Annotated in this window: 34 protein-coding genes, 3 tRNA genes and 1 other RNA gene (1 of these 38 only partly in view); 17 read left to right on the top strand and 21 right to left on the bottom strand. The window is 64.1% G+C overall.

The window, feature by feature from the left end; genetic code table 11:
• Positions 1 to 463: 463 nt before the first annotated feature.
• A tRNA-Gly gene (locus tag IPM84_14020) sits at positions 464 to 535 on the top strand.
• A 66-nt stretch (positions 536 to 601) separates the two neighbouring features.
• The gene (locus IPM84_14015) at positions 602 to 3,115 is read left to right on the top strand and encodes a hypothetical protein (GenBank protein MBK9093856.1); all 2,514 of its coding nucleotides are present in this window, start codon (positions 602 to 604) and stop codon (positions 3,113 to 3,115) included.
• A 118-nt stretch (positions 3,116 to 3,233) separates the two neighbouring features.
• Here the strand turns inward: IPM84_14015 and ffs are convergent.
• An RNA gene (ffs, locus tag IPM84_14010) (signal recognition particle sRNA large type) lies at positions 3,234 to 3,498 on the bottom strand.
• Between the two features lie 98 nt (positions 3,499 to 3,596).
• Between ffs and IPM84_14005 the strand changes: the two genes are divergently transcribed.
• Positions 3,597 to 5,399: a fibronectin type III domain-containing protein gene (locus tag IPM84_14005; protein MBK9093855.1), complete on the top strand. Its 1,803-nt coding sequence runs from the start codon at positions 3,597 to 3,599 to the stop codon at positions 5,397 to 5,399.
• A gap of 55 nt (positions 5,400 to 5,454) precedes the next feature.
• On the opposite strand, the gene IPM84_14000 is transcribed toward IPM84_14005, so the two are convergent.
• Positions 5,455 to 5,544 (bottom strand) — tRNA-Ser (locus IPM84_14000).
• 113 nt (positions 5,545 to 5,657) lie between these two features.
• Positions 5,658 to 5,748 (bottom strand) — tRNA-Ser (locus IPM84_13995).
• 70 nt (positions 5,749 to 5,818) lie between these two features.
• Between IPM84_13995 and IPM84_13990 the strand changes: the two genes are divergently transcribed.
• The 3 genes from IPM84_13990 to IPM84_13980 all read left to right on the top strand — a co-directional run bounded on the left by IPM84_13990 (position 5,819) and on the right by IPM84_13980 (position 8,861).
• A complete protein-coding gene (locus IPM84_13990) occupies positions 5,819 to 6,043 on the top strand; it encodes a hypothetical protein (protein MBK9093854.1) in 225 nt (74 codons plus the stop codon).
• A gap of 242 nt (positions 6,044 to 6,285) precedes the next feature.
• Positions 6,286 to 7,968: a von Willebrand factor type A domain-containing protein gene (locus IPM84_13985; GenBank protein MBK9093853.1), complete on the top strand. Its 1,683-nt coding sequence runs from the start codon at positions 6,286 to 6,288 to the stop codon at positions 7,966 to 7,968.
• A gap of 191 nt (positions 7,969 to 8,159) precedes the next feature.
• Positions 8,160 to 8,861 carry a Crp/Fnr family transcriptional regulator gene (locus IPM84_13980; protein MBK9093852.1) on the top strand — a complete coding sequence of 234 codons (702 nt, stop codon included), beginning with the start codon at positions 8,160 to 8,162 and terminating at the stop codon, positions 8,859 to 8,861.
• A gap of 368 nt (positions 8,862 to 9,229) precedes the next feature.
• Here IPM84_13980 and IPM84_13975 read toward each other — a convergent pair whose 3' ends face one another.
• The 5 genes from IPM84_13975 to IPM84_13955 all read right to left on the bottom strand — a co-directional run bounded on the left by IPM84_13975 (position 9,230) and on the right by IPM84_13955 (position 14,120).
• Entirely contained in the window at positions 9,230 to 9,832 is a 603-nt protein-coding gene (locus tag IPM84_13975; protein ID MBK9093851.1) for a zinc ribbon domain-containing protein, read from the bottom strand.
• A gap of 10 nt (positions 9,833 to 9,842) precedes the next feature.
• Positions 9,843 to 11,837 (bottom strand): heme lyase CcmF/NrfE family subunit, encoded by a 1,995-nt coding sequence (locus IPM84_13970; GenBank protein ID MBK9093850.1) that lies wholly within the window; start codon positions 11,835 to 11,837, stop codon positions 9,843 to 9,845.
• Positions 11,838 to 11,897: 60 nt separating this feature from the next.
• A complete protein-coding gene (locus IPM84_13965) occupies positions 11,898 to 12,491 on the bottom strand; it encodes a TlpA family protein disulfide reductase (GenBank protein ID MBK9093849.1) in 594 nt (197 codons plus the stop codon).
• Positions 12,484 to 12,966, bottom strand: a complete 483-nt coding sequence (locus IPM84_13960) for a cytochrome c-type biogenesis protein CcmH (GenBank protein MBK9093848.1) — start codon at positions 12,964 to 12,966, stop codon at positions 12,484 to 12,486. The genes IPM84_13965 and IPM84_13960 overlap by 8 nt, the downstream gene beginning before the upstream one ends.
• 80 nt (positions 12,967 to 13,046) lie before the next feature.
• Entirely contained in the window at positions 13,047 to 14,120 is a 1,074-nt protein-coding gene (locus IPM84_13955; protein ID MBK9093847.1) for a response regulator, read from the bottom strand.
• Positions 14,121 to 14,502: 382 nt separating this feature from the next.
• Here IPM84_13955 and IPM84_13950 point away from each other — a divergent pair, with 382 nt between their 5' ends.
• Positions 14,503 to 15,372, top strand: a complete 870-nt coding sequence (locus tag IPM84_13950) for a LysM peptidoglycan-binding domain-containing protein (GenBank protein MBK9093846.1) — start codon at positions 14,503 to 14,505, stop codon at positions 15,370 to 15,372.
• A 186-nt stretch (positions 15,373 to 15,558) separates the two neighbouring features.
• Positions 15,559 to 16,431, top strand: coding sequence for a DMT family transporter (locus tag IPM84_13945; protein ID MBK9093845.1), 873 nt, complete (start codon positions 15,559 to 15,561; stop codon positions 16,429 to 16,431).
• 19 nt (positions 16,432 to 16,450) lie between these two features.
• Here IPM84_13945 and IPM84_13940 read toward each other — a convergent pair whose 3' ends face one another.
• Entirely contained in the window at positions 16,451 to 17,053 is a 603-nt protein-coding gene (locus tag IPM84_13940) for a hypothetical protein (GenBank protein ID MBK9093844.1), read from the bottom strand.
• A 378-nt stretch (positions 17,054 to 17,431) separates the two neighbouring features.
• Between IPM84_13940 and IPM84_13935 the strand changes: the two genes are divergently transcribed.
• The 4 genes from IPM84_13935 to IPM84_13920 all read left to right on the top strand — a co-directional run bounded on the left by IPM84_13935 (position 17,432) and on the right by IPM84_13920 (position 21,521).
• Entirely contained in the window at positions 17,432 to 18,055 is a 624-nt protein-coding gene (locus IPM84_13935) for a Rieske 2Fe-2S domain-containing protein (GenBank protein ID MBK9093843.1), read from the top strand.
• Between the two features lie 206 nt (positions 18,056 to 18,261).
• A complete protein-coding gene (locus IPM84_13930) occupies positions 18,262 to 19,824 on the top strand; it encodes a cytochrome bc complex cytochrome b subunit (protein MBK9093842.1) in 1,563 nt (520 codons plus the stop codon).
• A 19-nt stretch (positions 19,825 to 19,843) separates the two neighbouring features.
• Entirely contained in the window at positions 19,844 to 20,623 is a 780-nt protein-coding gene (locus IPM84_13925; GenBank protein ID MBK9093841.1) for a c-type cytochrome, read from the top strand.
• Between the two features lie 58 nt (positions 20,624 to 20,681).
• Positions 20,682 to 21,521: a c-type cytochrome gene (locus IPM84_13920; GenBank protein ID MBK9093840.1), complete on the top strand. Its 840-nt coding sequence runs from the start codon at positions 20,682 to 20,684 to the stop codon at positions 21,519 to 21,521.
• Positions 21,522 to 21,772: 251 nt separating this feature from the next.
• On the opposite strand, the gene IPM84_13915 is transcribed toward IPM84_13920, so the two are convergent.
• The 4 genes from IPM84_13915 to IPM84_13900 all read right to left on the bottom strand — a co-directional run bounded on the left by IPM84_13915 (position 21,773) and on the right by IPM84_13900 (position 28,612).
• Positions 21,773 to 24,205 (bottom strand): hypothetical protein, encoded by a 2,433-nt coding sequence (locus tag IPM84_13915; GenBank protein MBK9093839.1) that lies wholly within the window; start codon positions 24,203 to 24,205, stop codon positions 21,773 to 21,775.
• A 10-nt stretch (positions 24,206 to 24,215) separates the two neighbouring features.
• Positions 24,216 to 25,007, bottom strand: a complete 792-nt coding sequence (locus IPM84_13910; GenBank protein ID MBK9093838.1) for a CHAT domain-containing protein — start codon at positions 25,005 to 25,007, stop codon at positions 24,216 to 24,218.
• Between the two features lie 505 nt (positions 25,008 to 25,512).
• Positions 25,513 to 28,263, bottom strand: a complete 2,751-nt coding sequence (locus IPM84_13905) for a tetratricopeptide repeat protein (GenBank protein MBK9093837.1) — start codon at positions 28,261 to 28,263, stop codon at positions 25,513 to 25,515.
• 16 nt (positions 28,264 to 28,279) lie between these two features.
• Entirely contained in the window at positions 28,280 to 28,612 is a 333-nt protein-coding gene (locus tag IPM84_13900) for a nucleotidyltransferase domain-containing protein (protein ID MBK9093836.1), read from the bottom strand.
• A gap of 345 nt (positions 28,613 to 28,957) precedes the next feature.
• Between IPM84_13900 and IPM84_13895 the strand changes: the two genes are divergently transcribed.
• Positions 28,958 to 30,721, top strand: a complete 1,764-nt coding sequence (locus IPM84_13895) for an NAD(P)H-hydrate dehydratase (protein MBK9093835.1) — start codon at positions 28,958 to 28,960, stop codon at positions 30,719 to 30,721.
• Positions 30,722 to 30,734: 13 nt separating this feature from the next.
• On the opposite strand, the gene IPM84_13890 is transcribed toward IPM84_13895, so the two are convergent.
• The 7 genes from IPM84_13890 to IPM84_13860 all read right to left on the bottom strand — a co-directional run bounded on the left by IPM84_13890 (position 30,735) and on the right by IPM84_13860 (position 36,137).
• Entirely contained in the window at positions 30,735 to 31,031 is a 297-nt protein-coding gene (locus IPM84_13890; protein MBK9093834.1) for a YtxH domain-containing protein, read from the bottom strand.
• Positions 31,032 to 31,101: 70 nt separating this feature from the next.
• On the bottom strand, positions 31,102 to 31,479 hold the full coding sequence (locus IPM84_13885) for a hypothetical protein (protein MBK9093833.1): 378 nt from the start codon (positions 31,477 to 31,479) through the stop codon (positions 31,102 to 31,104).
• Positions 31,480 to 31,568: 89 nt separating this feature from the next.
• Positions 31,569 to 31,841: a hypothetical protein gene (locus IPM84_13880; GenBank protein MBK9093832.1), complete on the bottom strand. Its 273-nt coding sequence runs from the start codon at positions 31,839 to 31,841 to the stop codon at positions 31,569 to 31,571.
• Positions 31,825 to 32,955: a tRNA 2-thiouridine(34) synthase MnmA gene (gene mnmA / locus IPM84_13875; protein ID MBK9093831.1), complete on the bottom strand. Its 1,131-nt coding sequence runs from the start codon at positions 32,953 to 32,955 to the stop codon at positions 31,825 to 31,827. The genes IPM84_13880 and mnmA overlap by 17 nt, the downstream gene beginning before the upstream one ends.
• A complete protein-coding gene (locus IPM84_13870; GenBank protein MBK9093830.1) occupies positions 32,952 to 33,899 on the bottom strand; it encodes a Uma2 family endonuclease in 948 nt (315 codons plus the stop codon). Before IPM84_13870 ends, mnmA begins: the two co-directional genes overlap by 4 nt.
• Before the next feature lie 82 nt (positions 33,900 to 33,981).
• Positions 33,982 to 34,893 carry a Uma2 family endonuclease gene (locus tag IPM84_13865; protein MBK9093829.1) on the bottom strand — a complete coding sequence of 304 codons (912 nt, stop codon included), beginning with the start codon at positions 34,891 to 34,893 and terminating at the stop codon, positions 33,982 to 33,984.
• 50 nt (positions 34,894 to 34,943) lie between these two features.
• Positions 34,944 to 36,137: a cysteine desulfurase gene (locus IPM84_13860; protein ID MBK9093828.1), complete on the bottom strand. Its 1,194-nt coding sequence runs from the start codon at positions 36,135 to 36,137 to the stop codon at positions 34,944 to 34,946.
• A 234-nt stretch (positions 36,138 to 36,371) separates the two neighbouring features.
• Between IPM84_13860 and recJ the strand changes: the two genes are divergently transcribed.
• From recJ to IPM84_13840, 4 genes are all read left to right on the top strand, one after another.
• On the top strand, positions 36,372 to 38,144 hold the full coding sequence (recJ, locus tag IPM84_13855) for a single-stranded-DNA-specific exonuclease RecJ (GenBank protein ID MBK9093827.1): 1,773 nt from the start codon (positions 36,372 to 36,374) through the stop codon (positions 38,142 to 38,144).
• A complete protein-coding gene (locus IPM84_13850; GenBank protein MBK9093826.1) occupies positions 38,141 to 39,445 on the top strand; it encodes a DUF58 domain-containing protein in 1,305 nt (434 codons plus the stop codon). Before recJ ends, IPM84_13850 begins: the two co-directional genes overlap by 4 nt.
• Complete coding sequence (locus tag IPM84_13845) at positions 39,432 to 40,925, top strand: DUF4129 domain-containing protein (protein ID MBK9093825.1); 1,494 nt, start codon at positions 39,432 to 39,434, stop codon at positions 40,923 to 40,925. The genes IPM84_13850 and IPM84_13845 overlap by 14 nt, the downstream gene beginning before the upstream one ends.
• A gap of 61 nt (positions 40,926 to 40,986) precedes the next feature.
• Positions 40,987 to 42,276 (top strand): ATP-binding protein, encoded by a 1,290-nt coding sequence (locus IPM84_13840; protein ID MBK9093824.1) that lies wholly within the window; start codon positions 40,987 to 40,989, stop codon positions 42,274 to 42,276.
• A 9-nt stretch (positions 42,277 to 42,285) separates the two neighbouring features.
• Here IPM84_13840 and IPM84_13835 read toward each other — a convergent pair whose 3' ends face one another.
• Positions 42,286 to 43,170: the final stretch of a hypothetical protein gene (locus tag IPM84_13835; GenBank protein ID MBK9093823.1), read on the bottom strand. 1,098 nt of this gene lie beyond the right edge of the window; the window shows 885 of its 1,983 coding nt (coding positions 1,099–1,983); its start codon lies beyond the right edge, outside the window — the gene reads right to left on this strand; it ends in the stop codon at positions 42,286 to 42,288.

Genomic DNA, 43,170 nt, shown 5'->3' with positions numbered 1-43,170 from the left:
TTTCAATCGCCCGAAGGCGATTAGTGGTCTTGCGACTGCAGTTTGTTTCCGTGCCCCTTCCTGTGCTATCATTCCACCGGCGCTTCATTATATATGCCAAATACACGCCAAACATGCAAACCGCCCGTCGCCCCCGCCGAGTCGTATGCAATTTGTTCGGGAAACAAGTCGTTGGAAACAATCTAATCATAGTATAACCCTTTCTGCCCCCGCCGTCAACTCTTTTCCCCCACCAATTTCATGCCAATGCTCACGCACGTCTGGGCCCAAACCCTCCATGCCTTCCTCTCCAACCCCACCAACCTGTGTTTTTGTGGTCAAAAATCCGACCACATTGGGAACTGCTGATTCCTCTGCACTCTCTGCGACCTCCGCGGTGAAACATGCGGTTGCGTTTGGGGTTGCTGCGCGCTCTCGACGCCATTTGCCCGAACCAACCCGGCATGGTATAATTGCACTCGTTGCGGGTGTAGCGCAGGGGTAGCGCAACTGCTTCCCAAGTAGTGAGTCGTGGGTCCGAATCCCACCACCCGCTCACAAAACTCCAGTCGAAAGAATCACTGGAGTTTTTCTTTGCAGTGCGCACAATCACCAGGCTTTCATGAATCAGCGTACGCGACTTGTCCTCCTGCTGGCCCTCTGGCTGGCCTTTGCCTTGCGTCTCCATCAGCTTGGCTCACAGAGCCTTTGGTATGACGAAACGGTCAGCCTGACCCTGGCCCGCGCACCGCTCGGCGAGTTATTGGCCCACACCGGCCGCGACATTCATCCTCCGGGCTACTACCTGCTGCTGGCCGCGTGGCTGCAACTGCTGCCGGCCACGCCCGCGCCGGAGTTCGTCAGCGCCTTCTTCTCCCTCGTCGCGGGTATGCTCCTGCTGCCGCTCACCTTCATCCTGGGCCGACATGCACGCCTGCCCATCGCAGTCGCTGCTGGCGCGGTCATCCTGCAAGCCCTGTCGCCCTTTCACGTCTGGTACAGCCAGGAAGTGCGCATGTATACCCTGGCCGCGGCGCTTGGCCTGCTCGCCGCCTGGAACCTGCGGCGCACCCTGCCTGCCCACGCGGCCGCCGGCGCCTCACCGCGACGGTCACCCGCCCGCGCCTGGCTCTACGGCCTGGCCGCCGCCGCCGGCCTCTACACCCTCTACTACTTCGTCTTCCTGCTCCTCACCATCAACCTGCTGCTCATCGCTACCCGCGCCGGGCGCGGCCAACACCTGCCCTGGCGCCCCTGGCTACTGACCCACCTGGCGCTGCTGCTGGCCTACGCGCCCTGGCTGCCGCTGGCCTGGCGTCAGATCACCAACCCGCCTGTGCCTCCCTGGCGCAGCTTCACCCCGCCGCTGCCCCTGCTGCGCGAGAGCCTGTTGGCCCTGGGATTTGGGCAAGCGCTCCCAGCCACCCTGGCCAGCCTGGGCCTGGGCATCGTGGCGCTGCTGTTGCTGGCGGCGCTGGCCGGGACAGCTCACGGCGGCCTGCGGCCGCTACGACGACAGGATGCAGCGCCCGCGCCCGCGGTCCCCTGGCTGCTGGCGTACACCTTCCTGCCTGTGGCCTTGATCTACCTGGTTTCTGTCCTGCGCACCCCCCTCTACCATGTGCGCTACGTCTTCACCTACGCGCCGCCGTTCACCCTGCTCCTGGCCCTGGGTCTCGTCAACCTGTGGCGTTGGCGTGTGCGGGGCGGCCGAATCTTGGCCGTTCTTGCCTGCGCCGGCCTGCTCGTGCTCAGCACGCTCTCATTGCAGCGCGCCTGGCGCGATCCCGACTTCCGCGCCGACGATCACCGGGCCGCGGTGCGTTTCCTCGCCGATCGCTGGCGCCCCGGTGATCTGATCCTGGTCAACGCCGGCTACGCCTACACCGCGCTCCTCACCTACTGGGATCAGCCCATTGCCTGGCGCGGTCGCCTGACCGACTTCACCCCGGCCGCCGCCGCCAGTCTGATCGGCGCCAACGGCGCCATCATCCTGCAAACCGGCAGCGTTGACGGGCCGGCCAGCCTCGGTTGGGGCGACCCGGCCGCCGATTTCTACGCCATGCCGGCCGCTTCGATGGTCAGCCGCCTGCAAGCCCTCGCCGCCGCCGCCCCGCGCCTGTGGCACTACCGCATCTATGACACCGTCACCGACCCCGCCGGCCGCGTGCGCAACGCGCTGACAGATTGGCGCCTGTTCGAGGACGATGTCTTCAGCGGCGAAGCCAACCTGCGCGTGCAGGGCTTCTGGAGCCGCCAGATCGCCGTGGATCGAACCGCTGCCCGCTGGCAGGTAGGCAACTGGCTGCAAGTGGCCGGCGTCATGCAGGCTGCGCCCGTGCTGACCGCCGGACAGACCATCAGCGCCAGCCTGACCTTGCAGCGCGCCGCGGATCAGCCCGGTCAGGCGCTGGCGCTTTCGCTGCGTTTACTCGATCAGGCTGGCGAGGTGTGGGCGCAGGCCGATGAGCCAGTGGGCGGCAATCAGCGTGACCTGCGCTCCGTGGAGGCAGGCGAGATCCTGCCCCTTCCGCTACGCCTTGCCATCCCCCCGGGAACAGCGCCCGGCGCGTACCGCCTGGCCGTCATCCCCTACGACCCCGCCAGCGGCCAGCCGCTCACGACCGACGCCGGCGCCGCCTCCCTGCCCCTGGGCGATCTGACCATCGTCGCCCGCGCCCAGCCAACCCAAAGGCCGGCGCTGGCGGACTTCGGCCCACTGGCCCTGGTGACGGCCAGTTCGCCGGCCACGATCATCAGCCCTGGCGACGCGATCCCGCTGGAGATCCTCTGGCAAGCCGGCCAGGCGCCGGTGCGGCCTTCATTGGCGGACCTGGCGGACCTGGTGAACCTGGTAGTTGTGGTACAATTGCTGGCGGCTGATGACCGCGTCGCCGCGAGTCTGGAGGCGCAGCCCCTGGCGGGGCGCTACCCCACGTCGCAGTGGCTGGCCGGAGAATTGGTGCGCGACCGTTATGCCCTGCACACCCCGCACGACCTTCCGGGCGGGGTCTACCGCCTGGTGGTGGGCATCCAGCGCGCTGACGATAGCCAGCGCCTGCGCACCCCTTGCGGTATGCTGCCGTGGACGACGTGTGACATCGCCGTGATCAAACAGGTGGAAGTGCGTCTGTGACGAGGAAAAGCCAGGACTTTGACCGCAAGGCAACGACTGTGAGCGCAACAAAGGGGTGCGTTGACAGACAAAAAAAGACTTCGGATGATAACTCACCCGAAGTCTACACAAGTGCTGGTCGTGCACCCCTCCTCGAACGGCCATACGAGCTTACTGGTACTGGCTGGCTCAGGCCAGGCGACCCCGTGGCACCCGGGAGATACCGCTTAGTGCTGCTACCTTTCGGTCCTGACACAATTCACAGGCTCCCGCCGCACAGGACCCAACCATCAACGCTGCCCGGCCCCGCAGTCCCCGCACGACGAAGGCCCTCAAAGGGGAATTCAACCCCGCCTGGAGCGGATTTCGGGTTCAAGGCACCGCTAGCGCCCCGTCTAGCACGACCACACGCATCTTACCCGATTAGGAACGCTTTGTCAAACACTATCGCGGCCTCAGACGGGGCCGGGAATTCCTTAAGTCAACAAAATGGAGCAACATCATGACGAATCAGAGGCGCATACTGGCGCGTTTCGCCCAAGCCTCGCTGCTGACCAGCCTGCTCATCCTGGGGCTGTTTTTCTTGCTCAAGCCCGGCAGTGCGGCCGCAACCGCCGCTCCCGCCGCATTCTGTGACACGGTCACCGGCATCCCCCTGACTGAATGTGAGGCGCTGACCGCCCTTTACAACAGCACCGATGGTCCTAACTGGTTCGACAACTTCGGTTGGCTCACCAGCACCGCCCCCTGCGATGATTGGACCGGCATCCTTTGCAGCGGCGGGCATGTCATCGTCGTTTCACTCGGTTTCAACGGGCTGCACGGCGCCCTGCCGGCCGAACTGGGCAACCTGCCCTACCTGGTGGAGCTTGATCTCAGCTTCAACAACCTGGGCGGCGCCTTGCCCGATCAACTCTGGAACCTGACAGAGCTGCAAAACCTCTACCTGGGGCGTTCGTCCAGCGGCGGGCTTACCGGCACGATTACGCCAACAATCGGCAACCTGGTTGATCTACAAAACCTGGACCTGAGCAGCAACCGCATCAGCGGCACGCTGCCGTCCACCATCGGTCAGTTGACCTCGCTCAGGCTGTTCGACCTTTCGTCCAACCTGATTCAAGGCGCCATCCCGGTCTCCATCGGCAACCTGACCAACCTGCGCACCCTGGACCTCGGCCACAACCAGATGACCGGCGCCCTGCCCACCGCCCTGGGCAACCTGACCCTGCTGGAAGTCCTCAGCCTCGGCATCAACCAATTTGTGGGCGACGTTCCGGCCGAGTTGAGCAATCTCACTCACCTGCATTCACTCCTGCTCAACAGCAATCAGCTCACCGGGACGCTGCCGATCAGCCTGGGCAACATGTCTGAGCTGGACACCATCGAAATCTTCAACAACGATTTGACCGGCGCCATTCCACCGTCCATTGGCAACCTGCCCCTGCTGCGCACCTTGTCCGCCACCAATAATGACCTGGGCGGCTCGCTTCCGCCCGAACTGGGCAACCTGGCCGCGCTTCAGAATCTTTATCTTGGCTCCAATCACATCTCAGGTTCCATTCCCAGTCAGATCGGCAATCTCACGGCCCTGCACAACCTCGCGCTGTCAGCCAACCGCCTTGAGGGGGCGCTGCCGCCCCAAATCGGCCAACTCACTCAACTGCAGAACCTGTACCTGCAGGCCAACCAGCTTGCAGCCAACATCCCGGCCACCATCGTCAGCCTGACCCAATTGTCGCGGCTCGACACCGGCTTCAATGCCCTGGGGGCAGAAGCGGGCGCCCTGCCCTTCCTCGCGTCGAAAGACCCACAGTGGGCGCAGACACAGACCGTCTCTCCCACCAATGTCCAGTTGACGCAACCGCTGAGCACCAGCGCCATCATGACCTGGACGCCGATCCTCTATCAGGGCGACGGCGGATTCTACGAGGTCAGCTATGGCTTGCTCATCAGCGGCGCCTACCCCATGACCGCCACCACGAGCGACAAGACGATCGGCGCCCTCACGGTGACGGACCTCACCCCCGGCGCGGCCTACTGCTTCCGGGTGCGCACCTTCACCCCAGCTCACGCCGCCCAGCAAAATGCCATCTGGAGCGCGTACACAGCGCCGCTGTGCCCTGGCTGTGGCGATTTCAACGGCAACGGGGTGATTGACCTTGCGGACATCATCGCCATCAGCGAGCGCTGGCTACAGACCAGCAGTGATCCCGGTTGGGACGGCCGCTTCGATCTCGATGGCAGCGGCGTCATTGACATGATTGACATCATGCGCGTGAACGCCAACTGGGATTATCATTGCTGAACCTGAATGCAGAACAGCCTGCGCCCCGTGTTTTGGGTGCAGGCTGTTCGATAGGCGGAGAGGGAGGGATTTGAACCCTCGAGGACCAATAAGGCCCTACGCGCTTTCCAGGCGCGCGCACTAAGCCAAGCTATGCGACCTCTCCAAGCGATCTATGGGTCGCACATCCGATTATAGCAGGCGCAGCAGGTTTGGCCAAATAAAATTGTCGGCCAAGAGGGGGCGGCGCACGGTGACAACCATGCGCCGCCCCAGGAATGGCGGAGAGGGAGGGATTCGAACCCTCGAGGGTGATAAGCCCTACGCGTTTTCGAGACGCGCGCACTCAACCGAACTATGCGACCTCTCCCCAAGCGGGCAGATTATATCACAGCCCCAGGCTTGTCGCAAAAGCATCAGGGACAAAAAAGGAACTCATCGTGACCAAAGCACCACAACCAACCCCAATGTCGGCCGGCCGACGCATCTACAACTCCCTCTTTTGGATTATCATCTACCTGGTAGGCATGGTGATTGGCAGCGCGCTGGCCTGGCTGGTGGGCGCTGGTCTCAACGAGCAGATCGGCGCCGGCTTCTTGGGCGGCTTCGTCCTGCTCTTCATCACCAATCGTTGGGTGCGCCGCGTCAAGTCGCGGCCGAACTGATTGGAACCTTCTCCTGAATGACTGCGTCCACAGGACGCAGCACTGCAACGACCCCTGCCTCACTCCGGTCACCGCCACCAGGCAACACTGGCTCGACCAAAGCGCCGTTGGTGGACTGACGCCGAACGCTGCCCCGTTCGGCGTCAGGGGCAGCGGTGACCGCCACTGAGTCAGGCCCAAAATCTGGCGCAGCCGCCCCGATGGGGACTGTCGCCCGACTGCAACCAGGAGAAGAATCTACCATGTTCACGCGTCGCTTGTTCTCTACCCATGCTCTGCGTCGTCGCGGCATCCGCCGCCTGTCCACGGCGATTTCGGTCGCCACCTTGTTTGCCCTACTGGCGGTCCTGGTCAGCGCCTGCGCGCCGGCCGCCACCTCCATCCCCTCTACCTCCGATGCGTCTACCTCCGTTCCCGTCACCAGAATAGCCGAAGCGACCGTTGTGCTGCGGGAAGAGATACTGGCAGCCCCAACTATCATCGCGGCTGCCCAAGCGCCAGTGCCCGGCACACCGTGCTGCTCCACCGGCGGCAACACCACCGTCAACGGCGAGCCGTACGATGCCACCTTCTTCGAGAACTATGGCACCAACCCGTTCATTGACACCGAGGACGACCATCTCTCTACCTTTGCCCTGGATGTGGACACCGCCTCCTACACGGTCATCCGCCGCTTCCTCCGCGATGGCAACTGGCCGGACAAGGATGCCGTGCGCGTCGAAGAGGTGATCAACTACTTCGACTGGCGCTACGCGGACCCCGAAGAAGGGGCGTTTAGCCTTCACCTGGAAGGAGCGCCGTCGCCCTTTGGCGGCGACAAGTATTGGCTGGTCAAGATCGGCGTGCAGGGGCGGCACATCAACACCGAGCAGCGCCAGGACGCGATGCTGACCTTCGTGATTGACGTTTCTGGCTCGATGGCCGCCGAAAACCGCCTGGGGATGGTCAAACGGGCGCTGCATCTGCTGGTCAACGAGCTGCGCAGCAGCGATCGTGTCGCCATTGTCGTCTATGGCAGTGACGCGCGCATGGTGCTGCCGCCCACCCGCGCATCCAACTCCGAAACGATCCTGGAGGCGATTGATCGCCTGGAGCCGGAAGGCGCAACCAATGCGGCAGCGGGCCTGCAGATGGCCTATCAGGTCGCCAGCGAGGCCTATCGCGAGGGCGAAATCAATCGCCTGATCCTCTGCTCGGACGGTGTAGCCAACGTGGGCGTGACCGGCGCCGACGAGATTCTGGCGACCATCGAGCGTTTCGCGCGGCGCAACATCGCCCTGTCCACGGTGGGCTTTGGCATGGGCAACTTCAACGATGTCATGATGGAACAGTTGGCCGACAAAGGCAACGGCAATTACGCCTACGTGGACACGCTGGAAGAGGCGCGGCGCATCTTCGTTGAGAACCTGACCGGCACGCTGCAAACCATCGCCAGGGACGCCAAGATGCAGGTCGAATTCAACCCCCAGGTGGTCAGCCGCTACCGGCTGCTGGGCTACGAAAATCGCGATGTTGCGGACCAGGACTTCCGCAATGACAAGGTGGATGCCGGTGAAGTCGGCGCCGGGCACAGCGTCACCGCGCTGTACGAGATCAAGTTCCATGATGGCGCTCCGCCCGCGGATCAGGCGCTGATGGCTCGCATCCGCTACCAGGACCCGACCAGCGGTGAGGTCGTCGAACAAGATGCCGCGCTGGCCGGCGAGGACTTCCAGGCGCGTTTCGAGGCGGCCTCGCCGATGTTCCAATTGGCCGCCGCGGTGGCCGAATATGCCGAGATTTTGCGCCAATCCTACTGGTCAAAGGAAAGTCGCATGAGCGATGTCCAGGCGTTGGTGCGCCGCCTGACGGATGATTTGCCGCAAGACGAACAAGTGAACGATTTCCTCGATCTGGTCAATCGGGCCGCCGCCCTGCAGCGCTAAAGATCCTCCACCGCGCCCCGCTCACCCTTGCGTCTCTTGCACCGGACTTCGGCGTAAGAGACGCAAGTCGCGTCCCGCCCATGACGCTCTCGCAATCGGTGCTTGCTCACCATCAACGACCGTGGTATAATCGGCGCGCTGTCAACAAGAAGGCACAATGCACAACCGGCGCTGAGGGACGTGAGCAGGCGATGGATAAATTCCAGTTCAATATGGTCCAGGTGACGCGCACTGTGCCCCTGTTTAGCTCACTCCCCTCTTCTGATTGGGAAGCGGTTGCTGAGCTGCTGAGTGGACATTGTTACCCCAAAGATTCGTATGTCTGCTTCGAGGGCGATCCTCCCGAAGCACTTTTTATCGTTTGGATCGGCCAGATCAAACTGCTTCGCCATTCCGAACAAGGCCGCGATGTGGTGCTCGATGTCATTGGGCCGGGTCACATGTTCGGCGAAATGGCCGTTCTGGATGGCGCCCCCTATGACACCACCGCCCAATGCCTGGAAGATACAGCGGTGGTGACCATGGCCCGTCGCGACTTCTTCGAATTGGTCCAGCGCCATCACGCCCTCTCCATGGCCGTCATCAGCGAACTGAGCCGCCGCTTGCGCAATACCACTGACCTGGTGCGCAGCCTGGCGGTGGACCGCGTTGAGCAGCGCATCGCCCGCGTGTTGCTCAAGCTCGCCAATGCCACCGGCCGCGTCACACCCGAAGGCCTGACCATTGACATTCCACTCACACGCCAGGATGTGGCCGACATGACCGGCACCACCGTTGAAAGCGCCATTCGCGTCATGAGTAACCTGCGCCGGCAGGGCCTCATCACCACGCTGCGCGGTCGCGTCGTTCTCACCAATGTGTCCGAACTCCGTGTCGTGGCCGAAAAATGGTAAGGGCCTGATTCTCCTGTGAAAATTCGTACATACAGCTCTTGACAAACGCCGATGTTTGTGATATGATTCACATGCCGGTGAGTTGGGATTTGAAGCTGTCGAATACACATGGATCAGAATCGTATTACGCAGCCGGCGACGAGCAGTGGGGGGCTTGAAGTCAGTTGTGATTCGCGGTTGATGGGTTGTTCTGATTGTGAATGACCCGGCTCAGTCGGTTAGGCACCTGCCTGTTCATCGGTACCTCCTTTCGGTGAATGCCCGGTGTTGGGGAACGCCGGGCATTTGCTTTGTCAGGCAAAAAATAAAAAAGGACGCAGCCTTGTGCTGCGTCCTTCTTGTTGACGAACGTGGAGAGTCTCCTCACATCAGACGGCGGCGCCGCACGAGCCGCAGAAGCGGTCGGTGGGGCGCAGCGCCTGCCCGCACTGCACGCAGAAACGCTGTGCCGCAGCCGCAGGGCGTGGAGCGACGCTGTGCAGGGCGGCGATTTCCGCTTCCAGCCCCTGTTCCAAATCTGCGGCGGTGTTCCGGCCAGGGCTTACCCCCGGCGGGCGGTGCAACGCGGCAATTTCGGCTTCCAGCCCCTGTTCCAAATCTGCGGCGGTGTTCCGGCCAGGGCTTACCCCCGGCGGGCGGTGCAACGCGGCAATTTCGGCTTCCAGCTCCGTGTCCAGAACCGCGGCCCGTTGTTCGGCCAGATAGGTGTCGAGCCTGTGCATGGCCTGCAGCGCCTGTTCGCGCAGCCGCCGGTCATAGACAGGATAATCAGCAGCCGACACCTTGCCTGTCTGATAATCAAACTCCAGGTCCTTGATGGCTTTGAGCGCCATGTCGCGCTGCGCCGTCCATTCAGCCAGAACGTCCGCGCTGACCATCAGCGTCTGCGAACGGGCTGTACTGGCCAACGGCCAGGCCACGGCGGCGATGACAGCCACCACAATGAGTACCATCACGATTGCAGTGATCAAGGCCAATCTCCTACGCGTGCTTGGGCTGCGCCGCGGCCGGCGCCACAGCCGCGCTGCGCACAGCAACCGTATGGGGCCAAAGAGCGACCAGGGTGCCCAGGGCAAGCACAAGGCCCCCAATCCACAGGAAGACCATCAGTGGGTTGACGAACAGCTTGAAGGAGGCCGTGTCGCCATTGCTGTCCCAACCCGCCAGCACTGCGTACAGATCCTCGGTGGGGAAGATGCGCAGGCCCACTTCACTTGTGGGCTGATCCGGCGTCTTGAAGTACAGGTTTTTCCGCGGCTGCACCACGCCGATGGGCTGGCCGTTACGGGTAACCTGCAGAGGCGCGAACACCTGGGTGTGGGTGGGCTGCTGAATTTGGCGCAGGCCGTTGTAGGTCACGACATAGTTCTTGATCGTCAGGCTTTCGCCAGGCTTGAGGGTGCCCTGTGTTTCCAGTTGAAAGAAGCTGTTGCCGATGATGCCGAGCGCCATCATGATGATGCCCAGGTGTACGATGTAGCCACCGTAGCGGCGCTGATTCTTCTGGGTCAGGTTGACCAGCGCGCGCGGCCACGCTTCGCCGGTGATGCGGCGCCGCGCAGACGCGCCGCGGACAAACTCCTGCAGGATGGTTGCCAGCACGAAGGTGCATAGCGCGAAGCCGACGAGCGGCAACGCGTCGCGCAGACCGAGGACAAACAGGAGCAGCGGTACCAGCGCCGTCGCCAGGAGCGGCCACTGGAAGTTTTTGCGCAGGGTCTCCTTGGTGGAACGACGCCAGCCGAGCAGCGGCCCCGCGCCCATCAGGATCAACAGGACGACGAAGATCGGACCGTTGACTTTATTGAACCACGGTGCGGCCACCGATATTTTGTTGCCGGTCAGCAGTTCGGAGAACATGGGAAAGGTAGTACCGAAAAAGGTGGCAAACGCGATGCCCACAAACACCACATTGTTGAACAAAAAGCCCGACTCGCGGCTGAGCATGGAGTCAAGCTCATTGTCGCTGCGCAGCAATGGCAGACGATCGAGCAACAACCACAGGAAGCCGAAGATGGACAGGGCGATGAAGCCCAGGAAGAGCGGGCCGACGTTGCTGAGGGCAAACGCATGCACCGACTCGATGACGCCGCTGCGGGTGATGAACGTGCCGATGAGCACCAGTTCATAGGTCAGAAAGACAAGGACAAGGTTCCAAACCTTGAGCATGCCACGGCGCTCCTGAATGACGATCGAATGGAGAAAGGCTGTCGCGGTCAGCCAGGGCAGGAGGCTGGCATTTTCGACGGCGTCCCAGGCCCAGTAGCCACCCCAGCCCAACTCGATGTAGGCCCACTGGCTCCCCATCAGGATGCCGAGCGACAGGAAGAGCCAGGGGACAAGCGTCCAGCGGCGAATCGAGCGAATCCAGGTGTTGCCAAGCTGTTTGGCGGCCAGCGCGGCCACGGCAAAGGCAAAGGGCACGGCCATGCCCACGTAGCCCAGATAGAGGCCGATGGGATGGATCACCATCCAGTAGTTTTGCAGAAGGGGATTGAGACCGGTGCCATCGGCGGGCATGAAACCCAATTTCTTGAACGGGTTGGCCGCGAAGATCACGATGACCAGGAAGAAGGCCGACGTGGTCAGCAGCGTGGCGATGACGTACGGCATCAACTGGCGGTGCTGGTTGCGAAAGCCAATCATGGCGAAGGCTGAATAGCCAGACAGGATGAGCGTCCAGAAGAGCAGTGACCCGGCCTGTCCGCCCCACAGCGCCGAGAATTTATAGAAGGGCGAAAGGTCGCGTTCAACGTGACTGGCCACATATTCGAATTGGAATTGATCGGTCAGCAGCGCGATCCAAAGTAAGACAGCGGCCAGCAACACCAATGCCGCGACGGCCAACACGGCATTACGTGCGCTGGCAACGAGGGCCAGGTCGTCACGCCGCGCACCGATCATGGCCAGGACAATACCGACGAGGGCCACAACAAGCGCCAGGGCAAGCACGGGAAAGCCCAAATCTAGCAACATGCGCATCTCTCCTTGAAATGGGGCAGGACAAGACAGGTCTTATGCCTGTCAACAGCGGGGTTATTTACAGCTACCGCCGGAGGTCAACTGATCCAGGCAGTTGTTCAGTTCGCTTGCGGACAAGGGGCCGATCTTGAACCAATCCACCGTGCCGTCAGCCCTGATAAAGAAGGTTTCGGGTACGCCCTGAATGCGGTAGCGCCGGGCAATCTGGCTGGCCAGGTCCGGGCCGTTGGCGTAGGTAATCTCGTACTCTTTCAGGTAACGCAGTGCGACAGGTTCCTGATCCAGGTAATCCACGCCAACGAAAACGACGCCGCGGTTGGCGTAATCAACAGAAGCCTTCTGCAGGGTTGCCGCTTCTTCCTTGCACGGGTCGCACCAACTGGCCCAAAAATTGAGGACCACGACTTTGCCTTCGAGGTCGGCCAGGCTGAGCGTGTCGCCAAAACCACCGCGGTAATCTGCGAAGAGCGAAAGGGAGAAGTCGGGCGCGGCGCCGGCCGAGGGACGCGGGGCCTCGCGCTTGGCCACCAGGGCATAGGCAAAGAACGCCACGAACAGGACGGCGATGGCAATCACCGCCCAGCGCACGGCCTGGCTATTGGAAGGCGGCGCGGGCGAGACGGCAGGATCGAGCGATGAGTTAGTCAATCTTGCGCAACTCCTCTTGTAAGCGTTGTAACTGCTCCACGGGCAGATCGTCAAGCGGCGCGGGCGTCACGCGGGCAACAGCCGTGAGCGGGCGCCGCGTCCAACGGCGCAGGGCGTAGAAGACCCAGGCCCCGGCGAGGGCGAGCGCGGCAAAGGGAACGACCCAGGCCAGCCAGTTGAAGCCCTGGCGCGGCGGCTCACCGAGCACCTGCGGCCCGTACTGCTGAATGAAGTACGCCTTGATCTCAGCGGTGCTGGCGCCGGCCGCCAGTTTTTCGGCAATCATTTCGCGCATCTGCTCACACGCCTTCAGTTCGCAGGTGTCGAGGCGCACACTGTTGCAGAGCGGGCACCACAGTTCACGAGCCACGGCCGTCACCTGCTCCGTGGTGACGGTTTGCTGCGCCAGGCTTGCGCCCGGCAGCAGCAGGATGGCGACCAGCCACAGGCCCAACAGGGCGCCAGGCAGCCACAAACGACGGATGCGAGAGGGATGGGAGGGATGGGAGGGATGGGAGGGATGGGAGGAATGGGAGGAATGAAATAGACGAAAGCTCATTTCTCACCCTTGAAGCCTAAAAATTCGTAGACGGTGATCGGTTCGCTGCGGCCCCGCACACGCATTTCGCCCAGGCTGCGCACTTCCACCGCGGAAAACACATGGCGATAGGAGTCTGCGCTCAAGAGGACCTGGCCGCCGTGCGACATGGCCTGCAGGCGCTGCGCCACGTTGACGCAGTCGCCAATGGCGGTGAAGTTCATCAACTGCGCTGTGCCGATATTGCCCACCAGCGCCTTGCCGGTGTGCAGCCCGATGCCAAAACTCAGCCCCTGGTTGCCCGCGGTCTCCCGTAAGACATGCTGTCCCTTCTGAATGTCGGCGGCTGTCTGCAGCGCGCGCCAGACATGGTCTGGTTGGCGCGCCGGTGCGTTGAACATCGCCATGGCGGAGTCGCCCATAAATTTATCTACCGTGCCGCCAGCCTTGAGCATGGCATCGGCCGCAATCGCCAGGTACGTATTCAGGATTTGGACCAGCTCGCGCGGATCGAGCACTTCGGCAAGGGGGGTGAAGCCGCGAATATCCACAAAGAGAACCGTGATTTCCTGGATCTCCCCGCCCAGTTGCGGCATCTCTGCCTGGGACATCAACTGCTCGGCCACCGGCGCAGAGGTGTAGCGCTCGAACAGGGCCTTGATGCGGGCATTCGCTTCATCCAGGCGGCGCTGCAGTTGGGCGTTCTCCTGGCGCAGGCGTACCTTTTCGATCACCTGGCTGATGCGCGTGCGCAATTCCTTGAGGGGAAAGGGCTTGCTCACGTAGTCATCGGCGCCGGCCTGCATTGCCTCCAACGTCAGCTTTTCCGACGTTAGCGCGCTCACCATGATGATGCCGGTAATCGCATTGTGGCTGCGGACTTCACGCAGCACGGCCATGCCGTCCAGGCGCGGCATGATGATGTCCAGCAACATCAGGTCAGGTACACGCTGGCGATAAATGCTCAAGGCCTCCACGCCATCCGCGGCCTCTTGCACGGAATACCCTTCAGCCTGTACCACCTTACGCAGCAGCCGCAATGTTTCTGGTTCATCATCCACCAGCAGTATGTGGCGTAAGCGGTCTTCCATCTGTTCTGCCCGGTTCTGCCCGGTCCTCCCCTGTCCATGGTCTTCAGTGTGATCGCCGATGTTTGCGTAAGAACAGCACGCGCCCCCCTCGGTTGAGCCTGGGCAATTATAGCATAAGCGAAAAGGCAATGCCAACCTGTTTTTGTCCCCGAACAAGACCGGCGGCCGGACTGTTCGCTTGTAGAAATTATTCCACATGCCCACGCGGGCTAATTTAGAAGCAGCACGGTTGCACATGGCCGCATATTCTGGTATACTAACGTTGAGTTGTCTATCCCCTGTACTTTTGCCACCCGGCAACGTCGGCAGAACTCTCTCAATGCAACCCAAAGACGATGCCGTGGGCGTGAATACCATCACCGCGTGAGATTGAGGAGGAACCATGCATCGTCGTTTGTGTTTTTCATTGATCGTCGTGATCGTGGCCGTGAGTACCTTCGTGGGCGGCGGCACGGCGGCAGCCAGTAGTCCTGGTCAAGGAATTGTCAGCCGCCCCGCCCAGGCAAGCGGCACCATCTACGTCGTACGCGCCGGCGACACCCTGGGACGCATTGCGGCGCGTTACGGAACAACCGTGCAGGCGCTGATGAATGCCAACGGCATTCGCAACGCCAATTTCGTTTACGTGGGTCAACGCCTGGTCATACCTGGCGGTAGCAGTGCGGTCAGCCCGCCGGCCGCGGCGCCCACCTCACCCACCCCCGGCACGTACATTGTGCGTCGCGGTGACACCCTGTCCTCCATCGCGGCCCGCTACCACATGACCGTCGCCAGACTGATGCGGGCCAACAACCTCGCCAATCCCAATGTGATCTATGTCGGTCAACGCCTGGCCATTTCAGGCGGCAGCACCGGCGGCGGCGCCATAGGCGGCGGCGCTCCATCCAGCCCTGCTGTCAGCGGCCGCTGGATTGATGTTGATCTCAGCGCCCAACGCCTAACCGCTTACGAAGGCAGCCGCCCCGTCTTCAATGCGTTAGTCAGCACCGGCCTGCCGCGCACGCCGACCGTCCAGGGACGTTTCAAGGTTTATGTCAAATACCGCTCTACCACCATGTCCGGACCAGGCTATAACTTGCCTGGCGTGCCGTACACCATGTACTTCCACAAAGGCTACGGCCTGCACGGCGCCTATTGGCACAACAACTTTGGCCGCCCGATGAGCCACGGTTGTGTCAATCTGCGCACCGCCGATGCTCAATGGCTGTTCAACTGGGCGCCGGTGGGCACAGTCGTCAACATTCACGGGTAAACCAGTCAACAGCCCAGCCTGTACCGGTTCGCGGCCGGTGCAGGCCGGGCTGTTTTCATGCGCTGGCCCAATTGGCCTGAGACAGGCTGACCCGGCCAGGCTCGGGTTCTCAGATTATCTCCCATCACGCGTGAGACACCCATTGCCTTGAGCACCAAACTCTTTCGCGGCTGGTACGCGGACATCATGCTGCTGGCCGTCACTGCCATCTGGGGCGGCACCTTCGTGACCGTTCAGAAAGCTGTGGCGACCTTTCCCGTGGTCACATTTCTCGCCATTCGCTTCACCCTGGCCACCCTGGTCTTTCTTCCCTTACTCCTGCGGCCGCTGTCCACCGCCAGAGATCCCGGGCGCTACCGGCGCGTCCTGCTGCCCAGCCTGCTCATCAGTGTCACCTTGTTTGCCGGCTATGCCTTTCAGACCTACGGACTGCGCTTCACCACGCCAGCCAAGGCCGGATTCATCACCGGTATTTCGGTGGTGCTGGTTCCTCTCGGTTCGGCGCTCTTCCTGCGGCGTCCGCCCCATGCCGGCGCATGGCTCGGTGTGGCGCTGGCCACGGTGGGCCTGGCCGCCTTGACGCTGAATGGCGACCTCAGCATCGCGCCGGGCGATCTGCTCGTCCTGGGCTGCGCCATCTCCTTTGCGGCGCAGATTCTGCTCGTCGGCCACTTTGCGCCCCGCTTCGACGCCGTACCCCTGGCGGTTGGTCAAATTGCCGGCGTCGCCATCCTGAGCTGGCTGGTGGCGCTGGCTGTGGACGGCCCGCCCACCTGGCCGGGCCGTCAAGTCTGGTTTGCGGCCGCTTTTACCGGTGTCATGGCCACCTCGTTTGCCTTCTGGGCGCAGACGAAGGCTCAGCGCCTGACCAGTCCCACCCACACCGCGCTCATTTTTGCCACCGAACCGGTGTTCGCTGCCATCTTCAGTTTTCTCCTCATTGGCGAGCAGTTGACACCGCGCGCGATCGTGGGCTGTGGACTGATTCTGACTGGCATGTTGGTGTCTGAGTCAGGCGTGTGGTTGCGGCGGCGCCGTCAAGCGACCCCAACAGGCTAAACGACCGGCGGCTGGCGCCCTAATCATCGTCGTCGCCTCCCTTGGGCAGGCCATACAGCCACCAGAAGCTGTCCGCCGGATAGAGGCCGCGCAGCCCGGGATCGAGCAGAAAGGCCCCATCGCGCCAGACATTGCGCAGTTGGCTGTCCAGGCGCCGCAGGTGGCCCTGTTCAGCCAGAATTTCGAAGCCGGCGCCCGTCGCCTCCGTCAACAACAGCGCCAGGCGCACGCGCGCACGCACCTCAGCCGGGTACGTGCTGGCACAGCCACCGCGCCGAAAGCACTCGTCCATATACCAACGCCAGGAGTCCAAATTGCTCTTGATCTCCTTGCGCACAAAGGACTCCCACGACGCCCGGTAGGTGCGGCGGGCCTGATCAACGGCCGCCGCTACCTGTTCGACACGTGACCGCTCGGCTGGCTCCAGCGCCGCCGCCCGGAACTGCAGCATCTGCAGGCGGCTGAGCAGCCCGCCCAGGGTCATTTTGGGCTGCTGTGTGCCCAGCGGCCCCTGCACGACGATCTGACGGAAGAGGCGATCATCCAGGAGATAGTCGGACAATTCAGATGCCATCGCCTCGGCCACCACAAGTTCATTCGTCAATTGATTCATTTGCAACATGAGAACGGGCTCCTTTCGTGCAGCAATCGAAACGGATGGGGTCAGGAACATTTTCCTGACTGCTGAAGGAGGTCGCAGGCGGGAGAAAACACTCTCGCCAGGGACTTCCGGCGGCGGGAGGCAACTAGGAAGGCGGGGAACAGGCTTACGACCGGTGACAGCATAGCACGCGCGCGACGCTCTGTCAAGAGGCAGGATTTGGGCCAATCCGGGTCGGGTTCGGGTACACGTTGAACCGCGTGTGCGTTTGTTCCGAATCACGCAAGTTTGTGAGGATCGGTTAATCATGATATAATCTGACATAGCAGCCATCACGATAGATCTCAACTCGTAGAAAGTAGCAGCAAAAGTAAGTAGAAGAAGGAGGCTCAGATCGGTATGGCAGAACCCAAAACAGCCAGGAAGCCGACCGCTGAGGTGAGCGGCGCCGTCTCGCGTCGTGAGTTTCTCATGTATGCCTGGGGCGCTTCCCTGGGCGTGCTGGCGGCCGGATCTGGCGTCGCCTCGTATGCCTTTGGCCTGCCCCGTTTCAAACCAGGTGAATTTGGCGGCGAGTTCAACCTTGGCCCCGCGTCGGCGCTGCCCGCAGTCAATGCGGCGCCTGTGCCCAACACCACCGGTAAGTTCTGGATGGTGCGCACCGAAGATGGGGTGAGGGCACTCTACAAAGTGTGTACGCACCTCGGATGTCTGTATGAGTGGGACACACTCAACTACCGTTTCCAGTGCCCCTGCCACGGCTCCCGTTTTTGGCTCGATGGCAGTTTGATGCGCGGCCCGGCCGCCCGTGGTCTGGATCAATTCACGATTCGAATGCTTGACGGTTCCGGCAATGTTGTGTCCGAAACCACCGGGTCCGACGCGGCCGTCCAGGTGAGTGACCCCAACTTCACGGTGATGGTAGACACCGGCAAACGCCTGATGCGCTCCGGTATGACGCCAATCCCGGGCGGAGAGCAGCAGGCGCCAGCCCCAGGCGCACCGCCCATCCAAAAATCGTAATTTTTTCCTCGTTGTCTCAGCGGTTAGGAATGAGAATTAAATAAGTGTCCGCTTTGGTGCTGTCTGTATGCTCAGAATTTGCTCGGAACTGGACAGTTGAAAAATTCTCATTCCTTAGCACTCGGCGCCTGCCTCCAGGCATGCCCTGAATCTGCCGAATCGTTGAGAGACCGTTCTTCAGAACATTCTCTTGAAGGAGAGCCTTTATGAGTGTTTTGCAGGATCTTCGTAGCAAGGGCATCCGCCCTGTGGCGGCCGAGCTGGCCGACGAAGCCATCACACGCTTCACAGCAGGTCTCAGTTGGAACGACCTGCGCGGCATGCTACGCGGTGATCCCCCAGGACGTCCAAACCCTCGCCTCCAGTTGCATTCGGAGGCCTTCTGGCTGCACATCAAGCCCTCTTTTTATCATGCCAGCGTCACCAAACTGACGCATACCTTCCGCATGGGCTGGTTGAGCACCTTCCTGTTCCTGCTGGAGACGATTACCGGCATCTTCCTGATGATCTTCTACGCGCCCACGCCGCGTTCGGCCTATACGGATATGCTCAGAATCCTCAGCAATGTTCCCCTCGGCTCGCTGATGCGCGACCTGCACCGGGCCGGCGCCGAAGCCATGGTCATCGTCGTCATCTTTCATATGGCGCGTACGTTCATCACCGGATCGTACAAGAAACCACGCCAATTCACCTGGTTTACCGGTGTCATCCTGCTGCTGGCCACGCTCTTCTTGAGCTTCAGCGGCTATCTGCTGCCGTGGGATCAGTTGGCCTTCTGGGCCGTCACCATCGGCACCAGCATGGCCGAAGCTGTGCCGCCGCCAGCGGTTGGCAACGCCATCAACCTGATCTTGCGCGGCGCTCCAGACATCGGCGCGGCCGGCCTGCTGCGTTTCTACCTGCTGCACGTGCTCTTCGTGCCCGCGCTGCTGCTGATCTTCTTCTTCGTGCATTACTACAAGGTGGTCCACTTCGGCATCTCGCTGCCCGCGCGTGAAGAGGAGGTCGGTCAAGACACCGGTAAGCGTGTCCCGGCCGACAAGCGTGTTTACTTCCTGCCCGATGTCATGATAGATGAAATGCTGTTGACCATCCTCGCGACCCTGGCACTGGTCGTCTACTGCGTCTTCCTGTACACGGCGCCGCTGGAGCATCACGCAGACCCCCTGGTGACGCCCTTCCACACCACGGCGCCCTGGTACTTCCTCTGGATTCAGGGCCTGCTCAAACTCGGCGACAAAACCTTGATGGGCGTGGTTCTGCCCGGCGTGGTCTTTGGCGGCCTCGCCATTCTACCCTATGTGGACTTCAACCCGAGCCGCCGCGCCAGCGACCGCAAGCTGATCCTGTCAGCCGGGGTCGTGTTTGCCCTGGTCATGATCATCCTCTCCTACATGGGCACGCCGAAATATGGCGTGGCCGGTGTTCCCGCACAGGAAGTGATCCAGGAATTCATCCCGGTCGAAGGGGTAGGCCCGGTGCGCGTCTTGATGTATGAAGGGCTACCCGTCGGGCAATACGATACCGAGGACCCCGCATCTTACCCGAAGGAAGGCGAGTTCGCTACGGTCTTCGAAGAGATCCACTCTGAGATCGGCAAATTGCCTGAAGAACTGCCCAACGGCCACGGTGTGATCGTGATCGAGGACTGGCAAGAGGGTCTGAAGAAGTTGACTATGCGCATCTTGTGGGACAATGTGACCTCAGGACAGACAGACACCTTCGAAAAGATCATCTACGTGCATCGTGATTCGATCTACGGCGAGTAGGCGAGGAGAAAAACAGTCCATGAAACTCGTACAAATTACGGTGGGCATCGTCGCCACGATCCTGACCCTGGTCATCTTGCTCTTTGTCGGTCTCGGCGAGCCTAACCGCATGGCCGCTGAAGAAGCCTCCCAGTTGGGCAAGTCTATCGAGGAAGGCGCCCTGCTGTTTGGTGAATACTGCAAGCCGTGTCACGGCCCGCAGGCCAAGGGCATCGAAGGTCTCTGCCCGCCGCTCAACGATCAGTACTTCTTCACCGGTCGCCTGAAGGACGTGGGCTATCCCGGCACGCTGCGCGACTATGTCAAGTCAACCATTGCCGGCGGGCGCCTGGTTTCCACCCGGCCGAACCTCTACGCCGGCTCCATGCCGCCGTGGGCGCAGGACTTCGGCGGACCGCTGCGCCCCGACCAGATTAACAACCTGACCGATTTTGTCATCAACTTCGAGAAGACGGCCGGCCAGGAGATGGGCATGCCCACACCGACGCCGGAGGCAAACGATCCGGTGTCACGCGGCAAGGCGATCGTTCTGGGCAAGGGCACCTGCTCTGCCTGTCACAAGATCGAAGGCACCGCAGCCGCCGGCGTTCTCGGCCCCGAACTAAGCAAGATCGGCAGCATCGCCGAAACCCGTGTGGCCGGACAGTCGGCCGCAGACTACATCAAGGAGTCCATCGTCAACCCCAGCGCCTTCCTGTCGCCGGGCTTTGCCGACAACCTGATGACCAAAACCTTCGGTCAGACCTTGACCGCGGATGAAATCAACGACATGGTGACCTACCTGTCCACGCTGAAGTAGTCACCATTGCAACGGGGTGAGCGCCACGCTCACCCCGTTTGCTCAAGGGAGATGAGTCATGAACAGCGAGCGTGTGACCGCTTTACGAAGATTCAGCCTGCGGCGGCCTGGAGTCTGGGCCGTCCTGGGTTTGCTGCTGGCGCTCCTGCTGGTTGGCGTTGCTGGCGCTCAAGGCGGCGGCGACAAGGCCCGCGGCGCCCAGATCTATGATGCCAACTGCGCGGTGTGCCACGGCCCGGATGGCAAAGGCCGGGTGGGCGCTACGCTTTCCAGTGTCTTTTCTTCGATCCAGCCTGATGCGCTGATTCGCCAAACGGTCGCCAACGGCATCGCCGGCACGGCCATGCCAGCTTGGCTGCAGCCCGGCGGCCCGCTCACCGAGCAGGACATCAGCGACCTGGTGGCCTTTATCGAAGGGCTGAGCGGCGGCCGGCCCGGCGAATTTCCCACCCCTGCCCTCAAACAGATCACGCCCATCGCCACCCTCGCGGACGTGGCCGGCGATCCGACCGCGGGCGCCGGGCTGTACAGCGAAAACTGCGTCATGTGTCACGGCGACAAGGGCCAGGGTCGCATCGGCGCGCGGCTGTCCAAAGCCTTTTCCGGCATTCGCCCCGATCTTTCGGTGCGCAGCACGATCATCAACGGCATCTCTGGCTCGGCCATGCCGGCCTGGTCACAGGCCAAAGGCGGTCCCCTGACCGACGACGAGGTCAACAACCTGACCGCGTTCATCCTGACCCTGGCGCCAGTGGGCGATGCGGCGGCCACAGCCGTTCCTACGCCGGCGCCGGCCCCATCATCGGGCCTGCTGCTGCCCATGTGGGCCGTGGCCGGACTGGTCGGCATCCTCCTGCTGCTGGCGGTCGCGGTCGTCATCTTCGCCCGCGCAGCGTAGGGAACCAACCGGGCGGCGCAGAATCCGTGTTCATCCGTGTTGATCCGGGTCCGTTAGGACACAGATCCATGGGGATGAACACGGATTTTTCTTGTCTCTGCGAGACAATGTCGTAGGGGTAGGTCCGGCCTCCTGGCCGGACGGCGCTGTCACGCCGGCGCAACCTCTCGTGGCGCAAGCCGCTGGCTTGCAGCGCCCACACAAGAACGCATGATGTGTCGCAGAGGGCGCTGTCACGCCGGAGGCGTGACCTACGGTATTGGGGATGTTCTTTTGTCCGACGAGCGACGCCAGAGCCACCCCAGACCAATCACCAGCCCCACTCCGCTCAACGCCAATCCCCAACGCCAGGCCGGCGGCCGGAAGCGCAGGGAGACCGCGGTAGTATCGGCGGCGATGGCCACCGCCTGAAAGGCGAAGTTGGCGCGGCGGATCGCCAGGCGGCGGCCGGCCTGATCGGTCGCTTCCCAACCGGGATAGAACGGCTGGCTGATGACGAGATAGGCCGGGCCGCTCGCCTGCACCTGCACATCCAGGCCGTTGGCAACGGTTGCGGCTGTAGCTGCGCCTGGCCGGCCGGCCAGCGCGTCGCCGCCCTCCACCACCACCTGTCGGGCCGGATCGAAATCAGCCCGGTGAATGGCCTGCCAGGCCGCCTCCTGATCGCTGACCACGATGGCCTCCTGGCTGATGATGGCCCGCGGCAGGGCGCGGCGGTTGCGGAAGATCGCCAGCTCGCCCGGGCTGTCAAAAACCTTCTCGAATTTGTCCCAGTCCAGCGTCACGTCCTTGCGCGCCACTACAAACTGCGCACCGAGGAAATCGTACAGCGGGCTGGAGCGGCCGGCCGGCCCGATGCCTTCCCAGTAGCGCGTCACGTCGGCCAAAACCAGCGGATTGACGATGCCCCAGATGTCCTCCAGGCCGGCGACCAGCGCGGTGTTCGGCTGCCAGAGTTGTTCGATGTCGGTACGCGCGTCCAGACGCCAGGCGCCAGGCTGTTGGCGCAGGAACGCGAGGATCTGCGGCTGTTGGTACGCGGCGGTTGGATCCTTGGGGCTGCTGTCGAGGGTCGCGCCCGGGCTGCCCAGGTCGAGCAGGATGAGCAGGCAGGCGAGCGCGCCCAGCGTGGCCGGCCGCGCCCAATTGGCCCGCCGCGCATGGAAGATGGCAAGCGTTGCCAGCAGCAGTCCGGCCAGCGTGGTAATGCCGATCGCGGCCACCGCCACGCGGATGAAGACCGTCTGCTCTCGATCCTGCGTCAACAGCAGCGCCAGGTAGATCAGCGGCAGGCCGATGGCGAGCACGGCGGCGGTCGCACCTTTGAGCAGACGCCACACCCGCGCCACGGCCTGACCGGCCTGGTCGTTCCAAGAGCTGAGCAGGCCGTGCAGCCCAAAGGCGACCAGCACTGCCAGACCCAGGTCGGTGAGCAGGAGGAAGCGCGCCGGCGCGCGCAGTTGCGCAAAGCCGGGCAGCAGCGTCAACCAGCCGTGCGGCAGGGAGTAGAAGCCGAGCGCCAGGGCCATGCCCACCCCAGCCAGGGCCAGCCAGCGCCAGGCGCGGCGGTCGGGGTGCAGCAAAACGGCCAGCAGCGCCAGCACCAGGGGCAGGATGCCGAGGTAGCCGACTTCGACGCGGTCCCACGGCCCCCAATGGAGCTGGGGCCCGCGGCCAAAGAAGGCCGGGACGACCAGGCCGATCCACTGGCTGGGCGAGAGCGAAAACTGCGAGGCCTGGCCGTAGCTGAAATCGGCCCGTTGGGTGAAGGGGGTGTGCAGGGCCGCGGGCAGCAGCACCGGTGCGGCCAGCAGGAAGGCCAGCGCCAGGGTGATGAGCAGCCGCCCCGTCAACGCCAGCGCCGGGGCGGCCGCGGCGCCGGCGTGAAATAGATCTCCAGCAGGGCCAGCGCGACCAGGGCCAGCACGATGATCAAAATCGTTTGCGGGTGTCCGGCCAGGGCGGCGAGGCCCAGGCAGAGACCGGTCAGCAGCGGGCGGCTGGGCCGGGCGGCTGGCCGGGCGGCTGGCCGGGCGACTGGAAGTCGCGGCAACGGGGGCGAAGTCCACCTGCGTGGACTGGGCGCGGAAGGCCCACAGCACCCAGGGGAGCCAACTGGCGGTGGCGAGCAGGTTGTAGTTGCCGAAGTGGGTCAGGAGGGGGTCGGAGAACATGAAGGCGAGGCTGCCGGCCAGGGCGGCCCACCAGGTCAGGCCCGCGGGGGCCTGCTCGGATGTGGCGTCAGGTGAAGTCAGCAGGGAGCGCAGGAGAAAAAACATGCCGGCGCCTGCCCAGAAGAAGTGGGCGATGCTGAGCAGCTCCAGGTGGCGGTAGGTGAGGGCGGGGGTGAGGAGCAGGGTGAGCAGGGTGGGCGGATAGAGCCAGCCGGCCTGCACATCGGCCACATGCGGCGCGCCCAGATAGAGGTGCGGGTTCCAGAGCGGGAGATGTCCGGCGTGCAGACTGCGCTGCGCGAAGGCGTAGATGGGGTAGAGGAACGAGGCCAGGTCGCCGCCGTCGGCTGGGGTGTAGGCCACGCCGCTGAGCTGCTGCCAGAAGAAGGCGGCCGTGGCCAGGGCCAGGAGGCTGATCCCCCACCAGGGGCCGCGCCAGGCAGGCCGCCGACGCTGCAACCAGAATCCCAAGCCGCCCCAGGCAGCCAGAACGATCAGTACGATGAGCATCCGTTGCCTTTCAGTTGATCCGGAACAACTGGCCGTCGCCGTCCTTGTCGCGCAGATAGAGCACCGGCGTGGCCCAGGCCAGGCCGTGTTGTGGGGCGAAGAGCAGACGGCGGCCATCGGCCAGGCAGGTCGCCAGCGGTTTGCCCTGGGCCAATGAGCGGTAGAAGCGCTGCATGAAGGCCAGTGCGGCCGCCACACTGACGCTGAACTGCATGGCGACGACGGCCGGGATGCCGGCCAGGAGCAGTCCCGGCCCCAGGCCGGTGAAGAGACTCTCCGCGCCGGCCTGGGCGGTCTGGCAGGCGCTGGCGTAGAGCAGACGCACCTGGCGGCCGCTGAGCGCCGCGGCCAGGCGCGCCGCATCCACCGGGTCTGGTTCACAGTAGTCGTTCTCGAAGACGAGAAAACTGCCGTCGCCGCTTGCGCCCGCGGCCGCGAAGGCAGGCAACGCGCCAAAGCCGCCGTGCCCGTCGAAGTGAACGATCTGCACATCGTCTGTATCGGCCAGGCGGCCGGCCAGGTGTTCGAACGTGGGCGGCGTCAGGTGCTCGATCACCACCTGGCCGGCCTGCAGCAGCGGGGCCAGGGCGTTTTGCAGCGAAGCGGCCTCCTGACCGGGCGGCAGCGGGGGTACGCCCACCGGGCGCGCCTCGATGAGGAGAATGCGCAGGGGCGGCTTGACGCGCAGCACCGGTGTGGGGCGGCCGAACGCGATGTGCCTGGTCAAGGTGACCTGGGCGGGCGGCAGCAGGAAGGCGTCGTCGTCGTGCAGCAGCTCCCAGGGCAGCGCGGCCAGGGGCACATCGGCCGGACCGGTAGTCAGGATGAGCGGCAGCGGCTCGCTGGCTTGTTGGGCGTTGGCCAGGTCGGTGCGCTAGCAGGGCGGCCACCTCGCTGTCGCTGAGCAGGGTTTGCCAGAGACGGCGGCCCACCTCGGCGGCCAGGTCGGCACGCGGCCGGCCGTTACGGTCGAGCAGGTTGGCGCGACGCAGCGCCGTCAGCACCGCGGCATCCTGGGCGGCGACCCGCGCGGTGGCTGCATCGAGGCAGGCGATGATGGCAGCGAGCGCGGCCGGCGCAAAGGGCGTCGGCAGCAGATGCGGCTGGCGCGGGGCATCGCCGCCCAGACGGCTGTGGCTGGTCAGGCTGAACTGCCCGTCCGCGGCCAGGTGCAGGGTGAGGTGATGGGGTGGTTTGGGCGACGCGCGTGTCGGTGTCATTTAGGAAACTCCGTGGCTGCTCAGGCGGTCAAGGATATGGACAGGATTTACAGGATTTACAGGATGAATAGGATTGACATGTTCACATCAGCCCGGCTTGGCGGCCACACGACTCAACGCGGCCGCAAGGATCGCGCGGTCCACGTCATCCAGACCGCCGGCCAACACGCCCGGATCGCGCTCGCCCGCGAGAATGTGTTGCAGCGCTTCGCACAAATGGCGCCAGTCGGCTGTTTTTTGCAACGGCTCGATGCGAGACAGGAACTCGCGCCGGGCGCCGTCGTCGCCCTGCACGGCGGCCGCCAAAGTCTCCAGGATTGGCTGCCACTGCTGCAGGAGGCGTGCCATTTGATCCCCGCTCTCAGCGGCTTGCCGATGACGCTGCGCATAGTCGTTTAGGCCCATCTGCTCGAACAACTCCGCTGCCTGCCGCAAATAAGGGCGCGCCTGTTCTGCCTGGCCGATTCTGCGCAGCGTCCAACCATAGTTGCCAGTTTGGGCCGCAATCGAATAGCGAGAGCCAATCGCTTCGTAAATCTGGACAGCTTCGTGTAGTAGAATTTGGGCTTGGATGGGTTGACCGCGAGTCAGCTCCAATTTCCCCAACGCGGCGAGCACGTTCGCCTCGCCCAGCCGGTCGCCCACCTGCCGGAACAGCGCCAGCGCCTCCCCATACGACGCCAACGCTCCCTCCCGGTCGTCACGAAATTGCTGCACGTCGCCGATGGCCTGGAGCACGTTCGCCTCGCCCAGCCGGTCGCCCACCTGCCGGAACAGCGCCAGCGCCTCCCCATACGACGCCAACGCTCCCTCCCGGTCGTCACGAAATTGCTGCACGTCGCCGATGGCCTTGAGCACGTTCGCCTCGCCCAGCCGGTCGCCCACCTGCCGGAACAGCGCCAGCGCCTCCCCATACGACGCCAACGCTCCCTCCATGTCTTTACGAAATTGCTGCACGTCGCCGATGGCCTTGAGCACGTTCGCCTCGCCCAGCCGGTCGCCCACCTGCCGGAACAGCGCCAGCGCCTCCCCATACGACGCCAACGCTCCCTCCATGTCTTTACGAAATTGCTGCACGTCGCCGATGGCCTTGAGCACGTTCGCCTCGCCCAGCCGGGCGCCCACCTGCCGGAACAGCGCCAGCGCCTCCCCATACGACGCCAACGCTCCCTCCCGGTCGTCACGAAATTGCTGCACGTCGCCGATGGCCTGGAGCACGTTCGCCTCGCCCAGCCGGGCGCCCACCTGCCGGAACAGCGCCAGCGCCTCCCCATACGACGCCAACGCTCCCTCCCGGTCGTCACGAAATTGCTGCACGTCGCCGATGGCCTTGAGCACGTTCGCCTCGCCCAGCCGGTCGCCCACCTGCCGGAACAGCGCCAGCGCCTCCCCATACGACGCCAACGCTCCCTCCATGTCTTTACGAAATTGCTGCACGTCGCCGATGGCCTTGAGCACGTTCGCCTCGCCCAGCCGGGCGCCCACCTGGCGCGCCAACGCGAGTCCCCGCTGCGCACTGGCAAGGGCATTCGTATAGTCTCCCGCCAGCCGCAATATAGTGGAAAGACGACTCCACAAATCCACAACCGTTTCTTCCTCACCAACATGCGGAGATTCACTGACTATGCGCAAGGCGATCGCGATCTCGTTCCAATAGCCGCGCTTATCCAGGCTGAGGGCATGCCACCCGGTCAGGAAAGCCGCCGCCCTCGCCGCAGTCGGCCAATCGCCGGCCGCCAGCCAGTGCCGCGGCGCGGCCAGCACCTCCTGCGGCGTCACCGCGGCGCCGCTTTGCCAACGCTGCGTCAGGAACTCAGCCGCGCGGCGCTGCACCGGCGCGGGGTCTGCCAGCCGCGCCAGGCCAAAGTCACGCACCAGCGGGTGGAACCAGTAGCGTTCCCCATCCTGGTAGAGGAGGCTGCGCGTGCGTAAGATCTGGCCCGCGGCGGTCCAGGCGGCCGCGGGCAGCGCGGCCACCGTCGCCGCGGCCTCATCATCGAACGGCGTGCGCCAGACGGAGAGACTGGTCAACGCCTGCTGGCCGGCCGGCGGCAGGTGGTCGAAGGAGAGGGAGAGGGACGCTTCCAGGCTGCGCAGTCGTTCGGGTACGCCGTGGAGGGTGGCGTCGGTCAGTTGGGTGCGCCGCTCGGCCAGGGCCGCAGCCAGCTCGCCCAGGTTGGGCCAGTCACGCGTCAACGCGGCGGCCAGTTCGATGGCCAGGGGGTGCCCGGCCACCTGCAGCAGCAGGGCTTGCGCGCCGGCGGTCTGTTCGGCAAGCATCTGCGGGTTGGGCAAATGCCTTGCCAGCAGGCGCACTGCGGCATCCCCGGGCAGCGGTTTGAGTTCGAGCAGCAGCCAGCCCGGGCAGCGCACCGCCTCGCGTGTCGTAATCAACGCCAGGCAGCCGGCCGGCAGCGCGCTGAGGAAATCGAGGAAACTCCCGCGGTCGGCCGCAGTCTCGAAGTTGTCTACCACGAACAGCGCGCGGCGCCCGGCCAGGCTGTGCAACACCGCGGCGCGGCGTTCCGCGGGCGGCAGTCCCTGTCCACTGGGAACGAAGGAAATCTGATCGGCCGCGCTGTCGAGGAAGGAATCAACGCCCAGGCCGTTTTCGCACGAGTGGAAGGCAATCGCAGGCGGGTCGCCGAAGCGCCAGGCCTGACGACCGATCATGTGGTGAGTCAGCGCGGTTTTGCCAATCCCGCCGACGCCCCAGATGACGATGCTCTGACCGGCCTCGAAGGCCCGCGCGAGGCGTGGAATCTCCTCATCCCGGCCGACGAAGAACGACGGCGCCGCCATGAACGGTGCGGCTGCTGTGAACGGTGATTTGAGCACGGTTTCCTCCGCAAGGTCAATTGGTCACATCAATCGCAAGCTCGTTGATCACGTATTCGATGAACGGGGACATGCGGTGCGACGTGATTTCTTCAGGAGTCAAGCCCTGTGCTTGAATTGGCTCCAAAATGCGCCCTGCAGCAACGCCCAAGCGTTCCAGTCTCGTGCGCTGATCATAGAACGTCAAGTCTGGTGAAACCACAATCAAGTCAATGTCGCTGCCCTCGTGTGCGGTGCCGTCAACTTGCGAGCCGAAGAGCCAAATACGTTCACAACGAATGTTCATCTTCTCAAGTTCACGGCGATAACGTTGGATTATTTCTGCAAGTTGGGGTGTAGTTTCAACCATGTCAGCGTCTCCTCGGTCTGAAGCAAGTAGTCTCGAGCAACGGGTGCAGGATAATCTCTGAGCGTTCGTGACAAGTCCTCGGGATAGCGTGTGGGAATGCTGGCATTATTGACCTTACTAACGAATTCGAGTAACGGCGTGGGTGTCGGGTCTCATTACGCACCTCCGTTAAGCCTGTTTCACATTCTACTCTCTAGCGTCTGTTTGTGCAAGACTCTGCGAAGATGAACTGCAAATGTCACTCCAGGTGCAAGATTGCCCAAGCACAGGGGGTGTGGTAGAATCCAACCAGCGCGAAGGCGCTTCGTGAAGCCGCCCCAACCGACCACGCCGGAGAGGAATGCCATGAAGATCGTGACAACCGACGAGATGCGCGGGCTGGAGAAGGCGACCGACGCGGCAGGCTGGACCTACGGCGATATGATGGAGGCCGCGGGCAAGGCGGTGGCCGCGGCGGTAGAACGACGCCTGGGCCATCTGTCCCCCGGCCCGGTCGTGATCCTGGCCGGGCCGGGCAACAACGGCGGCGATGGCCTGGTGGCCGGCCGCTGGCTGCGCGCCTGGGAGTGGGACGTGCGCGTCTACGCCTGGAAGCGTCCGGGCGCCCGCAGCGACAGCAATTTCCACAAACTGGCCGGCCTGGGCATCCCGCTGGTGCATGCCGAGGCCGACGCCGACCGCACTCACCTGCGAACCTGGCTCGGTGAAGCCGCCATCGTGGTGGACGCTCTCCTGGGCACTGGCGTTTCCCGTCCCATCGAAGGCGACCTGGCCGCCATCCTGGCCCTGACCCGCGAGGCCGTCAGCGAGCGGTCGCGGCAGACCGGCCAAGCGCCGGCCGCAGATGAAGATGCCGACACGGCCGGCGCCTTGTTCAACCTGACGGAGCCGCTGGCCGAATTGGACCGCCTGGATGACCTGCAGCCGGGCAAGGTCGAAGTCGTGGCGGTTGACTGCGTCAGCGGGCTGGACTGCACGAGCGGCGCAGTGGACGCGGCCGCGCTGCCGGCCGATCTCACCGTCACTTTTGGCTTTCCCAAGCACGGTCACTTCCTGGGCCGCGGCCCCGCGGTCACCGGCGCGCTGCTGGTGGCGGACATTGGCATCCCCGGCGACCTGGCGCAGGCCATCAGCCTGGAAATGGCGACCCCGCGGGCAGTGGCCGAACTGCTGCCGGCCCGGCCGATCACCGCGCACAAGGGCGCCTTCGGCAAGGCGTTGATCGTGGCCGGCTCGGTCTACTTCACCGGCGCGGCCGGCCTGGCTGCACAAGGCGCCACACGCGCCGGCGCGGGCCTGGTGACGCTGGGCGTGGCGCGACCGCTGCATGCCATCCTGGCCCCGGTTCTGCTGGAAGTGACCTGGCTGCCGCTGGCGCACGACATGGGGGTATTGGCCAGCGACGCCGCGCGTATGCTCAACGAAAAACTGGCAGGCTACACGGCGCTGTTGATCGGCCCTGGCCTCAGCACCGAAAAGGAGACCGGCGCCTTCCTGAAAGCCTTCTTCCAAACCGAAGAACCGAAGGCCCAACAGCGCAGCGCCATCGGCTTTGCTGCGTCTGCGCCTGAGCGCAGCGCGAGCAAAGAAAACGAGCGGCCTGCCGGTCCTCGCACGGACCTGCCGCCGCTCGTGGTAGATGCGGATGCGCTCAACTGGCTGGCGCAGCAGGAGGACTGGCCGGAACTGCTGCCGGCCAACTCGATCCTAACGCCGCATCCGGGCGAAATGGCGCGGCTGTGCAAGCTGGAGATGGATGCCGTGCAGGCCGACCGCTGGAATCTGGCAGTTAGCCGGGCCACAGCCTGGAATCAGATCGTGGTGCTCAAAGGGGCCTTCACGGTCATCGCCGCGCCCGACGGTCGCGTGCGTGTGCTGCCCTTTGCCAACCCGGCCCTGGCCACCGCCGGCACCGGCGACGTGCTGGCCGGCGCGATCACCGCGCTCCTGGCGCAGGGCCTCGCGCCCTTCGACGCGGCCGTGGCCGGCGCCTATCTCCACGGCCTGGCCGGCGACCTGGCCAGCCAGGAAATCGGCTTCGCCGGCGTCGTGGCCGAAGACATCGTCTCCTACCTGCCCGCCGCCTGGCGCCGCCTCAGCGGCCGTTAACGCCCTGACACCCTCACCCATGCCCATTGCTGCGGCTGCGCATCTGCTCTTCCAGCACTGCGCGGCCGCGGGCGCTCAAATCGCCGACCAAATCCTCCGCACGTGACGCCATCTGCTCAGCGCGTTTCACGGCCGGCCGCGCGGCCGCCTGCGCCTGCTGACGCGCGTCGTTTGCGGTCGTCTGCGCCCGGCGCTTCAGATCAGCGCCCAACTCCGTCAACTGATGCCGCGTCGCTTCACCCGACTGCGGCGCCCGGTACAACGCCAGCCCAAAACCAACCACCGCGCCGATAATCATTCCCCAAACCATAGCACGTCTCCTTGCACACGAATTTTCGATTTGCGATTGCCGATTGCCGCTCTGCACTTTGCACTTTGACCTATTCAGCTTTCCCCAACAGCACCTTCACCGATTTCTGCCATCCCGCGACCTTGCTCGACATCTTGATGGCCGGCTGCACCACCTGGTCGCTCATGAAGGTGGCGGTGCCGCGCACGGTGCCAATCGTCTCCTGCGTGGCGGTCAGCATCGGCTTGATTTCCTGCTGCATCATGCGCGTCAGCGTGTAGATCTGCCAGACCAGCACCGTCAGCAGCGCGCCGATGATGAACAGTTCCAGGGTCACGAAGATGATGAACAGGTCACGCACGATAGCTGCCACCGGCGGATGCGTGACGAGCAGATAGATGATGCCGACGAACAGCAGAACGGCGACAACGACGCCAATGATGATCCAGATTTTTGTCTTTTTATCCATGATTCCTCAATCCGGCCGCCCCCAACGGCGGCGCTCCTCTTACCTGACCGCGGCGCTGCCCTCAGGCGTCACCGCGGCCGCTGACATTGTTACGCTTTGTGCAGGCGGGCGCGCACCAGGGTCAGGGCGGACGCGGCGCCCAGCGTTCCTGCCACGATCTGCACCTGGCCGAGGGCAGGAAAATGCAACGCAGCCCCGGCTAGCTGGCCGGCCGCAAAACCGGCCAACGAGGCCAGCGCAAACCATCCAAGCCCTGCAAGCGTGCGCCCCTGCCAAGCATGAAAGAGCGCCGCGTAGAGCAGGGCCAGGGCCAGGCTGAGCCACAGCGCCGGATGCACCAACAGATCAAACAGCCCGGTCAATGATGCCTCCCCCCAGGCAGGCGTCGCCCTCATAGAAAACAACCCCCTGGCCTGGTGTGATATCACGCAAAGGCAACTCGAACAGCACGCGTACCCGATCACTACTCAGCGGCACGACTGTGGCCGGCGCCGCCTGCGCTTTGTAACGGATGCGGGCCTGCACCTGGATTGGCGCGGCCAGCGGCTGTCCCACACCCCACGCCACCTGACTGGCGGTCAGTTCGGTCTGGCCGAGCGCCGCGGCTGGGCCAACAATCACCGCGTTGCGGGCCGCGTCCAGGCGCAGGACGAAGAGCGGCTCACGGGCGCCAATCCCCAGGCCCTTGCGCTGACCGATGGTGTAGAAGGCCAGGCCCTCATGCTGCCCCAGCACCTGCCCGTCCGCGCCGATGATCGGGCCGGACTGCACCGCGGCCGGCGCCCAGTCGGTCAGGAAGCGGCGATAGTCATTGTCGGCCAGAAAACAGAGGTCCTGACTCTCACGCTTGCTCGCCACCGTCAGGCCGCGGGCCGCCGCCAGTTCGCGCACCTGCGGCTTGGTCAGTTCGCCAAGCGGAAACAGCAGATGCGCCAGTTCCCGCTGCGTCGCCATGTGCAGCACGTAACTCTGATCTTTGGCCGCATCCACGCCCCGGCAAAGCTGATAGAGCGGATACTCCAGGCCATCCCAGGCGGCCAGCGCGCCCTGCGCCGCGTTCACCTGACGGATGCGTGCATAATGCCCGGTGGCCAGGTAATCGGCGCCCAGCGCGGCTGCGTAATCGAACAACACCCCCAGGCGAATGGTGCGATTGCACGCCAGGCAGGGGTTGGGCGTCAGCCCGTCGCTGTAACCCTGGATGAAAAAATCTACCACGTTCTCTTTGAACGGCCGCTCTACATTGAGCAGGTAGAATGGAATGTCCAGCGCAGCGGCCACGCGGCGGGCGTCGGTCACGGCCTCCAGCGAACAGCACTTGTTGCTCGAGGCCTCGCCGCGGTCGAGTTCGGCCCACAGGCGCATCATCACGCCGATGACGTGATAGCCCTGCTCCACCAGCAGCGCCGCGGCCACGGAACTGTCCACGCCGCCGCTCATTGCGACGACAACGGTCGTCTCATGCCTCACGGTCATCGTGGAATCGCCGCTATCCACTCGTCCAGCGTGGCCGCGCTCTCGATCCTGGTCTGCAAGTGCAGCAACTGCGCCTCAGTACACGCATTCAGCCGCGCCAGCACCGCAGGCGCCAGTTCGGCCCCGAAGCGATAGCGGGCCAGGGTGGGCAGCAGGCTGCGCAGAGTCGCCATGCGGCCCTCTGCGATCCCTTCTGCATGTCCTTCCAGCCTGCCCTCTGCGATCCAGGCAGTGGCGACTTCGCCGGCCACGGCCTCGGCCGACGCCTGCGCAGAAAAGATGTCGGCCACGCGGCGCTGCCAGCCCGGCAAGAACGGCTCGACCCCGATCACATCGCCTACTTCATACACCTCCGGCTGCAGCGGACTCTGCGCCCGGTAGACGTAGATGCGCTTCCCGCGCATGTCCACATCCCACACCACCTCCGCCCGGTTGTTGAAGTACAACTCGCGCTTGCGCCGCTCCTGTGCCCGCCGGTTCGAGGGCGACCGCGTCTCCACCACCAACTCCGGACACCCGTGCAGAATCAGGCGCTGACTCGGCCCGGTCGGCTGCGCCGTCGCCGCCCGTTTCCACGAAATCAACGCAATGTCAGGCTTGATCACATCGCCGTTGCTCAACAAACATTCCATCTGATCCGGCAAGCCGGCGCCAAATCCCGCCTTGCGCGCCGAAAGATCCAACATCGCCTGGATGTTCCCCGCCACTGTGCGCTCGAAGAAGTCGGTCATCTCCTGCCATACCAGCCAGCCGTTGTACAGCTCGACTGCCTCCCCATCCAGAATCATCTCGGCATTGTCTATCGTGTACGGCCCCACACTGCGACCATACGCCTCCAGGATGTCGGTCGGCCAATCGCGCCCTTCCCGCGCCAGCCCACTCCGCACCAGCCCGGCCGGCCTCCGATGATCGGTTCGCACCGGTCCCGTCAACGTCACAGCCATGTTCTTACCTCTCCATTTCTCCTGCGCCGGCGCCAGGCCAACTTCGCACTCGTTGCAGCAACGGTCGTCTCATGCCTCACGGTCATCGTGGAATCGCCGCTATCCACTCGTCCAGCGTGGCTGCGCTCTCGATCCTGGTCTGCAAGTGCAGCAACTGCGCCTCAGCGCACGCATTCAGCCGCGCCAGCACCGCAGGCGCCAGCTCGGCCCCGAAGCGATAGCGGGCCAGGGTGGGCAGCAGGCTGCGCAGAGTCTCCACACGTCCCTCTGCAATCCAGGCCGCGGCGACCTCGCCGGCCACCGACTCGGCTGACGCCTGCGCGGAAAAGATGTCGGCCACGCGGCGCTGCCAGCCCGGCAAGTACGGCTCGACCCTGATCACATCGCCCAGCTCGTACACCTCCGCCTGCAGCGGATTCTGCACCCGGTAGACGTAGATGCGCTTCCCGCGCATGTCCACATCCCACACCACCTCCGCCCGGTTGTTGAAGTACAACTCGCGCTTGCGCCGCTCCTGCGCCCGCCGGTTCGAGGGAGACCGCGTCTCCACCACCAACTCCGGACACCCGTGCAGAATCAGGCGCTGACTCGGTCCAGTCGGCTGCGCCGTCGCCGCTCGTTTCCATGAAATCAACGCAATGTCAGGCTTGATCACATCGCCGTTGCTCAACAAACATTCCATCTGATCCGGCAAGCCGGCGCCAAATCCCGCCTTGCGCGCCGAAAGATCCAACATCGCCTGGATGTTCCCAGCCACCGTGCGCTCGAAGAAGTCGGTCATCTCTTGCCACACCAGCCAGCCGTTGTACAGCTCGACTGCCTCCCCATCCAGAATCATCTCGGCATTGTCTATCGTGTACGGCCCCACACTGCGACCATACGCCTCCAGGATGTCGGTCGGCCAATCGCGCCCTTCCCGCGCTAGCCCGCTCCGCACCAGCCCGGCCGGCCTCCGATGATCGGTTCGCACCGGTCCCGTCAACGTCACAGCCATGATCTTACCTCTCCATCTCTCCTGCGCCGGCGCACGGTCCTACGACCGCCCTACAATCGCGTTCCCACCGGCTCTCCTGCGCTCATCTGGCGCAGCCGGCCAACCAGCGGCGTCAGCGCATCCGCGACCGCCTCGATATCGGCATCGGTCGTGCTGTGTCCCAGGGTCAGGCGCAGATGGCCGGCCGCGGCGATCGGATCAATGCCCAGGGCGGTCAGCACGTGCGACGGCTCCTGCGCCGCGCTGGTGCAGGCCGAACCGCTGGACGCGGCAATGCCGGCCATATCGAGGCCCATCAACACCCCCTGAATCTCCAGGCCGCCGAGCAGAAAGCTGGCATGATTGGGCAGGCGTTGCGTGCGGTGACCGCTGACCCGCACATCAGGAATTTCACGCAGCACGCGGTTGATAAGGCGGTCGCGCAGAATGGCCTGGTGCGCGTTGTTGGTGACACGCGACATCTGCGTCAGCGTCAGCGCCGCGGCCATGCCCACGATGTAAGGCACATTCTCCGTGCCCGCGCGGTGCTTCGTCTCCTGGCTGCCCCCGGTGACCTGCGACCACAGGGACGTCCCGCGGCGCACATAGAGCAGGCCGATCCCCTTTGGCCCGTAGAACTTGTGCGCAGAGAGGGCCAGCAGATCAACCTGCAGGTCCTCGACATCGAGCGGCAGCAGGCCGCCGGCCTGCACTGCGTCGGTGTGAAAGGTAATGCCCCGGCTGCGCGCCAGCGCGCCAATCTGCGCCAGCGGCTGAATGGTGCCGATTTCGTTGTTCGCGTACATCACGCTGATGAGTACGGTGTCCGGGCGCAGGGCCGCCTCAAAATCGGCCAGCGACAGCAGGCCATCCCCGTCCACCGGCAGCACAGTCAGCGTAAAGCCGTAGCGGTCGCGCAGATCGAAGGCTGTCTGCAACACAGCCTTGTGCTCCACCGCGGAGACGATCAAATGCTGGCCGCGCCCGCGCGCCTGCTGCGCCAGGGCCACCCCGCGCAGGGCCAGGTTGTCAGCCTCTGTGCCGCAACTGGTGAAGACGATCTCATTGGGCTGGCAGTTGAGCAGATGCGCGATGTCCTGGCGGCTCTGGTCAATGGCGCGGGCCGACTCGCGCCCCAGGCGGTGAATGCTCGACGGGTTGCCGTAGCGTTCACTGAAAAAAGGCAGCATCGCCTCCAGCACTTCCGGCGCGACCGGCGTTGTGGCGGCATGATCGAAGTAGATAAGACGCTCTTCAGCAGGCATGGCACACCATCCAGAATTAGAATCGTCAACTCGAACCGGTGTTGATTCTAACATCGTGCGCGCTGGCTGTCAAGCAACGTCGGAGGTCAGCAGGAATCGCGCCAAACGCCCCTTCGCGCTGCGCGTGCTTCGTGTTGCTTCGCGGCTTCGTGCTCCAAACGCCCCTTCGCCGCGTTGGCAGAACCCCGCGGACGTGCTACAATAGATGCCATCTCTCTGCCTGAGGTCTGACCTGTGCCGCCGCTGCCCAAAATCTGGAAGATTGCCGAGCCTGCCCCGCCTGCCTTCCTGGCGCAGGCGCCGCACCTGCACCGCATCCTGGCGCAGATTCTGTTCAACCGCGGTCTGCGTGACCCAGCCGCCATCGAATCGTTCCTGCAAGGAATCACCCTGGTCAAAAACCCCTACAACCTGAAAGGGCTGCCCGAAGCCGTCACGCGTATCCGCCGCGCCCTGCGCCAGGGCGAACGCATCGCGGTCTACGGCGACTTCGACGCGGACGGCGTCACCGCCACCACGCTGCTGGTGCAGACGCTGCGCGCCTGCGGCGGCCAGGTGGAGCCATACATTCCACACCGCGTGGATGAAGGCTACGGCCTGAACAACCGCGCCCTGACCTTTCTGCGCCAGCAGGGCTTTGCGCTCGTCATCACCGTGGACTGCGGCATCCGCTCCGTGGCCGAGGCCGAGCACGCCCGCGCCCTGGGCCTCGATCTGATCATCACCGATCACCATCACGTCGGCGCGGAGCTGCCCGACGCGCTGGCGGTCATCAACCCGCGCCAGCCCGGCTGCCGCTATGGCTTCAGCGGCCTGGCCGGCGTGGGCGTGGCCTACCGCGTGGCGCAGGGCATCCTGCGCGCGGTCAGCGCCAATCAGCCGCGCGACAGCCGCGGGCCTGGCCTGGATGAAAGCGATCTGCTCGACCTGGTGGCGTTGGGCACGGTGGCCGACATCGTGCCGCTGCTGCAGGAAAATCGCGAGCTGGTGCGCCAGGGGCTGGTGCGGCTCAACCGCACGCCACGCGTGGGCCTGCAAGCGCTGATGCAGCAGGCCGGCGTCACCACGGGTCAGGCTGATACCACCGCGATCGGTTTTCGCCTGGCCCCGCGCATCAACGCGGCCGGACGCCTGCAATCGGCCATGCTCGCCTACCAACTCCTGTCCACTCAGGATCAGGCCGAGGCGACCGCCCTGGCCAGCCAGTTGGGCCAGCTCAACACCAAGCGCCAGGAGTTGACCGAGCAGACCGTGCAGGCCGCACGTCGCCAGATCGAGGCCAACCCCGGCAATGGCCTGCTCCTGCTGGCGGAAGGCGACGATTTCTTGCACGGCGTCGTTGGGCTGGCCGCGGGCAAGCTGACCGAGGAGTACTATCGCCCGACCATCGTCATCGAGCGCGGCCCGGACTTCAGCCACGGCTCCGCGCGCAGCATCCCCGCCTTTCACATCACCCGCGCCCTCGATCGCGTCGCTCATCTGCTCGAACGGCACGGCGGGCATGAGGCCGCGGCCGGCTTCAAGATTCGCACCGAGCGCCTGCCGCAGTTCCGTGAGGAGATGCAGGCCGTGGCCGCGGCCGAGCTGAGCCAGCAGACGCTGCTGCCGCTGTTGGAGATTGACGCGGTGGTGCGCCTGAGCGATCTGGACTTCGGCCTGCTCGGCATCCTGCAGCAACTGGAACCGTGCGGCCAGGACAACCGGTCGCCGGTCCTGCTGGCACGCAACTGCAAGGTGCTCGAAGCGCGCACCGTGGGCGGCGAAGGCGCGCATCTCAAACTGATCCTCTCTGACGGCGGGCCCCCGCGCGACGCCATCGCCTTCCGCCAGGGTCACTGGCTGAGCCGGGTGCGCCAACGCATGGACGTGGTCTTTGCCCTGGAGACCAACGAATACAACGGCAACCGCCGCCTGCAGCTCAACGTGCATGATCTGAAGCTGTCAGACGAGGCGCCCGACTCCTATCAGCCTTCATTCCAGCCTTCATTACTCCTGGCTGAGGCTTGAACACGATGTGGCGCCAGCGCATTTCCACTCCCAGTCACGGGTCCCGCTACATTGACATCGAAAGCGACACCCAGTTCAGCGACGCCTGGATCACCCTGGGCCTCCTGCTGATGTTCCTGGGCCTGGTGCTGCAAAATCCCTTCCTCAGCGCCAGCGCATTTGCCCTGTTCCTGGTGGCCCTCACCGGCTGGCTCTGGAACACGCTCAGCCTCTTTGGTCTGCACTACGAGCGAAACCTCAGCGAAATTCGAGCCTTCCGCGGCGAAACCATCAACCTGGTGCTGACGGTGCGTAACCAGAAGATCCTGCCCTTGACCTGGCTCAGCATCGTGGACCGTTTCCCGGTCGAGCTGCCGGTCAACGCCAGCAAGGTCATGGTCAATACCACCACCAACCTGGGCGAGTTCCACACCTTCTGGATGCCCGGCGCGTTTCAACGCCTGCAACGTCCGTTTCAGATCGAGTGCAGCGAGCGCGGCTTCTACACCTTCGGCCCGGCCGTGGTGAGCACCGGCGATGGCTTCGGCCTCTTCAGCCGCCGCGCCACCCTGATGGAACGCCAACAGTTGATCGTCTACCCGCACCTCTACAGCGCGGCCGACCTGCACCTGCCGCCCAAGAACCCATTCGGCGCCCAGGGCACGCGTGGGCATCTGTTCCAGGACCCCCTGCGCACGGTGGGCATTCGCGCCTGGCAGCCGGCCGACAGCCTGCACCACGTTCACTGGAAGGCCACCGCGCGCCAGCAACAGTTGCTCAGCCGGGCCTTCGAGCCGAGCGCGGAGATGCAGGTGCTGATCTTCCTCAACGTCGCCACCCTGGTACGCCACTGGCACGGCTACATCCCCGAACTGCTGGAACGGGTCGTCAGTGTGGCCGCCAGCCTGGCCAGCCTGACCGCAGAGCAGCGTCTGCCGGTCGGACTGATCGCCAACGGCGCGCTGCCCAACAGCGACCAGCCCATCCGCCTGCTGCCGGGCCGCAGCCCCGATCAACTGTTGCACATCCTGGAGCTGCTGGCCGCGGTGACCAATTTCGCCACCGCCCCGATCGAGGAGATACTGCTGCGTGAGGCCCCGCGCGCACCCTGGGGCGCCACCCTGGTGATCGTGACGGCCATCGCGCATGATGCCCTGCTGGCCGCGCTGCTCGATCTGGCCGGCGCCGGGCGCCGCGTGGTTCTCTTCACCCTGGCCGCAGAACCGCCCAAAGACCTGCTGCCCGGCATCATGGTCTATCATCTGCCGCACCTGGTCAATGACCTGCTGGCGCCGACGTTGGTGCAAAATGATTCTGACTAACCGCCGTCACCGCCTGATCTTCATCTGCCTGGCGGGCATGGAGATGGCCTGGTTCACGCCGCTGCTGCTGCTGCTCCTGTACGCGCAGCGCCGCTGGCGCGGCGACCTGGCGCTGCCCGTTCCCACGCCGCTGGCGCTGTTCGGCGTGCTGTGGATCAGCCTGATCCTGCTCATGCTGGCGCTCGATGTGCTGCAAAAGCGCGACCTCGAATCGCCCCGCTTCGAGTTGAGCGTGCTGGCCCTGCTCCTGCTCACCTCCCTGCTCGCGATCCGGTTCGGCCTCTACACCCGCGCCCTGCTGACCGATGGAACCTGGCTGCGCAACACGGCCGACGCCATCTTCAACTTTCAGCGCGGCCTGCGCCCGGAGCTGCTCTTCTTTCTCACCATGCTCTTCCTGTGGCAGCGCGCGGCCAGCGCATCCAGTAGGGATCTCGGTTTTTTCAGCGTCGGCGTCAGTTTTCGCCTGGGCATTCTGCTGCTCATCGTGGGCGGCAGCCTCCTGGTGGGCGTGACGCCGCAACCCCTGGCCGCGGTGCAGTTCCTGTGGATCTACTTTGTCTTGGGGCTTAGCGCGGTGGCCCTCAGCCGCATTGATCAACACGCGACGCGTGGCTATGACAGCGCCGGCGTCATGCTCCCCACCGGCCGCCTGGCGCAGCTCCTGGCTATCATTGCGGGCGTCGTGGGCGCCACTGCGCTGCTGGCGGGGTGGTTGACGCCCCAGGGTCAGCTGCGCCTGGTGCAGCAACTGCTGCCGCTGTGGCTTTTCCTGGCCAAAATCCTGCGCTTCATTCTGGACGCCATCTTCTGGCTGGTCGCGCCCGTGTTGGAGTGGCTGCTCGAACTGCTCGTGCGCCTCTTCCGTGAATCCGATCTGCTCACCCGCCTGGACGGGATCCTGCAGAACATGCAGGTGGCCCCTCTCGACACCCAGATAGCCACGCAGCCCACACCCGATCCCATCCCGCCGTGGATTTGGGTGGCTGCGCGCTACGCCCTGGTGCTCGTGGTGCTCACACTGATGGTCGCCCTGGTGCTCGTGGTGCTCGGACGGGTGCGCCGCGGCCGCTCCGCCGATCAGGACGAAGCGGCCGCGGGCGAGGCGTTGACCCTCGGTGGCAGCAGTTTGCGCCGCGGCCTGCAGCGCCTGCGCCGCCTGGCGCGCCTGGTGCGCCGCTACGGCCTGGGCAGTCAACTGCTGGCCGCCATCTCCGTGCAAAACCTCTACGCCAACCTGACCCGCCTGGCGCGGCAGCGCGGCTTTGGCCGACCGCCGGCCCTCTCCCCGGACGACTACCTGCCGCTGCTGTCTCAGGCCTTTCCCGGCCAGGATGCGGCCCTGCAGCGCCTCACCCTGGCCTACATGCGCGTCCACTACGGCGATCATCCCGTGGCCGAGAACGAACTGGCGCAGCTCCGCGCCGACTTCCGCGCCATCCAGGAAACCCCGCGACAGGAAAACCGTCAGCCGGACTAACGATGGAAATGATGGGAATGATTTCATTGACAATGAAATCATTTGGGTGTATGATTGCAGTATGAATGACAATCATTGGATAACCAGGTGGTCCAGGGACCAGGTTCGGGCCATGCTGCTGGAACAGTTCCATGCCTTCTGGCGCCGCGACGTCGGCATCGAACGGGTGCAGTTAGGCGAACTTGAGCGCGCGGCGCCGCTGCCGCATGCGGTCATCATCTCTGGGCTGCGGCGGGCCGGCAAGTCAACCCTGCTGGCGCAGTTGGCCCATCGCCTGGGCGAGGACAGGTTCTACTACATCAACTTCGAGGATGAGCGCTTCCTGGGCTTCGGAGCCGAGGACGCCAACGACCTGTACGGGCTGTTGGTCGAGCTGTTCGGCGAGCGCGGCATCTTCGTGATAGACGAGATCCAGAACGTGCCCGGCTGGGAGCACTTTGTACGCCGCTTCATGGAGCAGGGACTGAAGTTCTACATCACCGGCTCGAACGCTTCGCTGCTCAGCCGCGAGTTGGGCAGTCGCCTGACCGGGCGTTATGTGCCGGTGGAGCTGTTTCCCTTTTCCTTCAGCGAGTTCCTGCGCTTCCGGGGTTACGCCATACCCGACCTGGCGCGCCTGACCACGGCGGACACCGGCCGGCTGCAGGGCTACCTGGGCGAGTACCTGCGCCTGGGCGGCATCCCGGAGCCGCTCAAGTACCCCGAGCTGCCGCTGGCGCGCACGCTCTACGACGATGTGCTCTACCGGGACATCGCGACGCGTCACCGCATCGAAGATGTGCGCGCGCTCAAGGAGTTGGCCTACACCCTGATGAGCAACCCGGCGGGCCTGGTGTCGTTCAACAAGCTCAAGGAGCAGCTTCGGCTCGGCAGCGTCAACACCGTCAAGAATTATGTCGAATACCTGGAAAACAGTTGGCTCATCTTCACGGCCAATGTCTACGACTTCTCGGTCAAGCGCCAGCAGGTCGCGCCCAAGAAGGTCTACGCCATTGACACCGGCCTGGCGAGCGCCGTGGGCTTCTCCTTCTCGCCCAACACCGGGAAGCTGCTGGAGAACCTGGTTTTCCTGGCGCTGCGGCGGCGAACAGCGGAGGTCTACTACTACACGTCGCCGGGCGGCTACGAGGTAGACTTCTACCTGCCGCAGACCGGCGAGCTGATCCAGGTCAGCCAGAACCTGGGGCAGCCGGCCACGCGCGAGCGCGAGCTGCGCGGCCTGACCGCCGCGCTGCGCAGCCTGAACCTGACGACCGGGCTGATCCTGACCGACGCCAACGCCGCGCCGATCGAGGCAGACGGCCTGACCCTCGAAGTCCGGTCCCTGGCCGAATGGCTGCTGTCATCATAGGCGATGCAATCAGTGGATTCGCAGAATCAGCAGGCCGTCATAGACGCCAGTCACATAGATCAAGTTGTCCACAACGCTGACAGCCCAGGCAGACCTTATCGCTTCGTACGCGCTGTGCAGAAAAGGCCTGGCCGGATCACTGACATCAATGACCTCCAAACCGCTCGATTGCCCGGCCACGTAGGCCAGGCTGTCTACCACGCTGACGCTATTGACGTACGACGAGATGGTGTATGTACTGAGTCGGCTGGGGTTGGTCGGGTTGCTAACGTCAATGATGTACAGCCTGCCGTGCAACTCAGTCACATAGGCCAAACTGCCCACCACGCTTACGTCTGTAAAAGAACCGTCCAACCTGATGAAGCCGAGCCTCGTGGGGTTAGTTGGATAGCTGACGTCAATGATGGACAGTATGCCGCTCCATTCGGCCACGAAAACCAGGCTCCCCACTACGCTTACGCTCAGGACTTCCCAACCGGGTCCAACGTATGCGCCACGCCAGATGGGATCGGTTGGATCGCTGACATCAATGATCTGCAGGCCGCCCGAGGCATCGGCGACGTAAGCCAGAGCGCCCACCACACTCACACCAAGGGCATATCCTGGCGTATCGTATGCGCCGCGTAAGATAGGATTGGCCGGGTCGCTGACTTCGATGATCTGCAGACCAGTTGGCCCATCCGCCACATAGGCCAGACCGCCCACCACGCTCACATCAACGGCGTTTCCTGGCGTAAGATAAGCGCCGAGCCAGTTAGGGCTAGCCGGATTGCTGACATCAATGATGTGCAGGCCGTTCTCATAATCGGCCACATAGGCCAGGTCGCCTGCTACGGTCACGCCAAGTGCAACTTCCGGCGAACCGTAAGCGCCGCGCAAGGTTGGGTTGGTTGA

It is taken from the genome of Candidatus Amarolinea dominans, from assembly GCA_016719785.1.
In the GTDB taxonomy this organism is placed as follows: Bacteria; Chloroflexota; Anaerolineae; order SSC4; family Amarolineaceae; genus Amarolinea; species Amarolinea dominans.
Note: the sequence above shows the minus strand (reverse complement) of the source record. Positions and strands in the feature narration are given on the sequence as shown.

Bases quoted from the DNA above. Each gene is read 5' to 3' on its own strand.
- IPM84_14015 (MBK9093856.1), top strand. From the start codon at position 602: ATGAATCAGCGTACGCGACTTGTCCTCCTGCTGGCCCTCTGGCTGGCC.
- IPM84_14005 (MBK9093855.1), top strand. From the start codon at position 3,597: ATGACGAATCAGAGGCGCATACTGGCGCGTTTCGCCCAAGCCTCGCTG.
- IPM84_13985 (MBK9093853.1), top strand. From the start codon at position 6,286: ATGTTCACGCGTCGCTTGTTCTCTACCCATGCTCTGCGTCGTCGCGGC.
- IPM84_13980 (MBK9093852.1), top strand. From the start codon at position 8,160: ATGGATAAATTCCAGTTCAATATGGTCCAGGTGACGCGCACTGTGCCC.
- IPM84_13970 (MBK9093850.1), bottom strand. From the start codon at position 11,837: ATGTTGCTAGATTTGGGCTTTCCCGTGCTTGCCCTGGCGCTTGTTGTG.
- IPM84_13955 (MBK9093847.1), bottom strand. From the start codon at position 14,120: ATGGAAGACCGCTTACGCCACATACTGCTGGTGGATGATGAACCAGAA.
- IPM84_13950 (MBK9093846.1), top strand. From the start codon at position 14,503: ATGCATCGTCGTTTGTGTTTTTCATTGATCGTCGTGATCGTGGCCGTG.
- IPM84_13945 (MBK9093845.1), top strand. From the start codon at position 15,559: ATGCTGCTGGCCGTCACTGCCATCTGGGGCGGCACCTTCGTGACCGTT.
- IPM84_13940 (MBK9093844.1), bottom strand. From the start codon at position 17,053: ATGTTGCAAATGAATCAATTGACGAATGAACTTGTGGTGGCCGAGGCG.
- IPM84_13935 (MBK9093843.1), top strand. From the start codon at position 17,432: ATGGCAGAACCCAAAACAGCCAGGAAGCCGACCGCTGAGGTGAGCGGC.
- IPM84_13930 (MBK9093842.1), top strand. From the start codon at position 18,262: ATGAGTGTTTTGCAGGATCTTCGTAGCAAGGGCATCCGCCCTGTGGCG.
- IPM84_13925 (MBK9093841.1), top strand. From the start codon at position 19,844: ATGAAACTCGTACAAATTACGGTGGGCATCGTCGCCACGATCCTGACC.
- IPM84_13920 (MBK9093840.1), top strand. From the start codon at position 20,682: ATGAACAGCGAGCGTGTGACCGCTTTACGAAGATTCAGCCTGCGGCGG.
- IPM84_13915 (MBK9093839.1), bottom strand. From the start codon at position 24,205: ATGCTCATCGTACTGATCGTTCTGGCTGCCTGGGGCGGCTTGGGATTC.
- IPM84_13900 (MBK9093836.1), bottom strand. From the start codon at position 28,612: ATGGTTGAAACTACACCCCAACTTGCAGAAATAATCCAACGTTATCGC.
- IPM84_13895 (MBK9093835.1), top strand. From the start codon at position 28,958: ATGAAGATCGTGACAACCGACGAGATGCGCGGGCTGGAGAAGGCGACC.
- IPM84_13890 (MBK9093834.1), bottom strand. From the start codon at position 31,031: ATGGTTTGGGGAATGATTATCGGCGCGGTGGTTGGTTTTGGGCTGGCG.
- IPM84_13885 (MBK9093833.1), bottom strand. From the start codon at position 31,479: ATGGATAAAAAGACAAAAATCTGGATCATCATTGGCGTCGTTGTCGCC.
- mnmA (MBK9093831.1), bottom strand. From the start codon at position 32,955: ATGACCGTGAGGCATGAGACGACCGTTGTCGTCGCAATGAGCGGCGGC.
- IPM84_13870 (MBK9093830.1), bottom strand. From the start codon at position 33,899: ATGGCTGTGACGTTGACGGGACCGGTGCGAACCGATCATCGGAGGCCG.
- IPM84_13865 (MBK9093829.1), bottom strand. From the start codon at position 34,893: ATGGCTGTGACGTTGACGGGACCGGTGCGAACCGATCATCGGAGGCCG.
- IPM84_13860 (MBK9093828.1), bottom strand. From the start codon at position 36,137: ATGCCTGCTGAAGAGCGTCTTATCTACTTCGATCATGCCGCCACAACG.
- IPM84_13845 (MBK9093825.1), top strand. From the start codon at position 39,432: ATGATTCTGACTAACCGCCGTCACCGCCTGATCTTCATCTGCCTGGCG.
- IPM84_13840 (MBK9093824.1), top strand. From the start codon at position 40,987: ATGAATGACAATCATTGGATAACCAGGTGGTCCAGGGACCAGGTTCGG.